Below are 53,906 nucleotides of genomic sequence, written 5' to 3' on the forward strand. Positions count from 1 at the left end.
AAGCCCGTGTCAGACGGCAGGAAGCGCCGTATGCGACCGTTGCTGTTTTTCACGCTGCCCTTTTGCCAGGCGCCGATGGCAAGCAGAAATAGCTCGTCATCGCGAGTTTCTTCTGGAGCGTCGCAAAGGCGGCAAATTCCGTTCCCCGGTCAAAGGTGATGCTCTGGCGCAGGGAAGGGGGCAGGATATGGAAGTGATGCTGGATTCCCGCCATGACGCCGGCGGAATGCCGACTGGGATTACGGGCGAGGATGGTAAACCGGCTGCGGCGCTCGACCAGCGAGGTGAGGTTGGCTTTGCCATATTCCAACCTGAAGATCATCAGGTCGCCTTCCCAATGACCAAAGCTGCTGCGATTACCGATTTCGGAAGGGCGTTTGCCAATTGTGCGTAAGCGCCGACGGAAGGCGACGTTGATGCGGCCTTTCAAGCTTTCCTGCGTGTCCGCGGCACCCACTTTTTCTCCAGCGCTTCCAGCCTGGCTTCGATCAGCGGAATATCGGGCTTGGCGTTGCGATCATGGTCTTCACCGAGGGTTTTCAGCGCCTGTTCGCAATATTCATGATGTTGGTCGCAGAGCGCTTCGAGCAGTTTTGCCAGGCCACCTTTCACCCCCAAGATCGCATTAGAAAGTCATCTTGGCAGGTTATGGCCTGAAGGAGCTGCGCGATGCGAGCATTGGCTCGATGCGATGATGTTCATTGGCGACACCATCTTCCCAGGCGGCAACGACTATCCGGCGAAGCAATTGGGCCTCGACACCGTGCGAGTTCGAGATCCGCAGGAGACGCTTTCGGCGATCGACGCGATCGTCGCATGTCAGAAGACCAGGCGCGGGGCTTCAATCCTCTTCGTGCATGGTCACGATCAGCGCGGACAGTCGCTCGGCCTCGGCGACGTCGTGCGTGACATAGAGAATCGGGATCGGGCTGCGCCTGCGAATCTGGTCGATTGCGTCAAGAATACCTGCCTTGCGGTCACGGTCGATCGAGGAGAGGGGTTCGTCCAGCAGCAAAAAACGCGGCCCGGAGAGCAGCGCCCGCCCGATGGCCACGCGCTGCGCCTCTCCGCCGGACAGGCTGTGCGGCCATCGGTCGAGCAGATGCCCGATCCCTAGGAACGCGAGTACATCGTCCATGTCCATCGACATGGCTGCGCGGCGACCATAGGCCAGGTTGGCACGCACCCGCAGATGCGGGAACAGACGGCGATCCTGGAAGACGTATCCGACTTGGCGTCGCGCAGTTTTCAGGTCGATCCCGGTGTCGCTGTCGAACAAGGTCTGTCCTGCAACGATTATATGGCCTTGGTCGGGCGATGTAATGCCCGCGACCATGTTTAGAATGCTGGTCTTTCCCACGCCGGAGGGACCGACCAGCGCAACAAGCGGAGAGTCGGTGCGGCAGAAGAGGGTGATCGGTCGTCCGCTGCGGGTTTGCTTCACATCGATGTCAAATGACATGGCGCCCACCCCGTGCGATTCTGCGCACTAATATTTCCGATACAATCAGCGCGCCCAAGGATAGCAGAATCGATAAGATCGCGAAGCGCGTGACGATCGGCTCCCCATCCGGCATCTGCATGGCGGCGTAGATGGCTATGGGCAGGGTGCGGGTTTCCCCCGGCACGTCGGAGACAAAGGTGATAGTGGCCCCGAATTCGCCAAGCGATCGGGCGAAACCGAGGACGACCGCTGCCAGCACGCCAGGCAAAGCGAGCGGCAGTGAGATGGTGAGGAAGATGCGTAGGCGCGATGCGCCTAGTGTTGCGGCCGCACTCTCCAGCCGCCTGTCGATTGCCTCGATTGAGAGGCGGATGGCTCGTACCATCAGTGGCACCGCCATGATCGCGGCCGCGAGCGCTGCGCCGGTCCAGCGGAACAGCAGAGTAACCCCGAATACGTCCGACAGCCAGCGCCCGATCAGTCCATTCATCCCGAATAGCAGCAGTAGTAGCCATCCAGTCACCACCGGCGGCAGCACAAGCGGCAGATGGACCAGCGCGTCGACCAGCAATTTTCCTGGGAAATGCCATCGCGCCAGCATCCAGGCGATGCAGAAGCAGATCGGGAGGCTAACCGTGACGGCGACCAGACTGACCTTGAGCGAGAGGGTCAGAACGATCCATTCTTCAGGGGACAGGCCGGCGATCAAGGCGCGGTAAAGCCGTAACGCTTCAGTACGGCGTGCCCCCTGGGCGAAAGAAGGAAGCGGCGGAACCCTTCGGCATCTGCATGGCGGCTGCTCATAAGCCGGGCGACTGGATAGCGGATCGGCGGGTGGCTTCCGGGGGGGAAGACGCCAACGGTCCGCACCTTGCGCGATGCGCGCGCATCAGTCGCATAAACGATGCCGAGCCGCGCTTCGCCGCGCTCCACCAGGGCAAGGGCAGCGCGGACATTTTCGGCACGCACAACCTTGGGCGCTACCCCCGTCCAGACGCCGAGCTTCGTCAGCGCGGCCTTGCCGTATTTTCCCGCGGGCACGCTGTCTGGATTGGCCATGGCAAGCCGCGACGAACCCAATGCCCGTATGATGGGCATGCCGCTGGCTATCGCCAGCCGCACCGGTTGATGCAGCGGCGCGACAAGCACCAGCCGGTTGCCGGCGATGTCTGCCCGTGTTCCGGCTTGGACTGAGCCGGCTTTCTCGACGACGTTCATCCAATCTTCGTCGGCCGAGATGAACAGGTCGGCCGGAGCGCCGGCGCGGATCTGACGCGCTAGTGCGGATGAGCCGGCAAAGGAGAGGATCGGTTGCGGGTGGCCTTGTCGCGCCCATTCCAAGGCGGCGGCAGCGAGTACGTCCTGAAGGCTGGCGGCGGCCAGCACCAGCGGTCCGCGCTCGTTCGCGGCGCCGGCCGGATTGACTATCGCTAGGATGAAAATAGCGGCAAGGGATCGAAGGAGGACGCGCATCATGCCGCTTTTGCGCTGCATCGCCGGGCAACTCAACCGCGAACGCGCTTTGTGATCTTTTTCCCAACATCGTGATCGGTTACACGCGCGACGATGACGGCAATCAAGACGCTATGCGGCCGGTGTGCCATGGGCTGCGGCGTAAGGGCCATGACTGGCCTGAGCGAAGACGATGCGCGGCGCGTCTTCATCGAAGGCGATCGGATTCACCCTACCAATATGGGCTGGCTCTGTCCGGCAGGTGAGACGCTTGCCGCTGATACGGGCCTGGATGGCAGGCTGTTGCATCCGTTGCTTGCCGGCAAGCGCGTCAGCCAGGACCGGGCGATCGCGCACGCCGCGCGTCGCCTGTCCGACATCATCGCCCAGCACGGTCCCACAAGTGTCGCACTCCATGTCGCAGGCGACCTGCCGACCGAGGATTATTTCGCGGCCAACAAGCTGATGAAGGGGTTCATCGGTTCGGCGCATATCGATGTCCCATGGCATGATATTTCCACACGCACGCAGATTGCAGCCTTCGGCGAAGATATGATGCCCGCAAGCGCCGAGGATGTGGACGGCGCGGACCTGATCCTGGCGATAGGTGCGGGCGTATTGCGGCGTCATCCGATGCTGGCGCGCCGGGTCGCTTCGGCGCGCGAGGAACGAGGCGCGCAACTTGTGATTGTCGATCCTGATCCCGACGCGCGGCTGTTGCCTGCGGATCATCATCTGGCACCGGCGCCCGGCAGCGTCGCGGCATTGCTAGGCGGCCTTTTGTTGCGCTTGCATGATGCGGAATTAGTGGATCGAGCCTTCCTTGCGCAACATGTGACGGTGCCGGATGGCTATTGGGAAGCGTTGCGGCCGGGGCACGACCTATGGTCGGTATCGGGCATCACAGATCTGCCGATCAGAAAGATACGCGAATTCCAAGATATAATTGCAAGCGCGCCGCGCACGGTGACGATATTCGATCCCGACGCCGGGGAGGGGGATGCGCCTGCAGCGGCGGCGATCCTGGCCCTGCACCTCGCCATGGGCAGGATCGGCCAGCCTGGCGCGGCGCCTTTCGCGCTGCCCGGCGCGCCTAACGCCATGGGCGCGCGCGAAGTCGGATGCATTGCAACGGTTCTGGCCGCGCATCGGGATTTTTCGGCTGACGCGCTGGCGTCGGTCAGTCGTTTCTGGTCGACCCATAAAGTTGTCGCAGCGCCGGGCCTGTCTGGCCATGCGTTGCGCCAAGCGATCGGTGATGGAGCTATAAAGGCGCTGCTCATGCTGGGGAACGCCCCTGACGCCTTGTTAGACGCCATGCCCGATCAACGCCCCTTCACGCTCTTTGCCGGCGACCGGCTTGATCCCGCTATGGCGGATCGTATCGACCTGGCGATGCCAATGCCGGGGCCGCTGGAGCGCGAGGGCACGATCACCGGTGCGGATCGCCTGATCAGTCGGCAACGGCCGGTTTTTGCTCTGCCGGGCGAGGCGCGGCCGGGCTGGTGGATCGTGACGCGCATTGGGCGCGCCATGGGCTGGCACGACGCCTTTCATTATGAGCGGTCGGCGGACATCTATCGCGAACATGCCCGGCTGTCGGTCTATCAAGGGGAGGGGCGGTTGTTCGACCTGCGACGTCATGCGCCGCTGTCCAACCCGGCCTATCACGAACTGACGCCTTGGCGATGGGGCGAAGTGCCCTTCCACGGCGGTCATTTCCCGACATCCGATGGACGAGCGCGGCTGGCCCGCTTTTGGGATTAGGTTTCCGCTTTTCCGGCGATCGCCTGAAGATGGGCCAGCAGGGTGTCGCCATTGGCGGCCCAGGTGAAGCGCAGCGCCGCTTCGCGCACATCTTTCGCCGCGGGTGGGGCGTCCAATATCGCACGAATGGCTTCGGCGATCGCTTCGGGTTCGCGCGCGACGATCCGGCCGGCTTCGGGGCGGTCCAGCAGTTCGCGCGCGCCGCCGACGTCGGTGATGACGATCGGTGTGCCGCAAGCGAGCGATTCCACCCAGGCGTTGGCGAGCCCTTCTGACTCGGACGGCAGCACCATCACATCAGCGGCGGTATAGATGCGGGGCAATTTGTGATGCGGCACTGATCCCAGGAAACCGATGCGCCGTTCGACCCCCAATTCCTGCGCGAGGTTTTCGAGCGTACGCCGGAAGGCGCCCTGTCCAGCGAGCAAGAGGGTCACGTCCGGTAGCATGGGCAGCGCCCGCACCAACAGATCCTGACCCTTGCGCGGGATCAGCGCACCGACGCACAGCAGCACCGGACCGCTGAAATCCAGTGCGGCCTTTGCTGCATCCCGGTCGCCCATTTCGAATGTGTCGAGGTCTACGCCGGTATAATGGACACGGATCTTGTCGGCCTCGATCCCCATCCGGGCCATCGAACGGCGCATCGCGTCCGATACGGCGAGCAGGCCAGCCGCGCCTTCTGCCGCTTGCAGAACCATCTTGCGGGTGCCGCTTTGCGTGCCCCAATAATGGATGTCGGCACCGCGCGCCTTGACCGAATAGGGGATGCCGAGCGCCTTCGACAGACGCTGGGCGACCGGGCCGTCGGGGAAGAAGAAGCTGGCGTCGATCACGTCGAAAGGTTTTTCGGCGTGCAGTCGCCTGACCAGCGGCAGGATGGCGCGGGTCATGGCGCCGACATTGGTACGGCCGCCAAATTTGGGAATGATGGGGAAGGTCGGCCGATAGACCGTGAGTTCACGCCAGCGTTCCTTGCGCGGCAGCGCACGCAAGGGCGCATAGCGCGCCGCGAGCGACAGCGGCCAGGGTGGCAGGCCAACGGGTGCAATCACGGTGACGTCCGCTTCGGGGCGGCTTGCCAGTTCGCGCGCCTGCCGTTCCACGAACACGCCGAAATTGGGCCGGCTAATGTCGGGAAAGAGGGTCGATAGCATAAGGACGTTGAGCGCCATGGCCTCTCTTTCGCAGTATAATGTTTAGCGGACGGTTAAGCAGCCCCGTGCCAGCTTGGCTAGAGGCGTCGGACGAGTTGCACCGCCACCGCGGCCCATGGCGGGTCGGTCAACACCAACTGGCGCGCGCCAGAGCCCAAGGGGAGCAGTTGCAGGCGGTCGCCTTCGCGACCGATCAGTCGCCCGAACAGGAAGCGGCCAGCGGGGCGGGGACATAATATGTCGCGATTGAGCGCGCCCGAAAATTCGTCCGGAGCGATACGGCGACACCAGATTGCGTCCCCGCTACGGTAATCGCCGATGCTGGCGTTGACATGCACGCCGACCATGCCGTCGGACGCGATTGAGGACGGAAAGGCCAGCGGCCGGGTCGGCGCGCGCGCGCCATCGGGACCGAGCAGCGCGGCGACCGGTATGTCGGCTTGCCCCGGCAAGGCGACCAGTTCGGCGGTGGTGACGCCCAATGCGAGCGCGATCCGGTTGAGCCATTTGACCGATACGGTGCGGGTGCCGGTTTCCAGCCGCCCGATCGTCTGGGCCGTCGTGGGCGGGTCGCACAGCGCGCCGACCTGTTCGAGCGTAAGCCCCCTCGCCTTGCGAACCTCGCGGATGCGCGTAATCACCTGCACCTCAAAATATAACCTATTTGGTTTTCTCTTTCCTACAAACTATCCCACATGGCAAGGCTTTCCGCATCGATTCTCGCCAGGCAGGAGATATAAATGACCGCGACCCATATCGAACAGATGATCGAAGACCCGGACGGCCGCACCCAAGCCGTGCTGGTGCATGTCGGCGAATCGCCGCTTGCCTGGCTGCATGCACGGGGGCATTTGAGCGAACGTCACTATCTGGCCGGCGACATGCTGCGCCGTGATTGGGAAAAGGCCGGGCTAAGTGCGCGGGTCACGATGCGATGGAATGCCGCGCCACACAGCGCCAATAGTGGGGGAGGGGCGAGCGATCCCACCCTGGCCCAGTTGTCGGCGCGCAATCGGTTCGACAGGGCGATCGAGGCGGCCGGGCCGGGCCTGGCTGACATATTGTGGCGTGTCGCGTGCGCGGGCGAGGGGTTGGTGGCTGCCGAAAAAGCGCTTGGTTGGCCGAGTCGGGCAGGCAAGCTGGTTTTGACGCTGGCGCTCGACAGGGTGGCCGGGTGGTATCGCGTGTCGTAATGCGACGCCAACGCCGATCCGCGGCACATGCGAAGCTATCAGGCAATCATGCCCGCGCCCAATAGCAAAAGCAGTTTCACATCCATCGCATAGCCCTGCTCGCGCCAGAGGGCGATCTGGTCCGGCAGGGTAGCGATGGGCACGCGATGGACGTGGATGTCTTCTCCGTCCACCCCGCCGCCTTCGCCGGTCTTCTCCAGGCCGCGCGCGCGGAACAGGGTGAAACTTTCCGACACCATCCCAGGGGAGCTGTAATATTGGCCAAGCGTTTCGAGGCGGTTGGGGCGGAAGCCGGTTTCCTCCTCCAATTCGCGCGCTGCCGCGATGCTGGCCTCTTCGCCTTCCTCCTGATCACCAACCAGGCCCGCGGGCAATTCGATGCAACGGCGACCCAGAGGGACGCGATATTGATCGACCAGAAGGACATGCGGACCGTCGTCCGCGTCATCGATCGCCAAAATTACGGCGGCGTGAATTCCGCGCGAGCGCGCGACATATTCCCATTTGCCGCGCCTCTTGGCAGTAATGAAACGCCCCGCCCACATTACTTCTTCGGGTGCGCCGCGGTCGGGGTCTGTCATAATTCGATCAGCCTGTCGGGCAATTCGTTGATGTCGTCATCGGCGCGCGGGAAGTGGGCGGCAAGCACGACGCCTACCTGCCGCACGGCCTCGGCCAAGCCCTCGCCGGCATGACCGGCGCGGATCGCCTCTATGAGCGCGGCCATCGCATCGCCCCAGGCTTCGGCCGCGACCTTTTCGTTGATCGCGCGATCGGCGACGATTTCGGCGCGATGCTCATCCAGCGAGAGATAGATGAGGACGCCGGTGCGTCCATGCGTGCGGGCTTCGGCGGCGGTGCGGAATAGCAGGATGGCGCGCCGTCGCACCCGCCGCGCCTTGGTCGCGCGCGGGGTCATGATCATACGCAGCGGCATGATCGCCAGCAGATAGCGCACGACCAGAAATTTGAGGATGAGGATGCCGAGCAGCCCCATCAAAAGCTTCCAATCGGCCAGCTCATGTTCCCAGTCGAGCAGCAGCGCGGACAGGAAGGCACGGAGATGCTCAGGGAAGGCGGCCATTACCGCCAGCGCGATGAAGATAGCTGCCGCTGCCCAACTCAGGCCGACGTCATGATAGCTATCGGATCGGCGGGCGACGATGGTGACGATCTCGCCCGACGTATGTGCTTCTGCGCTCGCCACGGCGGCTGAAACAAGGTCATGGTCGGCTTTAGTGAGATTAAGCTGCATCACCAATCCCCCGACGCGCCGCCGCCGCCGAAGCTGCCGCCGCCCGAAAAGCCGCCACCGCTGTCGCCCCCGCCCCAGCCAGAGCCGCCGCCCGATCCCCAGCCCGAACTGCCTGCGCCCGGCCCCCAGAGGATGATCGGTGCGCTTCCGCCGCCCCGGCCATAGCGCTTCCCCCCACGAGCGCGCGACAGGAGCGGGAGGGCAACGAAGAAGACGATGAATAATATGATCCAGAAACCGATGATCGCGCCGCCCCCATCATCCTGTTTGCGCACGGCCGCCTCAGCCGCCGCTGCGCGCGCCTTGGCCTCGTCAGGGGGAAGGGCCAGCAGACCAGTAATTTGATCGACCCCTGCATCAATGCCACCTGCCATGTCGCCGGCCTTGAAGCGCGGGGTGATGGCGTTACGAACGATTTGTGAGGACAGCGCATCGGTCAGCACGCCCTCCAGGCCATAGCCCACCTCGATCCGTATCTTGCGTTCGGCCGGCGCGACGATCAGCAGGGCGCCGTTGCTGTCTTTGTCACCGATGCCCCAGGCGCGACCCAGGCGATAACCGTAGTCGGATATGTCATAGCCCTGAAGATCGGGAATGGTCGCCACGACGAGCGAGCGTCCGTTCGCCTTTTTCTGCGCGATCAGTTTCTGGCTGAGCGCCTGTTCCTGCGCGGGGTCGAGCAGGTTTGCGGCATCCACCACGCCCTTGTCATCGAATGTGGGGAAGCTCTGCGCCCACGCTGGCGGCGCGAACGCCAGCAGCGTGAGGATCAGGAGCAGACGGCGAAGCATCCGATCAGTTGCCGAAGTCGACCTTCGGCGCCTCTTCCGCGCCCGGCGTGGTGGCCTGGAACGGGGTCATGGGCTTGGCACCATGGATCAACTTGGCACCGATCGCGTCGGGGAAGGTGCGGATACGGGTATTATAGGCCTGCACCGCGCCATTATAGTCGCGAATGGCGACGGCGATGCGGTTTTCCGTGCCCTCCAGCTGCGACTGGAGTTGCAGGAAATTCTCGTTGGTTTTCAGCTCAGGATAGGCCTCCACCGTGGCGAGCAGGCGTCCTAATCCCTGGCTAAGCTGGGCCTGTGCCGCTTGGAATTGCGCGACCTTGGCGGGGTCGGAGAGATCGTCGGCACTCACCTGCACCGACGACGCCTTGGCGCGGGCTTCGGTAACGGCGGTCAGCGTCGCTTGTTCCTGCTTGCCCGCCGCCTTCACCGTGGCGACGAGATTGCCGGTCAGGTTGGCGCGGCGCTGATACTGCGCCTGCACGTCGGCCCATTTGGCCTTCGCCTCTTCTTCGGCGGTAGGCACGCTGTTGATGCCGCATGCGGACAGGGCAAGCGCCCCGAACAGCGGCAGCAGAATTTTAGAGAAGCGGCGCAGGAGCGTCATGGAACATCCTCGGCTTTTTGTTTCGCCTGTGGAAATAGGGCGTTGTCCTTAAAGGCGCAACGGGCCATCCTGATATTATCGCATACAGGGCAAGGAGTTCCCTATGGGGCTGATTTCTGAATTCAAGACTTTTATCAACCGCGGCAATGTGATGGACTTGGCCGTCGGTGTGATTATTGGCGGCGCTTTCGCCACCATCACAAAGTCGCTGACCGACGATCTCATCATGCCGGTGGTCGGCTATATCTTCGGCGGTGCTGACTTTTCGGGTTATTTCGTGCGGCTGGGCGAATTGCCGGCTGGCTTCAAGGGCAATGCCGAAAGCTATACCGACCTGAAAGCGGCGGGCGTCGCGATGTTCGGCTGGGGTCAGTTCCTGACCGTGCTGGTCAACTTCATCATTCTCGCCTTCATCATCTTCCTGCTGGTCAAGGCAATGAACAAGCTGACGACCAAGCCGGAGCCGGAAACCGTTGCACCAGCCCCGACGCCGGAGGACGTCCTGTTGCTGCGCGAAATCCGAGATTCGCTTAAAAAATAATCGTTTTTGCGACGAAACGAGCAAGTTGGGGGAACCATCGCGCCAGCGGCCGGTTGATCGGCGTCAGGGTTTCAGGTGGCTTCAACCGCCTGTAACCTGTGCCGAATGACGTCAGCCCCTGGGGGCACAAACAGGAGAAAACGCCGTGAAAACTTTCGTCACAGTCCTTGGCCTTGCCAGCCTTGTCGCGCTCGCCGCGTGCGATTCCGCGAAGGAAAATAAGGTCGAGAACGCTTACGAGAATCAGGCGGACGCACTCGACAACCAAGCCGATAATATGGAAGCGATGGCCGACAATCTGAGCGGCAACGCTGAGAACGCGGCTGAGAACGCGGCCGACGCGCTGGAGAACAAGGCCGCCGCCACTCGCGAAGCGGGTGATAAGGCCGAAGACGCGGTCGAAAAGCAGCAGTAAGCCGCTTTTCGCTACCCGAGCCGACAAGGGCGTCGCGTCTATGCGCGACGCCCTTTTTGCTTGCGGTCCTTGCTCGGTTTGTCGCGCCTTTAACGCCCCTTTAACCACGCCGCGCCATGGTGCCCCCTGCGCGCATCCGTGGGGCCGATAGGGAATGGACGAACTACTTCAGGAATTCATATCCGAGACCCAGGAAACGCTGGAGGCTCTTGCAGGCGAAGTGGTCGCTTGGGAAGCCGATCCATCGGACCGGGACCGGCTGGATGCCATCTTCCGCTTCTTCCACACGGTCAAGGGCAGCTGCGGCTTCCTCAATCTGCCGCGTTTCGAGCGACTGAGCCACGCAGCCGAGGATGTATTGTCCGAAATTCGCGCGGGCAAGCGCGGGGCGGACCCAGCCACAGTCAGCGCGGTGCTGGGCATCATGGACCGGATTGGCGAACTGACCGAGGCGGTTGCGATCGGCGCGGCCCTGCCCAGCGAGAATGACGATTTTCTGATCGGCGCTCTGAGCGCCCAGGCCGCGGAGGCCGCTGAACCGGCGGTCCAGGCGGTTGTCGCCCCCGTCGTGGTTGCCCGCCAGGGTGGGGCGCAGTCGGGACCACGGACTATCCGCCTGCCGCTCAGCCTGATCGATCAATTGATGAACGGCGTGTCGGACATGGTGCTGGCGCGCAATGAATTGTCGCGCAAGCTGCGCGAACGATCCGCCGATCCCGAACTGGACAATGTGTTCGAACGGCTGTCGACCTGCGTGGCCGACATGCGCGATGTGATATCCAAGACGCGGATGCAGCGGGTGGAGCGCCTGTTCGCTGCGATCCCGCGCATGGTGCGCGATCTTGGCCGCGATCTTGGCAAGCGCATCGACCTGACGCTGGAAGGCGGCGACGTCGAAATGGACCGCGAGATGGTGGAGATGGTCGTCGACCCGCTCACCCATATCGTGCGCAACAGCATAGACCATGGCATCGAGACGCCGGAAAAACGTCGCGCCGCCGGGAAGCCGGAAGCTGGCCGATTGCGGTTGGAGGCGCGCCAGTCGGGCAACCAGATCGTCATCGCGATCGCCGACGACGGGGCGGGCATCGACACGGCGCGTCTGGTGGACAAGGCGATCGCCGCAGGCCGGTTGAGCCCGGAGGCCGCCATGCGTCTGTCCGAAGAGGACAGGCTCGACCTCATTTTCCAGGCTGGCCTTTCGACTGCCAATCAGGTGACCGCGATTTCAGGCCGCGGCGTCGGCATGGATGTGGTGCGCGCCAATGTAGAGCGTATCGGCGGGGTTATCGCGCTCGACAATCATCCGGGGCAGGGGCTGTGCATCACGCTGCGCGTGCCGTTGACCCTGACGATCATTCCGGGGCTTATCGTCAGGGCTGGCGGCCAGCATTTCGCGATTCCGCGTTCGGCGGTGGTCGAAATCCTGCACGACAATAATGAGACGCTGCACCTGAGCGAGGTCGGCGGCGCGAAGATCGCGACGATTCGTGCGATCCGTCATTCGATGGTCGATCTGGAGGATGTGCTGGGCATGGAAAAGCCGGTGCAGCAGGGGCCGCGCGCCATCATGGTGGTGAGATCGGCGACCGGCGTGCCCTTCGCCATGGGTGTGTCGGCAGTCGATAATCATGAGGAGCTGGTGATTCGACCGGCTTCTCCGCTGGTGATGGCGACGGGCGTTTATGCCGGTATGACGCTGCCCGACAATGGCAAGCCTATGCTGCTGCTTGACGCGGCGGGGCTGGCCAATGCGGCGCGCCTGCCCAACATTATCGATGATCGTGCAGCGCGGCAGCAGGACCAGGAAGCCGACGCGAAAGCCGGCGTCGAGATGGTCGCGGCGCTGCGCTTCGAGGAACTGTCGGGCGAACGCCGCCTGCTAAAGTTGTCGCTGATCGAACGGGTCGAAGATATTGACGCGGGCCTGTTTGGTCGTTCGGGTGGCCGCGCCTTCGTGCGGCTCGACAAGCGACTGGTGCCTGTCGCTAACGGGCTGTCGCAGTTCGACCGGGCCAGGGTATCGGCCCTGCGGCTGCGCGACGATCGGCGAGAGGCCTGCTATCCGGTGGCGGCCGTATTCGATATTGTCCAAATGCCGGCGGTCCCCGATATGGTCGCAATGCATGGCATGTTGAGCGGCGTCGCGGTGGTCGATGGCGAGCATCTGGAGGTGATCAATCCCTTCGCGCTCTTCGCCGGACTCCCTGAAGAAGCGCTGGTCGAACGCGCGCGGGGGCGGTGCGTGCTGGCCGACAGCGGCGATGGCTGGACGCGCGAGATATTGGCACCCTTGCTGCGTCAGGCGGGGCATGAGGTGGTTTTAGGGTTGCCCGGAAATTGCGCCGTCGATCCCGACGACGTAGTGTTGTGTACGGAAGCGGACGCCGCGCAGGCGGCGGAAATCATGGGATGCCGCGTTGTGCACCTGCGTGCATCGCCTCGTCCGACCGGACCACAGGACGGCAGTATTTATCGCTATGACCAGGATGCGCTGATGGCGGCGATCGCCGGTCGGCGGGCATAAGGAACGCGGCCATGGATCAGCTCTATCTTCTTGCGACGCTGGCCGACACGCGGATTGCGGTCGAAACCGGGGAGGTCGAGGCGGTCGTCCGCCTGACCGACATATCCCCCGTGCCGGGCATGGGCGCGCATGTCGCCGGCTTGTCTGCGCTGCGCAGCCGGGTGCTCACCATCATTGATGTCGCTGCGCTGATCCATGGTCGGGCTACACCGGCTGAGCGGCGCGGCCTGGCCATCATCGCCAATATCAGCGGCCACAGCTATGGCCTGATGGTGGATGGCGTGTCCGATATCTGTCGCGTGCCGGAAGGGGAGCTGCCGTTGCGCGGTCAACTCGATCCGGCCTGGGCGCCCTATGCCCGCGCCTTGGTCGAACATGATGGCCATCCCTGGCTGCTAGTGTCGCTGGCCGCGTTCATTGAGGGCGGGGCGCTCGCGCAGGCGGCGTAAAATATGCCCGGCTCGTTTACCAAATACTTGGCTTTGCCGGTTAAGCTGGCTGCAACGGGACGCAAAAACCTAAGGGACGCTTCATGAAGAATTGCCTGGTCGTCGACGATTCAAAGGTCATCCGCAAGGTTGCCCGTCATATTCTGGAATCGCTGGACCTGACGGTCAGCGAGGCGGTGGACGGGCAGGACGCGCTGACCAAGTGCGAAGCCTGTCCGCCCGACGTGGTGTTGCTCGATTGGAACATGCCGATCATGAGCGGGATGGAATTCCTGCAGGCGCTTTCCACCGCCAAGATGGCGGCACGGCCCAAGATCATCTTCTGCACCACCGAAAACGGCATCAGCCATATCAAGGCTGCGGTCGAGGCCGGTGCCGACGAATATGTCATGAAGCCTTTCGATCGGGAGACATTGGAAAGCAAGCTGGCGATCGTCGGCGTGATCTAGCGGTGCCTGCCCGCTGATCCAGAAGTGCCCGATTTCCATCTGATCCTTCCGCGCAGAAAGCCCATGATGAACGCGATCATGCCGATACCATCCAGCCGCATCAGTGAACAACATGCCGTTCGCACGTTGGTTGTGGATGATTCGGTGGTCGTGCGGACGGTCATCGAACGCATTCTTAATGGCAATTCGAGCTATAGCGTGGTCCACAAGACGAACAGCGCCGAACATGCGCTGGGCTATCTGGCCGAACATGCGGTGGATCTGGTGCTGCTCGACATCGAGTTGCCCGGACAGAGCGGTTTGGCTGCCTTGCCGCAGATCCTGCGGGCCAATCCGACCGTCAAGGTCGCGATCCTGTCGGGCAAATGCGAGGAAGGCAGCGCCGCCGCGATCGAAGCGCTGGCGCTGGGTGCCAGCGATATCGTGTCCAAACCCGGCAGCGGCAGCTTTGGCGAACAATTCCCTCAAGCGTTGATCGACCGGTTGAATCGGTTGTTCGGCGATCGACCGGTCGCGCCGCTCTTGCCGCGTCTCTCCAGTCCGCCGTCCATTGCGCCGGCCGCCGCGCCGCTTGCCTGTATCGGCATCGGGGCATCGACCGGCGGTATCCATGCCCTGGGCCAGTTGTTCCAGGGATTGGCCGCGCCGCTGGGCGTGCCGCTGCTGTTGACACAGCATCTCCCCGCCAGTTTCACCGTCTATTTCGCGCAGCAATTGTCGCGCATGACCAGCCTGCGGGTGAAGGTCGCGGAGACTGGCGATCTGCTGATGCCCGATATCGTCTATGTCGCGCCCGGCGACGCGAATATCCAACTGCGGCGCGGCCTGCATGGCCGGGCCATGATCATCCTCAATCCTGAACGCACGCCGACCGGCAACCTGCCCGGCGTCGATCCGATGTTCGCCAGCATGGCGGAGGTGTATGGCGCGGGTGCCGCAGGGATCGTCCTGACCGGCATGGGGCGCGATGGGACGCTGGGCGCGCGCGAGATCGTCGCGGCCGGCGGTTGGATCGTCGCTCAGGACGAGGCGAGCAGCGTCGTATGGGGCATGCCCGGATCGGTCGCGGGGGCAGGGCTGACCTGCGCAGTCATGGAGCCGCTGTCGATGATGCATTTTATCGCACGCCGCGGGAAGGTCACTGCCTGATGCCGCTACCGCCAGCCGGAGCCGCCATTTTCCAGGGTGCCGCGCGGATACTATCCGGGCTGCTGGAGGCGCGAACAGGCCAGATATTGTCGGAAGGCCGCGCATGGCGGATGGAAACTGCTCTGCGGCCGGTTCTGCGCGCCCATGGGTTGCAGGATATCGACGATCTGGCCGCGATGCTGTTGCGTAAGCGCGACCCGCGGTTGGACGAGGATGTCGTCAATGCGCTGCTCAACAATGAAAGCAGCTTTTTCCGCGACCTCCAGATTTTCGATATGATCCATCGCCAGATCCTGCCGCGCGTACAGGAGCATCGGCAGGATCGCACATTGCGGATCTGGAGCGCTGGCTGCTCGACTGGGCAGGAAGCCTATTCGCTGGCCATCCGCCTGCGCAATGACACGGCGCGCTGGCAGGGGTGGCGCATCGAGATATTGGCGACGGACATTTCCACGGCCGCGATCGAACAGGCGCGCGCCGGCATCTTTTCGCAGATGGATGTCCAACGCGGTCTGGCCGTCGGCGACCTCATCAAATGGTTTGAACCGCATGGCGAGGATTGGCGCGCCAGCCCCGATCTGCGCCGGATGATCGATTTTCGGCATGACAATCTGTTCGATCCGCGCGCCCCATCGGGCGAATATGACCTGCTGCTCTGCCGCAACGTCTTGCTCTACTTCACGCCGGAGCGGCGTGGGGACGTGCTGCGCCTGCTGGCCCGACACAGCCATGCCGGGTCGGTCCTGCTACTGGGCGCAGGGGAGACGGTGATCGGACAGGGCGATGACTTCCAGTCCCATCCCGAATTTCGCGGCGGCTATGCCCGTAAGGCGCTAACGCCGGATTGTGCTGGTGGGCCGATGCGCCGGACGGCCTGAAGCGGCTTCGTTCGCATTAACCCTGCTTGATTGCTGCGCCGGTCTAAGTCATTGTCACGTTCAGGCCGCCAGAGAGGCGAGCCGGAAGGGTGCGATGATCGAGCAGCTGCAAGTGACTGGCCTTTCCCGATGACCGACATGCCCATGATCGAAACGCCGTCGCCCAATTTCGACGAGCGCAGCCTGCCCATCTCGATGCTGGTGCTGCACTATACCGGCATGCCCGATGCGGCGAGCGCCATCAATTGGCTGGCCAATCCCGAATCGAAGGTGTCGGCCCATTATGTCGTGACGGAGGATGGGCAGATCATCCGCATGGTCGATGAGGCCAAGCGCGCCTGGCATGCAGGCCGTTCGCACTGGCGCGGCGTCGATGACATCAATTCAGCCAGTATCGGCATAGAGATCGTCAATCCGGGGCATGAATGGGGCTATCGCCCCTTTCCCGAAACGCAGATGGGATCGCTGATCCCGCTGGTCCATCAAATCGTTCAGCGACACCGCATCACGCGCGGTAATATCGTTGGCCACAGCGACATTGCGCCTGCGCGGAAGCAGGATCCGGGCGAACTTTTCCCCTGGGGGCAACTTGCGCGCCTGCGCCTTGCCCTGCCGCGGCCCACCAAGAATCTGATGGACCCGCACTGGACCGATGGCGGCTTCATGCTGGCGCTAGAACGCTTTGGCTATGATATTGCCGATCCGCAGGCGGCCGTGGTCGCTTTCCAGCGCCGTTTCCGCCCTGAACTGATCGACGGCGTGGTCGATGGCGAATGTCGCGCCATCCTGTTGGCGCTGCTGCTGCCCAAACCGCGCGGCGATGAATAAGCGGGATGACGAAGCCGGAAAATCGGTCTAAGGCCCGTTTCGCCAGAGGGCCGGGCGGCCGCGGCGTGGCGGGTAACTTCCACGGCGAGGAAAGTCCGGGCTCCACGAAATGACGGTGCCGGTTAACGACCGGCTGGAGTGATCCAAGGGACAGTGCAACAGAAAGCAGGTCGCTACAGCTTCGGCTAAGCGAAATTGAAAGGGTGCGGTAAGAGCGCACCGCGTCTGCGGCAACGCAAGGCGGCACGGTAAACCCCACCGGGAGCAAGACCGAATAGGGGCGGCGCGCGGCTTTGACCGCTAGGCCTGTTTCGGCCGAGACCGCCCGGGTTGGTTGCTTGAGGAACGGAGCAATCCGTTCCCTAGAGGAATGGTCGCCTATCCCTGGAAACAGGGTGGACAGAACCCGGCTTACAGGCCCTCTGGCATTTTCCTGTTCAAAATCCGCAGGCGGGGTAGCGTTTCCCCGGCTTATTCCCTAATTCGACGATATGGCACGACACAGCCGATCCAATGACTGGGGATTTCCGCGATGGCGCGCTTATGGCGCGGCGCGCGAAGCGCAGCGCGTGCGCATGTGCGATCGCTTCGGTTGCGACAAGCCAGGCGACTGCCCCGCGCCCAAATCGCCCAACAGCCCGGAGCGCTGGTATTTCTGCGCCGACCATGCCGGCGAATATAACCGCAACTGGGATTATTTTCAGGGGCTGGACGAGGAAGAACGCGCTTCCCGTGAAAAGGCCGAGCGGCGGGATGCGGGCGGTTACCAGTCCAGCGCCTATCATAGTTGGGGCGGACCGGGCGATGGCAGCCGATCGCGCGATGAAATGCATGCGCTCAAGGCGCTGGAACTGGAAGACGACGCCGGTTTCGAGGACGTGAAGAAGAGCTGGCGCCGGCTCGCCAAGGAATATCATCCCGACGTCAGGCCTAATGACAGTGACGCGGCCGTGCGGTTCCAGGCGATCCAGGCAGCCTATGAAGTGCTGCGTGCGGCCGAAGAGCGTCGGACCTGGAAACCGCGCGGAGCGGAGGCTTGAAGGATCATGTCCGGTCGAACTGGTCCAATGTGGTTCTGGTTTGCCGCAAATGTTCCAAGAAGCTGGATGGCGGCTTCGGTCCCGGTGGGGGCGAGCGACTGGCCAAGGCGCTGCGCAAGCATTTGTCGTTGAAGACGGGGCGCAAGGCGGCTGCAGGCGTGCTTGAGGTCAACTGCTTGGGCATATGCCCCAAGGGTGCCGTAACGGTGGTGGATGGTGCGGCAAGCCGCGAATGGTTGTTGGTCCGGCCGGGTGCCGATCTGGATGAACTGGCAGAAAATCTGGGTTTGCACGCGCCCCAACATCCTTAACATTTTCCTCACCAATTCCTCCTAATCGGGTGGAATGAAGCTGGTTGCCCCCTATCGCCGCGTCCTGCCCTTGGCAGGGCAATGCGGCCTGATCCTGTTTGGCCTCTTGGGATTATATGGCTTTCCGCCGACGAGCGGCCGGATGATCCTGCTGCCATTGACCGACGGGGCAAGGAGTGTGCTTGCGCCCGTCGCTATCGCCAATGGTGCCCGGTTGGTCGCGAAAGGCCCCTGGGCAGGCTCCTTATTGGTCGAAGGCAGGCGGAACGAACTGGCCCCTGCGCTACTGCGTCGCGGAATAGTCGCCTTGTCGACGCAAATGAGTGGTTGCGGAGCATCGGCTTGATGAGCGCGATGACCAGCCTGGATCGGCTGCGGCTACAGGGTCTGCGCATCCTCCTGTTCGCTAACTGGATCTGGACCGTGGCGATCGGCCTTGCGGGCCTGCTGCTGGGGGCGGAACATAGCGGGCGCGCCCTGTTCCTGTCCGCCCTTGTCAATGCGCTGCCGACCATCCGCGTGATGCGCGAGCGGCGCGACCTCGAAGCCCGTCTGGCCATGGGCACGCTGGCTGCGGTGCAACCGGCGATCGGACTATATCTGCTGTCCGGCCATGGCTGGCAGATGGATGGCCATATGTTCTTCTTCGTGGCGCTGGCGGGGCTGGCGCTGCTCTATGACTGGCGGCCGATCTTACTGGCGGCTTCGCTGACGGCTGCCCATCATCTCGCGCTCAGCCTGTTCCTGCCGACCTGGGTCTTTCCGGACAATGCCAATATCGGCCGGGTCGCGATCCATGGCGTGGCGGTCGTGTTGCAAGCGGCCGTACTATGTTACCTGACGATTCGGTTGCGCGCGATGCTGCTGGCTCTGGACGGGCATATGGCGCAAGCTGGGCAATTGGCCCAGCAAGCCGAAAAGGGACGGCATGCTGCGGAAGCGGCGATGACGGCGAGCCGCGAGATGGAGACTCGCGCTGCGCGCCTGCGCGAACAGCAAGAGGCGGAGAAGGCCCGCATGGCCACGGATCGGCGGGCGGCCACTTTGACGCTGGTCGGCGATTTCCGACATTCGGTGGCGGAAATCGTGGGCGCGGTTGGCGCTGCTGCTCAGGAACTCGACGATTCGGCCCGGCAGCTCAATCAATTGGCCCAACGTGCGAGCGAAGGCACCGAGGAGACTGTGGCGATCGCCGAACAATCTTCCGCCAATGCGACCATGCTGGCCCGGCGAATCGACCAATTATCGGAATCGATCACCGCAATTGCATCGGCCTCGCATCAGCAGGCCATGCTTGGCGGCGAAGCGCAGCGGGTATCGACCAAGGGGCATCAGGCCGTGCACGATCTGGAGGATCGCACCACATCGATCACCAGTTTCGCCGATTCCATCACGGATATCGCCGCCCGCACCAATCTTCTTGCGCTCAACGCCACGATCGAAGCCGCGCGCGCAGGGGAGGTCGGCCGCGGTTTTGCCGTGGTGGCCGGAGAAGTGAAGCAATTGGCGGGTCAGGCGGCCAACGCGACTGGCGAGATTCACGCTCTGGCCTGGTCCGCCCGTCAGGGGGCTGGCGTCGCGCGTGAGGCGCTGTCCGACGTCGCCGGTGCCGTCGAACAATTGGCGGAGGCGGCCGACGCTATCCAGCGAGCGGTCGTCGATCAGCGCGATGCGACCAGCGCGATCGGCGAATCGGCGCGTGATACGGCGCAGGATGCCGCCATCATGACGCGGCAGATGGAAGGGGTGGCCGATGTCGCGCGCGACACTGAAAGCCTGTCGGGTCGCGTTTCCAGCGCCGCTTCGAGTTTGTCGCAAACGGCCAAGGCGTTGCAGCGCGCGGCGGAACAATTTGTCGCGCAGTTGGAAGCGGCCTGATCAGATCGCTTCAGCCACACACCGCACAAAAAAAGGGACCGGTCCATGCGACCGGTCCCTTTTTTAATATCAGGCCGGCTGGTCGGCGCGGCTGGCGCCTTCGCCGTCCAGGTTCAGCGCTGCGAAGTCCCAGTTGATCGCTTCCTTGAGGATGCGGTCGGCATAGCTGGGGCGCAGGTTGCGATAGTCGATATAATAGGCATGTTCCCATACATCGACGATCAGCAGCGGGGCATGGCCTTCATGCGCGACCGGGGTGTCGGCGTCATGATAGCTGGTCACTTCCAGCTTGCCGTCCTTCAGGACCAACGCGGCCCAGCCGCTGGCGAAATGACCAACGGCCTCCGCCTTCAGCTTTTCGATCAGCGCATCGACCGAACCGAAGGCTTCTTCGATCTTGGTCAGCAGTTCGCCGGTCGGCGCGGTCTTGGTCGGCGACAGCGACTGCCAGTAGAATGTATGGTTCCAGATTTGGCCGACCTGGTTGAACAGGCCGCCCTTGGCCGACTTGATCAGTTCGACAAGCGACTTGCCCTGAAGGCTTGCGTCGGCGGCGACCAGTTCGTTGGCTTTCACGACATAGGCATTATGATGCTTGCCATGGTGGAAATCGAAGGTTTCGACGGACAGGATGTCGCCAAAAGCATCCTTGGCATAGGGCAGGTCGGGCAGAACAAAAGCCATGGCGGAACTCCTCGGGTTCGTTATGGGGCGGCCGCACGCGGGTCGGAGCGGCCGATTGGTCATATGGTCCATGCGGGGCGTGGACGCCTCCGCCGCTTCCCATATGCTCCCCCAACGCCCAAGAAAACAGATATGTGCCTATTGCGAAACGATCGCAGAAATAAGCGTTTATCCTTGGGGTGGGGTGGTTTCGCCCACCTCGTCGCTGTCGAGGCTGTCGCCCAGCGTCAGGCCGTGGCGCATCAGCATCGGGATGTTGGCGGCGGCGAAGACGACCGATACGATGGTCACGCCCCAGACCTTGACCGCCAGCCAGCTGTCGAAGCTCATGGACCGCCGCATCAGCTCGTTCGCGATGGCCATGGCGACGAAGAAAAGCGCCCAGTTGCGCGACAGCTTCATCCAGCCGGTTTCGCTAAGGCCATCATAGGCGGCCTGGAGCAGATATTTGAGCAAGGGCTTGCCGCGCAACAAGCCGGCGAACAGCATCAGCGCGAAGAAGCTGTAGATGATCGTGGGCTTCAACTGGATGAAGCTCTGATCATGGAAATAGATGGTGAGGCCGCCGAAAAATAGGATCAGCAGCGCCGATAGCCATAGCATCGGCGACACGCGGCCCAGCTTCACTTTCGAGATGATCACGGCGATCACGATCGCGGCCATAAACGCGGCCGTGCCAAAGGTCATGGCGGTGATCGGATTGCCCGCTCCCATGAACCAGCCAGTACCCTTGTAGGTCAGGAAGAAGATGAGCAGCGGCCCGAAATCGAGCGCCAGGCTGAGCGTACCGCCATGGGCAGGCTTTGCAGCGGGCTTGACGTCAGCGGACATAGGCCGTCCCCGCAATGGCGCGCGCCATGTCGCCCGCATCGAAGGGGCGCAGATCTTCGATCTTTTCGCCCACGCCGATGGCGTGGATGGGCAGGCGAAATTTCTCCGCCGCCGCGACCAGCACGCCGCCGCGCGCCGTGCCGTCGAGCTTGGTCATGACCAGCCCTGTCACCTGCGCGGTTTCCTTGAAGACTTCGATCTGGTTCAACGCATTTTGTCCTGTGGTGGCATCCAGAACCAGCACAACGTCGTGCGGGGCGGCTGGGTTCAACCGGCCCAGCACGCGGCGCACCTTGGCCAGCTCGTCCATCAATTCGGTCTTGTTCTGAAGCCGTCCGGCTGTGTCGACGATCAGCACGTCGATTCCGGTCTCCGTCGCCTGCTTGACCGCGTCGAACACGATGCCCGCCGCGTCGCCGCCTTCCTTGCCCGCGACGATGGGGATGCCCAGCCGTTCGGCCCAGACTTTGAGCTGGCCGATGGCCGCGGCGCGGAACGTGTCGCCCGCCGCCAGCATCACGCCATAATCCTGCTCCAGGAAATTATGGGCGAGCTTGGCGATGGTGGTGGTTTTGCCGGAGCCATTAACGCCGATCACCAGGATCACCTGCGGCCGCGGAAAGGCTTCGATCTCCAACGGGCGAGCAACCGGGGCGAGCACCTTCTCGATCTCCTCCGCGATGATCTCGCGCAGATATTCCTCGGTCAGTTCCTTGTTGAATCGCCCTTCAGCAAGCCGTTCGCGCACGCGCGCGGCCATCGCGGGGCCAAGATCGGAAACGATCAGGGCTTCCTCGATCTCGTCCAGCGTCTGGTCGTCGAGCGCCGCCTTGGAGAAAAGGCCGGTGAGGTTGTCGCCAAGCCTGTCGGATGTGCGCTTCAATCCGCCGAAGAGGCGGTCGCGCCAGCTGGTGCCGGTGTCTGTCATTGCTGCGCCTCTTGCGCGATCAGCGCGCCATTCTCAAGCGCCGTGATGGCAGCAGAGACGATGGAGGAGGGGGACTGTGTCGTCGTGAAGCGGACCGGCGCGAAATTTTCAGCATGGCCGCTCAGGCCGCTGCGTTCGACCAGCACCGATTGGGTCGTGCCGATCAGGCTACCCAGCCAGGCCTCGCGTCGCGCGGCGCAGGCGTCGCGCAAGCGGGCGGCGCGGGCCTTGATCGTCGCGCGATCGACCTGCGGCATCCGCGCGGCGGGCGTGCCGACGCGGGGCGAATAGGGGAAGATATGGCCGTGGACGATGTCGCATTCATCGATGAGCGCCAAGCTGTTTTCGAACATCGCGTCGTCCTCTGTCGGGAAGCCAGCGATGATGTCCGCGCCGATGCTGATGTCGGAGCGGGCCGCCTTGAGCCGCTCCACGATGGCAATGGCGTCGGCGCGGCTGTGACGGCGCTTCATGCGCTTGAGGATCAAGTCGTCGCCAGCCTGTAGGGACAGGTGCAAATGCGGCATCATGCGTGGGTCATGGGCGATCAGGTCGAACAGCCGATCGTCTATTTCCACGCTGTCGATGGACGAAAGGCGCAGTCGGGGGAGGTCGGGCACGCCCTTCAGAATACGTTCGATCAGAAGGCCGAGCGAGGGACTGCCGGGCAGATCCGGGCCATAGCTGGTGACGTCCACGCCGGTCAGCACGATTTCGCTATAGCCCGCATCGACCAGTTGCTTCGCCTTGTTCACCACCGCGCCGGCGGGGACGGAGCGGCTGTTCCCCCGTCCATAGGGAATGATGCAGAAGGTGCAGCGATGGTCGCAGCCATTCTGCACCTCCAGAAAGGCGCGGGCATGATCGGCGAAGGCGCTGGCCATATGCGGCGCGGTGTCGCGCACGGCCATGATGTCGGAGACGCGGACCTTCTCAGTCATCGCGGCGAAGCTGCTCGCCTCCATTTTCTCCCGATTGCCGATCACGCCGTCGACTTCGGCCATGGCGGCGAAGGTCTGGGGTTCGGTCTGGGCGGCGCAGCCGGTGACTAGGATGCGGGCGTCGGGCCGTTCGCGGCGCGCGCGGCGGATCGCCTGGCGGGTCTGACGCACCGCTTCTGCCGTCACCGCGCAACTGTTGACGACGATCAGGTCATCCTGGCCGGCCGCCATGTCACGAATCGCCTCGCTCTCCGCGATATTGAGGCGGCAGCCCATGGTGATGATGTCCGGTCCGCTCATCAGAAACGGTCCCAGTCAGCCTCGCCATCGAAGACATGGGTGGCGGGCCCGGTCATGCGGATCGTGCCGCCCGGCGTCCAGTCGATGACGAGATCGCCGCCCGGCAGGCTGACCGTCACCGGCCCGGCCACCAGCTTGCGGCGGATGGCGGCGACGGCGGTGGCGCAGGCCCCGGTCCCGCAGGCGCGCGTCAGTCCCGCGCCGCGTTCCCACACGACCAGGCGGATATGATCGTCGCCCACGACCTGCGCGAAATTGACGTTCACGCGCGCCGGAAACAGCGGATCATGCTCGATCAACGGGCCGAGATGGTCGAAGTTCACACCGTCCAGATCATCCACGAAGAAGATGACATGCGGATTGCCGACATTGACCGCGGCGGGGGCGGGCAGGTCTTCCCAGCTGGCGCCCATGGTCAGCGTGTCCATGGGGTAGGCGAGCGGGATCGCGTCCCAGTCGAAGCGGGGCGCGCCCATATCGACGCTGGCGCCGCCATCGACCGCCTTCGCGTCGAGCAAGCCCGCTTTGGTGCGGATCGTTACGTCGCGGCCGACGAACAGGGGGACGCAGCGGGTGGCGTTGCCGCAGGCTTCGACTTCGCTGCCGTCGGCATTGAAAATCTGCATCGACACATCCGCGTCGGGGGCGTTGCCGATCAGAATCAGCTGGTCGCAGCCGATCCCGGCATGGCGATCGGCGATGGCGCGGGCGCGGGCGTTCGTCATTTCGACGGCGTCCACGCGCGCGTCGATCACGACGAAGTCGTTGCCCAAGCCGTGCATTTTTGAGAAGCGTCCCATGGGAGGGCATTTAGTGGGGGTGGAGGGAAAAGGCCAGCGGGCACGCAATGTAACGTCATGATTGACATTGGACGGGATGTAACCTATCGCGTTACATATGCAGATCGAGAGCATGGCGCATAAGGGGCTGCGCCGCTTCTTCGAGACAGGTAACGCCAAAGGCCTAGTTGGCGATGTGGCAAGGGTACGAAAAATGCTTGCATTCATCGATGCCGCAACGTCGCTGGAGGTGCTTTCCCAGCCGCCCAATTATGGGCTGCATTCGCTGACCGGCGATCGGGCTGGCACATGGGCGATGACGGTGACGCGCAACTGGCGCTTGACCTTTGGCGTGAACGCGCAGGGCGCGCTGATCGACATGGATTTGGAGGATTATCATGGCGCTTAAGATGCATGCATCGCTGGCGGTTCATCCGGGCGAATGGCTGAGGACTGAAATCGTCGAGGCGCATGGCCTCAAACTGGGCGATCTGGCGGATCATCTGGGGGTCACGCGCCAGACGGTGAGTCGCTTGATGAATCAGCGGCAGGATCTGACGGCGGAAATGGCGGTTCGTTTCGAAAAGCTGTTCGGCATCGACGCCGAAACACTGATGCGGATGCAGACGCGCCATGATCTGGCCATGGCGCGCCAACACGCAGACGCATTGGCGGTCAAGCCGCTGGCGGCGTGAGTTTAGCGGGCGGCCGCAGTCGCCCGCTTCTGCCCATAGAGAAAATAGACTAGCAACCCAATGCCATTCCAGGCGAAGCAGGCCATGATCGTCTGCATCGGCAGGCTGACGAACAGATAGGCGCAGCCGCCGATCGCGCCCAAACCCACGAACCATGCGGCGGGGGTGCGGAAGGGGCGGCGCAGGTCGGGGCTGCGGCGGCGCAGGACGAGCAGGCACCAGCCGACCGCGGTGAAGGCGATCAGCGTGCCGGCATTGGCCAGCGCCGCGATCTCGTCAATCGGCAGCAGACCAGCGATGATGGCCACCAGCGCGGCGGTGACGGCGGTGATGCGCGCGGGGGTGCCGCGCTTTGAAATCTTCGCCAGGCTCTGTGGCAGGAAGCCGTCGCGCGCCATGACCAGGAAGATGCGGCTCTGGCCGTAAAGGAAGCCGAGCAGTACGGTCGGCAGGGCGATGACTGCGGCAATGCCAACGATGCGGGCGACGCTGCCCTGGCCCATTTCGCGCAGGATCAGCGCCAGTGGTTCGGGACTGTCAGCGAAGCGGGTGAAGGGCAGTGCGCCGATCGCGGCGGCGGCGACCAGAACATAGATAAGGGTGCAGACGATCAGCGACCCGACGATGCCGATGGCGAGATCACGATCGGGGTTCTTGGCTTCTTCCGCCGCCGTCGAAATGGCGTCAAAGCCATAGAAAGCGAAGAAGATGATCGCCGCGGCCGCCATCACACCGCGTTCCACTCCGTCCGGTCCCATATGCTTGGCGAAGCCGAAGGGCATGAAGGGTTCCAGATTTTGCGCGTCGAAGGCGGGCAGGGCGAACCAAACGAACAGGCTCAAGGTCGCGATCTTGATGAGGACCAGCACGCTGTTCAGCCGCGCGCTTTCATGGGTGCCGAGCATCAGTAGGCCGGCGACCACAGCGATGATGAAGATGGCGGGCAGGTTGATGAGGCCGCCCAGCGCAGGCCCTTCGGTCAGCGATTCGGGGAAGCCGATCGATGTCAGCAGCGGTGCCGCATAGCCCGACCAGCCGACCGCCACGGTTGACACGACCAGGCTATATTCCAGGATCAGGCTCCACCCCACGACCCAGGCGATGCCTTCACCCAGTGCGACATAGCTGTAGCTGTAAGCGCTGCCCGCCGCGGGCATCATGGTTGAGAGTTCGGCATAGGCGAGCGCCGCGCAGGCGCAGATCGCCCCGGCTATGGCGAAGGAGAGCAGCACGGCCGGACCAGCGCGGTCCGCGCCGACGCCGATGAGGGTCAGGATGCCGGTGCCCACGATCGCGCCGACGCCCAGCGCCAGCAGATGTGGCCAGGACAGGGTGCGCGCCAGTTGATGGCCTGCGTCCTGCGGCGTCATCGCGCTCATCGGCTTGCGGCGTGTCCAGCTCATCGTGTGGCTTCCCTTATTTATCTGTTTTATCGGCGTCGGCCGGCAACTGTCTTTTCTTAGGATCGCCCCGCTGGAAAGGCAAAGTGAGATGCCAGCCTGCGCTGGCATGACGGATGAGGATGGCCCGACTTGCGATTATCGCAAGGCTGCGCTAAGGGCGCTGCTGCAATCGAGCGGTTTACCGTTCGGTCCCTGACTTATCCATTGAGCGCGCGGCCGGAAACGGGATGCATGAGGCGCTTTGTATGGACGCTGGTTGGCGAGGTTTCGCCCACCGGCGATTTTGTCGTTTTGCAGGGAGGCAAGATTTTCCGGGCCTTTGCGGCCCAAATGAGGTGATGATGTTCGATTCGCTGAGCGATCGTCTGAGTGGGGTATTCGACAAACTACGTGGGCGCGGCGCGCTTACGGAGGACGATGTCCGCGCCGCGATGCGTGAGGTGCGAATCGCGCTGCTGGAAGCCGATGTCGCTTTGCCGGTCGTGCGGCAGTTCGTCGACCAGGCCACCGAACGGGCGGTTGGCAGCGACGTGCTGCGGTCGGTCACGCCGGGGCAGATGGTCGTCAAGATCGTTTCGGACACGCTGACCGAAACGCTGGGTTCCGAAGCGTCGGACCTGCTGATCGACGTAACCCCGCCCGCCGTTATCATGATGGTGGGTTTGCAGGGGTCGGGCAAGACCACCACGACCGCCAAGATCGCCAAGCGCCTGAAGGAAAAAGAGCGCAAAAAGGTGCTGATGGCGTCGCTCGACGTTCAGCGCCCGGCCGCGCAGGAACAGTTGGCCGTGCTGGGCACGCAGATCGACGTTGCCACGCTGCCGATCGTAGCGGGGCAGCAGCCGGTCGATATCGCCAAGCGCGCTCTCCAGTCGGCGAAGCTCCAGGGCTTCGATGTTGTGATGCTCGACACCGCCGGTCGCCTGCATGTCGATCAGGCGTTGATGGACGAGATGAAGGCAGTCGCCGACGCCTCCGATCCCGCCGAAATCCTGCTGGTGGTCGATTCGCTGACCGGTCAGGACGCGGTCAATGTCGCGACGAACTTTGCGACGCAGGTGCCGCTGACCGGCGTAGTGCTGACCCGTATGGACGGCGATGCGCGTGGTGGTGCGGCGCTATCGATGCGCGCGGTCACTGGTCGCCCGATCAAGTTTGTCGGCACCGGCGAAAAGCTCGATGCGCTTGAGTTGTTTCATCCGCAGCGCGTCGCGCAGCGCATCCTGGGCATGGGCGACGTCGTCAGCCTGGTCGAGCGTGCCGCAGAGACGATCGACGCGGACGAAGCCGACAAGCTGGCCAAGAAGATGGCCAAGGGTCAGTTCGACATGAACGATCTGCGCAGCCAGTTGAACCAGATGCGCCGCATGGGCGGGCTGGGCGCGCTCGCGGGGATGTTGCCGGGCCTTAAAAAGGCGCAGGCGGCGATGGCCAATAGCGGCGCGAACGACAAGACGCTGGTGCATCTGGACGCTCTGATCGGCTCCATGACGCCCAAGGAGCGGGAGAAGCCCGCCCTGATCAACGCCAAGCGCAAGATCCGCATCGCCAAGGGTGCCGGGCGGACCGTGCAGGACGTCAACCGCCTCCTGAAAATGCATCAGGAGATGGAAGGCGCGATGAAGAAGATCCGCAAGATGGGCGGCCTGAAAGGGCTGGCCAAGATGTTCGCCGGCGGCGGTGGCATGGGCGGTTTGGGCGGCCTTGGCGGCCCGGACGGCGGCGCAGGCGGGGGTGGCCCCGATCTGTCGGGCCTGGGTGGATTGGGCGGCAACATGCCCAAATTGCCGCCAGGCTTTCAGAATTTCATGAAGAAGTAAGTAATTTCAACATTTTTGGTTTGAGTAGAAAGGTCAAGTTCCATGGCAACCTCCATTCGTCTGTCGCGCGGCGGCTCCAAGAAGCGTCCCTATTATCGCATCGTCGTGGCCGACAGCCGCGCCCCGCGTGACGGCAAGTTCATCGAGCGTATCGGCAGCTACAACCCCGTCCTGCCCAAGGGCGACGAGAAGCGCGTCGTTCTGGACGTCGAGCGTGCGAAGCATTGGGTTGCCGCCGGTGCCCAGGCGACCGACCGCGTCGCCCGCTTCCTTGACGCCGCTGGCGTGAAGGAGCGCATTGTGCGCAACAACCCTAAGAAGGCGGAGCCGGGCCAGAAGGCCAAGGATCGCGCTGAAGACCGCGCCACCAAGGCCGCCGAAGCAGCTGAAGCTGCCGAAGCCGCCAAGGCTGCCGCCGTTGAGGCCGCTGCTGCTCCGGCTGCTGAAGAAGCGCCGGCTGCCGAAGTCGTTGCCGAACAGGCCGAGGGCTGAACCTCTTGACCGACAAGCCCGTCACTCTCGCCGCGATCGTTGGTGCGCATGGAGTGGCGGGCGATGTCCGTCTAAAGCTCTTTGGCGAAGGGGCCGAAAGCCTCAAAAACTATAAGAGCTTCGATGCGGCGGGGCGCATATTGACGTTGAAGTCGGTGCGCCCTGGCCCCAATGGCGCTGTTGCCCGTTTCGCCGAGGTTGGCGATCGTGGTGCGGCCGAAGCCCTGCGTGGCACGGCGTTGACGGTGCCCCGTTCCGCTCTGCCCCCTCTGGGCGAGGGCGAATATTATCATGCCGACATCATCGGCCTGCCCTGCCTGTCTAATGAGGGCGAAGTGCTGGGCGAGATCATTGCGATCGAGAATTTCGGCGCGGGCGACATCATCGAGGTCGAGCGGCCGCCGGTCGAGGGCAAGAAAGGCAAGCGCTTCATGGTGCCGATGCATGCGGTGACGCTGGAGGCGGAACGCGCCTTGATTGACGCGATCTTCGTCGAATAAAGGGTAAATGGCCCTTGCGGCCATGGTGTAGCATGGCATGGTTGACCCTCCGTCGCTGGAGGGATCTTTCGATGCGCCTTGCCGCTTGCCTGTTCTTAATGATCGCGGCCGCGCACCCGGCCCATGCCGCCGACGCGCAGAAGATCGCGCAGGCGATCCCCGCGATCGATCGCCTGTTCGCCGATTTCCAGGTGGACAGCCATGCGCCGGGGCTGGTGTACGGCATCGTCGCGGACGGGCGCCTGATCCATGTGAAGGGGGTGGGCGTACAGGATCTGGTCGATAGGCGGCCGGTGACGCCCGATAGCCTGTTCCGCATCGCGTCGATGACCAAGGCGTTTACCGCGCTGTCGATCCTGAAACTGCGCGAGGAAGGCAGGCTTTCGCTCGACGATCTGGCCGAAACCTATGTGCCGGAGATGCGAGGCTGGACCTATCCGACCAAGGATAGTCCGCGCATCCGCATCCGCGACCTGCTGACCCATAGCGCGGGGCTGGTCGACGACAATCCGTGGGGCGATCGCCAGACGCCGTTGCCGGAAGGCGACTTCACCCGGATGCTGCAACAGGGCGTGCCGTTCAGCAGCGCGCCGGGCAGCCACTATGAATATAGCAATTTTGGTTTTGCGCTGCTGGGCCGGATCGTCGCGACCGTCTCCGGCCAGCCCTATCGCCGCTATGTCGAGCAGACGTTGCTGACGCCGTTGGGCATGGCGTCGAGCGGCTATGAGGTCGGCGAATGGCCGCCCGATCGCCGTGCAATCGGCTATCGTTGGGAAGAGGGGCGCTGGAAGGTCGAGCCGACGATGCGTGACGGCGCATTCGGCGCGATGGGCGGGTTGCAGACCAGCGCCAACGACTATGCCCGCTGGGTCGCCTTCCTACTATCCGCCTGGCCCGCGCGGGACGATCCCGATGCCGGGCCGGTCCCACGTTCGGCGGTGCGGATACTGGCGGAGGGGAGCAATTTCGTGAGCCTTGCCCAACGCAATGGCGTCAGCGGCCCGTCCGCCTGTCGTCAGGCCGTGGCTTATGGTTTTGGGATGCGGGTGGCGCAGGATTGCGACTTGGGCCTGACGCTGGCCCATGGCGGGGGCTATCCGGGCTATGGCAGCCATGTGATGCTGATGCCCGACCATGGCGTCGGCATCTTCGTCTTCACCAACCGCACCTATAATGGCGGCGCTGGCCCCGCCTGGGACGCGGCCGTGGCTTTGCAGAAGGCCGGCGCGCTGGTCGAGCGGACGCTGGCGGTGTCGCCCCTGCTGGCGGAGGGCTATGCCGCGACGGGGCGCATCTATGCGGCCGGGGACGTGCAAGCGGGGCGGGACCGGCTGGCGATGAATTTCCTGATGGACAGCGACATGGACAGTTGGCGTAAGAAACTCGCCGCGCTCAAGAGCGAGGTCGGGGCGTGCCGCACCGATGCCCCGATCAAGGCCAGCGGCAACCTGTCGGGCAGCTTCACCTGGACCTGTGAAAAGGGGCGCTTGGCGGGTTCTATCCTGCTGGCCCCGACGCAGACCGCGCAGATTCAGGAATTGAAGATGGCGATCAAGGCGCCCTGATCTGGACGCTGCGCGCCGCATCGCCTAAGCGCGCTTGATGCCTATCATCCCCCAAATCCTGCTTGGCGCCTATCTGCTGTTCCTCGTCGCAGCCGGATGGCGGCTGTCGACCATTGACTGGACAGTGCGGATCAAGATGGCGGTGATGCTGGCACTGGTCCTGCCCATGCCGTTGCTGTTCATCATTCCAGGGGCGACGCGCCATAATGCCTGGTCGGATGTGCTGATCCAGTTGGGGCTGACCCTGCTCGTTTGCGGCATCATCTGTCTGGTGGGCGGTTTTTCCGCAGCGCGACTGCGGGCGCGACGCCGGAAATGAGCTTTGCCGCGCAGATATTGACCCTCTATCCCGAAATGTTTCCGGGGCCGCTGGGCGTGTCGCTGGCGGGACGGGCGCTCAGCGAGGGGAAGTGGGCGTGCGCCCCCATTCATATTCGCGATTTTGCCGCCGACCGGCACCGCACCGTTGACGATACGCCCGCGGGGGGTGGTGCGGGCATGGTGCTGCGCGCGGATATATTAGCCAAGGTGGTCGATCACGCGCTGGAGAAGCGGCCCGACCTGCCCGTGCTGGCGATGACGCCGCGGGGTGCGCCCATCACCCAGGCGCGTGTGCGTAGTCTGGCGGAAGGGCCGGGCGTGACCCTGCTGTGCGGCCGGTTCGAGGGGTTTGACGAGCGTATCTTCGACGCCCGGCCGATCGAGCAGGTCAGCATGGGCGACATCATCCTGTCGGGCGGGGAAATGGCGGCTTTGCTGCTGCTCGATGCTTGTGTTCGCCTGCTGCCCGGTGTAATGGGCGCGGCTTCCAGCGGAGTCGAGGAATCCTTTGAAACGGGGTTGCTCGAATATCCGCATTATACCCGCCCGGTAGAATGGGAGGGGCGCACGATCCCGCAAGTGTTGCGATCGGGGGATCATGCGAAGATCGCCGCCTGGCGGAAACACCAGGCGGAAGATGATACACGGCTAAGGCGGCCGGACCTTTGGGAACGTCACATCGGCGTTCGGGTCCAGTCGCCCTCTGGTGCGCAACGAACGACCAAGGACTGAGTTGACATGAACATCATCCAGCAGATCGAGGCGGAAAACATCGCCGCCCTCGGCAAGGACATCCCCGAATTCCGCCCCGGCGACACGCTGCGCGTCGGCGTGAAGGTGATCGAAGGCGAGCGTAGCCGCGTCCAGAACTATGAAGGCGTGTGCATCGCCCGTTCGAACAAGGGCATGGGTTCCAACTTCACCGTGCGCAAGATCAGCTTCGGCGAAGGCGTGGAGCGTGTGTTCCCGCTCTATTCGCCCAACCTCGATTCGATCACCGTCGTCCGCCGTGGCGTCGTGCGTCGCGCGAAGCTCTACTATCTGCGCGGCCGCACCGGCAAGCGCGCTCGCATCGCCGAGCGCCGCGACAATCGCGAAGGTTGATGGCGCGAAGGTTGAGGCGCGAAGGTTAACTGCACAAAGGTGAACGGTTAACGACGCTTCTTGACAGTTGTAAAAAAGATACAGGCGGCGACCCCCAAGGTCGCCGCCTTTTTCTTTATGTTACAAGGATTTGACAAAGTTTGACGAGCGTCCGGCTTTGCCTGGTACGAAAGATTTTGCGCTGCGGCAAAAAGGGCCATTTTGTTGATGGTGGATTTATGCCAGCCTTACGTTTCCAATTGTTACAGATTGTTGTTGCGCTGAAACTTACAGTTTCGGTTGGGGAATTTTGTAACTTCATGACGTCGAAAATAAAATAAGGGTGGGGATGTCGAAAAGGCCTCTGTAAAAGAGAAAAAGGGGGCTTTCGATGAAGTATAAGGGTCTGATTTCACGCAGCGCTATTGCTGTCTCTCTCTGCTATTCCATACCTGTTCTTGCCCAGGACGCGCCGCCGCAGGCGGCTGCTGCCGAGCCGGGCCAGACCATCATCGTTACCGGCACCCGCCGTACCGATCGCACCGTGGCGGAATCGCCCACGCCGATCGACGTCTATTCGGGCGTTGAACTGCAAAAGCAGGGCACGGCCGACATGAACCAGGTGATCCAGAACCTCGTTCCTTCCTTCTCGGTCGCACGCTACGCCATTGGCGACGGCTCGTCCTTCGTCCGCCCCCCCAACCTGCGCGGCCTGGCGCCCGACCAGACACTGGTGATGATCAACGGCAAGCGCATGCACCGTTCCGCCCTGGTCCAGATTGGCGCCAACGCCCAGTCCGCCGGCGCCCATTCCGCCGACTTGGCGCAGGTGCCCGCGATTGCGATCCGCGCCGTTGAAGTGCTGCGCGATGGCGCATCGGCGCAATATGGGTCGGACGCGATCGCAGGGGTCATCAACATGACCCTGCGCGACGACACCGACGGCATTTCCGGCTATGCGCGCTACGGCCAATATTATCGCGGCGATGGCGAGGATTATCAACTCGCGCTCAACGGCGGGTTTAAGCTGGGTGACAGCGGGTTCATCAACATCAGCGGCGAATATGTGAATGCGGGCAAGACCAGCCGCGGTGTGACCCGCGCGGGCGCCGATCTGCTTGCGCAGGAGCAGCCGACCATCGGCGTGCCAAAGCTGGCGCAGCGCTACGGCAACCCGGCGATGGAATCCTACCGCTTCTTCGTCAATGGCGGGTTCGACCTGGGCGATGACGCCAGCATCTATTTCTTCGGCAACTATGGTCACAGCTTTCAGGAAGAAAGTTTCAACTATCGCCAGTCGGTCAATACGTCCGGCGTGGATATCGAAGGCAACAGCTTCGGCAAGAACGGCATTTTCAACGATTATTTCACCGACTTCGACAACACGCTGCCGGGCATCCAGACAGGCGCTGCGGGCGGGAACGTCTACGCCCCCAACAACTATGAAGTCACGACGCGCGACTATACCAAGGTCGCGACCTGCTCCGACCCGCTGGTCCAGAATTGGAGCTGCGTCTATCCTGGTGGCTTCACGCCCATCTTCTTCGGCAAGATCGATGATATTTCGGGCACTGTCGGTTACAAGGGCAAAACCGGTTTCGGTCTGAATTACGACCTGTCGGGCAGCTATGGCCAGTCAACGCTGCGCTATACGATGAACGGCACGATGAACCCGTCGCTGGGCATCACGTCCCCCACCGAATTTTACCTGGGCAAGCTGGAACAGCGCGAAACGCTGGTCAATGCGGACTTCAGCTATCCCTGGGAAGTCGGCTTCGCCAGCCCCGTCACCATCGCCTTTGGCGGCCAGTATTTCCGCGAATCCTATGAATTGGGTCTGGGCGATGCGGCCTCCTACGCGATCGGGCAATATACCGGGAACCTCGTCTTCCATCAGGACGGCACGCCGGTATTGAACGCGGACGGATCACAACTGTCGGTCACGTTGCCGGTCGGCGCCAACGGCTTCCCCGGTTACGGCCCGGCCATTGCGGGCGAAAGCAGCCGCAATTCCAAGGGATTGTATATCGACATCGAAGGGGACGTCACCGAACAGCTCTCCTTCGGCATCGCTGGCCGCTACGAGCATCTGTCCGACTTCGGCAATTCCACCACGGGCAAATTCTCGGCCCGCTACGCCGTCGTTCCCGATATCGTCGCCCTGCGCGGCACGGTGGCGACGGGGTTCCGCGCGCCGACGCCGGGCCAGGTCAACAGCAGCAGCATCGCGACCGGTTTCAACCCCGGCAATCCCAACGCGATCGAATCGATGACGCTGCCGGTCACCAGCCCGGTCGCAGCCTTCCTGGGCGCGACGCCCTTGAAGCCCGAAGAGTCGGTCAGCTTCTCGCTCGGCACCGTGTTCACGCCCGCACCGGGCTTCACGCTGTCGATCGACTATTATAACATCAAGGTGAAGGACCGGATCGGCACGTCGGGCACGTTTGAAATCACCAATGCGCAGCGGCCCACGCTCCAGTCGCTGGGGCTGGCCAACTATGCGACCGTCAACGAAGTGCAGTTCCTGACCAATGCCTTCGATACCCGCACCCAGGGTATCGATGTCGTCGGCAGCTATCGCTTTGCGACGGACACCATGGGCAGTTTCAACACCACGCTGGCGTTCAACTATAACAAGACCAAGGTCATCGCACGCGATCCCGACATCGTTTCCGATGTCCGCGTCGCCCAGCTGGAAAAAACCCTGCCCAAGACGCGCGTCATCCTGACCGAAAATTGGAACAGCGGACCCTTCTCCGTGCTGGCGCGCATGAACTGGTACGGCAAATATACCCAGACGGATGACGGCCCGGTGTCGCAGACCTTCGGCAGCGAATTCGTTTTCGACTTTGAAAGCAGCTATGAGGTGAACGACAATTTCACGCTGAGCGTGGGCGTACAGAACCTCTTCAGCAACTATCCCGACAAATATTCCAACACCAAGGGGACGTTGGGTCCGGTCTATGGGTCTACCGGTGGCCGCTTCACCGGCGACATCTATCCCGACGTGTCGCCGTTCGGCTTCAACGGCGGCTTCTGGTACGGCAAGGTCGGCTTTAAGTTCTGATCCCTGCATAACAGCGACGACTAACGGCCGGTCCCTTGCAGGATCGGCCGTTTTCGTTGCAGGACATATCCATGCCCCTGACCCATCGCCTTGCCACCATGGCCGACGAACCGCGCCTGTCTGCGCTGATGACCCGCGCCATCGAACATCTGCAATCGGCGTATCTGACGCCCGACCAGGTCGCCGCCAGCCACGCTTTTATGGGGCTGGACAGCCGGTTGATCGCGGACGGCACCTATTTCGTGATCCAGGATGCAGGCGATATCGCCGGGTGCGGCGGATGGAGCCGGCGGGCGACCGCCTATGGCGGCAACCATAGCGCCGGGCGGGACGACCGGCTGCTCGACCCAGCGACCGAGGCGGCAAAGGTGCGGGCGATGTACACCCATCCTGATCATGTGCGCAAAGGCGTGGGTACGCTGATCCTGTCGCTGTGCGAAGCGGCGGCGCGGGCGGAGGGGTTTGCGGCGCTGGAACTATCTGGGACGATGGCGGGAGTGCCGCTCTATCGCAGCTTCGGGTTCGAAGGGGTGCGCCCGTTCGAGGATAGCGGCGTGCCGATGCTGCTGATGTGCAAGGTCATTTGACGGGCGCGGCGCGGCTGGTGAACCAGAGGCCGACGAGGCTGATGAGCGCGGCCGCCGACATATAGAGGCCGACCCAAGCGACGCCCTGTGCGCCGATCAGCCAGGTGGCGACGATCGGTGCGAGCGCACCGCCGACGATACCGCCCAGGTTGAAGGCGAAGGACGCGCCGGTATAGCGTAGCTGGATCGGGAAGAGGGCGGGGAGATACGCGCCGAGCGGGCCGTAGATGAAGCCCATGACGAACAGCGCCAGGCTGAGCGCCACAAAAATCGGGAACAGCGCGCCCGTGCCGATCAGCGGGCCGAAGACGAGGCCCATCAGCACCGTGCCGGCGCAGCCCCAGGCCAGCGCAGTCGTGGGGCTGGTGCGATCGGCCCACCAGCCGGCGATGACGATGCTGACCGCCATGAACAGGATCGCGCCCAGCTGGATCGCCAGGAAGCTGCTGCGGTCGATCTTGAGCGCGGTGGTGCCGTAGCCAAGCGCGAAGGCGGTCGCGATATAATAGACGGCGAAGCAGGCGGCGCAGGCGAAAGTGCCAGCGATCGCTGCGCCAAGATGTGAGGAGAGGAGGGTGGCCAGCGGCACGGCGGGCGGCGGGGTTTCCTTCTGCGCGGCGGCGAACTCCGGGGTTTCGGTCAGCTTGAGGCGGACCCAGAGGCCCAGGATGACCAGCACCGCGCTGCCCAGGAACGGCAGGCGCCAGCCCCAGGCGAAGAAATCTTCGTCGGTCAGGAAGGCGCCCAGGATCAGGAACAGGCCGTTGGCGGCGATGAAGCCTACGGGCGCGCCCAGTTGCGGGAACATGCCAAAGCGCGCGCGCCAGCCGGGCGGGGCGTTTTCCACCGCCAGCAAGGCCGCGCCGCCCCATTCGCCGCCCAGGCCAAAGCCCTGGCCAAAGCGCAGCAGGCACAGGATCAGCGGCGCCCAATAGCCGATCATCTGATAGGTGGGCAGGAAGCCAATCAGCAGCGTGCAGCCCCCCATCAGCATCAACGAGGCGACCAATGTGGCCTTGCGCCCGATCCGGTCGCCATAATGGCCGAACACCGCGGCGCCGACCGGCCGGGCGAAGAAGGCGAGGGCGAGGCTGCCATAAGAGGCCATCAACTGCGCCGAGGGCGAGGAGGAGGGGAAGAAGAGCGAGGGGAAGATCAGGCTGGCGGCGGTGGCGTAGATGTAAAAGTCGTAAAATTCGACCGCCGTGCCGATCAGGCTGGCCGACAGCACCCGTTTGTGCCGCCACATTTCGCCGATGCCGTTGGTTGCTGTCATCTCTTCTCGCCCGCCCTACTTTAGCCGTTTTGATCGATGCGTTCCCCGGCGAAGGCCGGGGTCCAGTTCCCACGGCAGGACTAGACCCCGGCCTTCGCCGGGGAACGTGATGGCCTATCGTCGTCGTTTCTGGTTCAACAATTCATAGGCCATGACCGCCGTTGCCACCGCCGCGTTCAGGCTGTCCGCCTTGCCCAGCATCGGCATCTTGACCAGCTGGTCGCATTCCGCCTCGTAGCTTTCCGGCAGGCCCTGCGCTTCGTTGCCGACCAGCAGGAAGCTGGGGCTGGCGTAGCGGGGTTCCTGATAATCCTGGGTGGCCTTCAGGCTGGTGCCGATCAGTTCGCCCGGCCCCTGACGCAACCATGGCAGGAAGTCGTCCCAGCGTGCCTGGGTGATCGATTGGGTGAAGAGGGCACCCATGGAGGCGCGGACCGATTCGACCGAGAAGGGATCGACGCAATCGTCTATCAGGATCAGGCCGCCCGCGCCCACGGCGTCGCCGGTGCGCAATATGGTGCCGAGGTTGCCAGGGTCGCGCAGCGACTGGGCGACGATCCAGATGTCGGCTTTGCTGCGGTCCAGCGTGTCGAGCGGGGTGAGGCGGTCGCGATAGACGCCGACCACGGCCTGGGCATTGTCCTTGCCGCTGATCTTCGACAGGATGTCGGGCGTTGTTTCGATGACGTCGCCGCCGGTCGCCTCCATCGCATCGATCAGGTCGAGCGCGAGTGGGTGGGTGGAGCCGGCGTGGAACAGCATTTCGGGCAGCACGCCTTCCTCGCGCGCTTCGGTCAGGATGCGCAAGCCTTCGGCCAGAAACAGCCCCTCGGCCTTGCGATGCTTCTTTTCGCGCAAGCTGCGGACGCGCTTCACCAGCGGGTTGGAAAATCCGGTGATTTCGCGTGCCACGGTAGCTGCTGGTCCCAAATGAGCGCAAGGAAGCGGCTTCCTTAGCCACGGAATGTCCAAAAGGACAGGGGGAAGCCGCTGCGCCGCGTTCCGCGATGGATTTGGGCCGCGAATTTTGCGAAGGGTCGGCGATGGACGTCAAAACACCCCCGCCGCCAGCGACCGCGAACCCGGTTCCGCCCCTGCATGTCTCGCCCAAAATCGAGGACGGATTTTTCCTGGGCGTCGTGCTGATCGTGTCCATCGCCTTCGCGATGGTGATCGAGCCTTTCTTTGCCGCCGTGCTGTGGGGCGTGATCGCCGCCATCCTGTTCGCCCCGCTCAACCGGCAGATATTGTCGGCCATGCCCAAGCATCGCAACGGCGCGGCGCTGATCACCCTGCTCCTGATCCTGGGGGTGGTGATCGTCCCGGCCTTCGTCCTGGGGGCGGCCTTGTTGCAGGAAGGCGCTTATTTTTACGCCAAGGTCCAGTCGGGCGAGATTAACTTCGCACGATTGTTCGGGCAGGTCGTCGCGGCGCTGCCCGATTGGGCGACGCCCTATCTGCGACGGTTGGGCTTGACCAATTTCTATGCCGCGCAGGATATGGTGACAAAGGGCATCACCAGCAGTTTCCGCACGCTGGCGACGCAGGCGGTCCAGATCGGGCAGAGCGCGTTCAGCTTTTTCGTGGCGCTGGGCGTGATGCTGTACCTGACCTATTTCCTGCTGCGCGACGGGGAATTGTTGTCGCAGCGCATCGCGGCGGCTGCCCCGCTGCGCGCCAGCCAGCGTCAGGCGCTGATCCAGCAGTTCGTGGTCGTCATCCGCGCTACGATCAAGGGCAGCCTCGTCGTCGCCATCGTGCAGGGGCTGATCGGCGGCATCGTCTTCTGGGCGCTGGGCATAGAGGGGGCGCTGCTGTGGGGGGTGCTGATGGGCGCGCTGTCGCTGTTGCCCGCGGTCGGCACGGCGATCGTCTGGGTGCCGGTGGCGATCTATCTGTTTGCGACCGGAGCGATCTGGCAGGGGGGCGTGCTGGTGGCGTGCGGCGCGCTGGTCATCGGATCGGTCGACAATGTGCTGCGCCCGATCCTGGTCGGGCGGGAGACGCGAATCCCCGATTATGTCGTGCTGATATCGACGCTGGGCGGGCTGGAGATGTTTGGTTTCAACGGCATCGTCATCGGCCCGGTGATCGCGGCGCTGTTCATCGCGACCTGGGATATCTTCACGCGGATGCGGAGCGCGGCGGAGACGGCGGAGGGGTGAGAGTCGCGCGTCGCGGCGAAGTATACACCGTTGTCGGGTGAATCGGGCAATAGTGCCGGTGAAGCCATCGGGACGTAACGCTTGGGCCATGGCGACGCTGCTCTTGCGTAACAGGTGGGTCATAGCGACGCGCCATTGACGCGACGCCCGAGCGACAGGTGCGCGGCGGGGCGGCGTTACGGCGGTGGTCATGCAGGGCGCGCGGGGGGGGGTGGTCCATCTTTCAGGATAGACCAGAGAAAATCCTACATTGGAAGGGGGTTGGGAAAGAGGTTTGGTTTCATGGTTGCAGGCTCGCTGCGCTCGCCACCCACCCCTGACCCCTCCCTTGAAAGGGAGGGGGATGTCTTGAGGCGACCATTTTTGCCGTTACGCCCGCATTGCCCCGATCCCGTTTGCCGACGTTAGACCGCGGTGCCAATGTGAGGCTACGGATTGAGGGAGAAGTGAGGCATGACAGCGAGTCCGGAGCAGTTGCATTCGGCATTTTCCTATTGCGTTGATTTCGCGAAGCACATGCTTGAAGATAGTGGGTCATTCCTGCCATTCGGAGCCGCGCTGAGCACTTCGGGCGATGTCAAAGCTGTTGCCGGATGGAACGGAGAAGAACACCCTGCACCCGCCGAGATATATCAACTTTTGTCGTCGGCTCTCAGAGATGAGGCTACCAACAAAACGATTGCCGGATCAGCGGTCGCCGTCGATGTAAACATTCCTGCTGCTTACGATCCACCCCTACCAGATGGCATTAGGGTCCGTCTCGAAGGTGATGGCTATTCTCGTTACATATACGTGCCATACGTGATTAAGATGTCTGGTCTTTTGCGGCGTAAGCGAGAGGTCAAGCTTGCGGAGCCGTTTTCAGTCGAGGTTCCAGCCGAAGTTTTTGCTGTGCGGTGACCGCTATCTGGTGCAGCGTCACAAAAGCTGACAGTCTCCTTCCCACCCATCCCAGACAACCGCAGCCTCACTCCTCGCCGAACTTGTCCTCGACCAGGGTGACGAGTTTGCCCAGCGAATCGGCGGCTTCGGGGCCGGTGGCCTTGATGGTGATGCTGTCGCCCATGGCGGCGCCCAGCATCATCAGGCCCATGATCGACGTGCCGGTGACATGGTTGCCATCCTTGCTGACGAGGATGTCGGAGGGGAGGCCGCTGGCCAGGGTCACGAATTTGGCGCTGGCGCGGGCGTGAAGGCCGCGTTTGTTACTGATCCTGACGTCCTGGCTGATTTCGTTCATGTGCTACTGCCCAACAATTCCGATGCGACGCTGATATATTTCTGCCCGGCTTCGCGCGCGGCCGCAACCGCAGCGCGCACGTCCATCACCTTGCGCGCGCTTTCCAGGCGAATGAGCATGGGCAGATTAATGCCGGCGATCACCTCTATCTCGCCCGCCTTGAGCAATGAGATGGCGAGGTTGGAGGGTGTGCCGCCGAACAGGTCGGTCAGCAGGATGACGCCCGATCCGTCCTGCACGCGGGCGACCGCCGTCGCGATGTCGGCGCGGCGCAATTCCATGTCGTCTTCCGGCCCGATGCAGATCGTTTCGATCTGCTGCTGCGGGCCGACCACATGTTCCATGGCCACGACAAATTCGGTCGCCAGCGACCCATGGGTGACGAGTACGAGTCCAATCATGTGCTTTTGCGGCCCACCTGCTTCATGATACTGCTTTCGGGCCTCCCGAACGGCGCTTCTCCAGACTATCCTGGGGCGTCGATTCAATATTGCGGTGCAAGACCGTGGGCGAAAAGCCCGCATCTTGCAAGTAGTTCGCGACGCGCTCTGCCACATGGACCGAACGATGCTTGCCCCCGGTGCAGCCGAAGGCGACGGTGATATAGGCTTTCCCGCCTTCCGAATAGCGGGGCAGCAGGGTGGCGAGCAGATCCTCGATCTTGCCGACCGCTTCCTCATAGGCGGGATCGGCCTGGATATAGGCGGCGACGTCCGGGTCTTGCCCGGTCTTGGGCCGAAGGTTGGCGTCCCAGTGCGGATTGCGCAGGAAGCGCATGTCGAACATCAGGTCGGCGTTGCGTGGTACGCCGCGAGAGAAGCCGAAGGAGAGGATTGTCAGGACCGGGTCCGACAGCCGTTCGCGCGAAAAGCGGCTGCGAATTTCCTGCTGTAGCGAGTTGCTGGTGAAGCCGGTGGTATCGATCACCTGGGTCGCCCAGCGGCGGAGCGGTTCGGTCAGTTCGCGTTCGCGCGCGATGCCGTCGGCGGCCGGGCGGTCGAGCGCGAGCGGATGACGGCGGCGGGTTTCGGCGAAGCGGCGCTCCAGTTCGGTGCCGGAGCAATCGAGGAACAGCGTTTCGATGTCGTGGCCGTGGCGTTCGCGCATCGCCTTGATCCGCTTAACGATGGCGTTGGCGTCGAAATCGCGGGTGCGCGCGTCAATGCCCAGCGCCAGAGGGCGCTCGTCCGCGCCGGCATGGCCCGCGGGCAGGGGGGTGTCGAGCAGCCGGTCGAGCAGGACGAGGGGAAGGTTGTCGACCACTTCCCAGCCCATATCCTCCAGCGTCTTGAGCGCGGTGGTCTTGCCCGCGCCCGACAGGCCGGAGAGCAGCAAGATGGTCTTGGGCGGGGTCATGGCGCAAGTCCGAGGGATTTCAGCGCCAGTTCGACCTTGATCGGGGCGGAGGCTTCGAACGGGGCGATCTTGATGACGGGCACGTCGATGCCCGCGACGGCGCGGAACAGCGGCTCAAGCGGCATACGATCGACGATGTCGAACAGGTCGGCGAGCAGGGCCACCGGCGCATCCTGCGACACGGGCATCGCGATAATGCCGAGGCCGCGTACCTCCATCTTGCCCCGGATCGTGTCGGGGGCGGTGGCGACCAGTCGCCCGTCGATGCGTTTGACCAGCGTGTAATCGTCACTGACGAGGATGCCGCCGCGGTCGATCAGGCGCAGGCCGAGGTCCGACTTGCCGCTGCCGCTGGGGCCGCACAGCAGCACGACACGGCCAGCAATGGCCACGCTCGTTGCATGCAGCGTTTCTGATGAAAGTGCGCGCGCCATATCCCCGACATCCTCTTAACCTGTGTTGGCCGTGATGGAAATGCCGTTGCGGCGGCCTTTCGTCCTATTCCGAAACGATGCCCGGATCGCGCTCCACCGCCATGGGCAGGCGCAGGATGAAACGGGCGCCGCTCTGCGCATCTTCCCGGTCCCCGATGCCGATCTTGCCCTGATGCCCTTCGATGATCGACCGGGCGATGGCGAGGCCCAGGCCCGAATGTTTGCCGAACGCCTCCCCCTCCGGCCGGACGCTGTGGAAACGGCGGAAAATATGTTCGCGTTCGGATGGCGGGACGCCCGGTCCTTCATCCTCGACGCTGACCAGCACTTCATGGTCGGCGACGGTGGCGATGATCTGAACCAGGCCGTCGTCAGGGGAGAAGGAGATGGCGTTGTCGATCAGATTGTCGAGCACGCGGATCAGCCGGCCTTCCTCGCCCAGCACCACCGCGACATCCTTGCGCGGGCGGGCAAAGGCGAGGCGGACGCCGCGCGGCACGCCGCGCGCTTCGCGGGCGATCACCATCCGTTCGATGAGGAGGCCAAGGTCGATCGGCTCGAATCGGGTGCGGGACAGTTCAGCGTCAACGCGCGAGGCTTCGGCAATGTCGGTGACGAGCCGGTCGAGCCGGCGCACATCATCCTGTGCGATCGCCATGAGTTGATCGCGCAGGTCGATCCGGTCCGCACCCACCCGATCGAGCGCATCGAGCGCGGAACGTAGCGAGGCGATCGGGTTTTTGAGTTCGTGGCTGACATCGGCGGCGAAGGCGTCGGTCGCGTCGATCCGCTGGCGCAGCGCAATGCTCATGTCCGACAGGGCGCGGGCGAGCATCCCGATCTCGTCGCGCCGTTCGGGCAGACGCGGCACGGTGACTTCGCGTGCGCGGCCCAGGCGGACACGCACGGCGGCGCGGGCGAGGCGCTGGAGCGGCTGGACGATGGTGCGGGCCAGGAACAGCGAGAGCAGGATCGAGGCGAGCGCCGCGACGCCCAGCACCATGCTGAAGCGTAGACGTTCTGCGCGCACGATACGGGTGATGTCGCGGGCATTTTCAGTCGCCAGCAGCGCCGTTCCGTCGCGCATCCCGACCGCTGCGGAGATCATGAAGGTGCGGTCGGGGGCGTAGCGGTTCATCGCATGTTGCTGCCCCGTCTTGCGCGCCAGCAGCAGTTCGGGCCAGGCATCGGCCCGATCGACCGCCGGTTCGATGAAGTCCGGCGGACGATCAGCCGACACGATCCGGTCGATCGCCTTGTCGAGGAAGCGGGCGACGTGGCGCTGCCATCCCTCCTCCGACGGCAGGCGCAGCCGATAGCGCGGCGCGTTCATCGCGAAACTGTCGGCGATCAGGCCGCCGCCCTTTGCATAGCGGCGCACCCGGTCGCCGGTCTGGCGCGCATAGGCGGCGATCAGCGCGTCGTGACGATCGGCCGGCGCGTTTTCAAGGCCGATGGCCAGCAGTTTGAGTTCGCGCGCGGACTGTTCCAGCCGGGCGTCGACGATGCGCGTGCGATAGCTGTCGAGATAGAAGAAGCCCCCCGCCAGCAGCGCCAGCGCGAAGACGTTGACGGCCAGGATACGCGGCGTGAGGCTGATCCGGCCGGACCAGCGCAAGCCGGTATCGCCGCCGTCATTCTTCCGAGAAACGATATCCGGCGCCATAGAGGGTGTCGATTGCATTGAAGTCGGAATCCACCTCGCGGAACTTGCGCCGCAGCCGCTTGATATGGCTGTCGATCGTGCGGTCGTCGACATAGACGTCGTCCTGATAGGCGGCGTCCATCAACTGATTACGGTTCTTGACCACGCCGGGGCGCTGCGCAAGGGTTTCCAGAATCAGAAATTCGGTGACGGTCAGGGTAACGTCCTGGCCGTTCCACTTCACCCGATGGCGCGCCGGGTCCATTTCCAGCCGGCCGCGAACGATGGGGTCGGCGACTGGCTGGTCGGGCGCGTCGGGTGTCTTGCTGACTTCGGCGCGGCGCAGGATGGCGCGGATGCGCGCCAGCAGCAGCCGCTGCGAAAATGGTTTGGCGATATAATCGTCCGCGCCCATGGCCAGGCCCAGCGCCTCGTCCAGTTCGTCCGCCTTCGACGTCAGGAAGATGACGGGCATCTGGCTTTTTTCGCGCAGGCGGCGCAGCAATTCCAGCCCGTCCATGCGGGGCATCTTGATATCGAACACGGCCAGGTCGGCCGGATTGTCGAGCAGCGCCTTCAACGCGCCTTCGGGGTCGGAATAGATGCGCGTCAGAAAACCTTCGGTCTGCAGCGCGATCGACACCGATGTCAGGATATTCTTGTCGTCATCCACCAGGGCGATGGTTGCGGTCATGCGGTGTCCCAGATGATCGTGAAAGGGGGATGGAAAGAGCGTTAGACCATGGGGGCCGGGCTCGCAAGGAAGGGGGACTGCGGTTTCACGAACATGAGTGATGAAATTCGGGACATATCGCTGCGCACGGGGATTTGACGCTTTCCGTGCAAAGCCCTATGCCTTTGATTGTCAGCAGCAAGGGACGCCGTGCCATATAAGCGGTGCCCAAGGGGCGGATCGGTCGCGAACATGATGAATGACGCGATACGAGCACAACATATTCAGGAGCAAAGGCGTGCAGGCCAAATCCTCAATCACCCTGGCAGACCAGGGCATCAAGACCAATGCCACCCAATTCTGGAATCTGGGCACGGCGCCGCTGGTCGAAGCAGCGGTGCGCAACGGCGAGGGCATATTGTCCAAGGATGGCCCTCTGGTCGTCAAGACCGGCAAGCATACCGGCCGCAGCGCCAAGGACAAGTTCATCGTCCGTGACGCCGAAACCGAATCGACCGTCTGGTGGGGCGACACCAATCGCGGCATGACGCCAGAGCACTTCGCCGCGTTGAAGGAGGATTTCTTCAAGGCGCTGGGCGAGAAGGACACGCTCTATGTCGCCGACCTCTTTGGCGGGTCGCAGCCCGAACATCGCGTCAATGTGCGGGTCGTCAACGAGCGCGCCTGGCACAATCTGTTCATCCGCACGCTGCTGGTGCGGCCCACGGCCGATGAACTGACGGGCTTTGCGCCCGAATATACGATCATCGATCTGCCCACGTTCAAGGCCGATCCGGCCCGTCACGGTTGCCGCAGCGAAACCGTGGTCGCGGTCAACTTCACCGAGAAACTGATCCTGATCGGCGGCACCGCCTATGCCGGTGAAATGAAGAAGTCGGTATTCGGCATCCTCAACTATCTGCTGCCGGTCAAGGGCGTGATGCCGATGCATTGTTCCGCCAATATCGGCGCGAACGGCGACACGGCGGTCTTCTTCGGCCTGTCGGGCACCGGCAAGACGACGCTCAGCGCCGATGCCAGCCGCACGCTGATCGGCGACGACGAGCATGGCTGGTCGGATACCGCCGTCTTCAATTTCGAGGGCGGTTGCTATGCCAAGATGATCAACCTGTCGGCCGAGGCCGAGCCGGAAATCTTTGCCACCACCAAGCGGTTCGGCACGGTGCTGGAAAATGTCGTGATCGACGAGGAGACTCGCGAGATCGATCTGGACGACAACAGCCTGGCTGAAAATAGCCGCGGTTCCTACCCGATCGACTTCATCCCGAACACGTCGGAAAAGAATCTGGGTCCGGTCCCGAAGAACATCATCTTCCTGACGGCGGATGCTTATGGCGTGCTGCCGCCGATCGCGCGGCTGACCCCGGAACAGGCGATGTATCACTTCCTGTCGGGCTATACCGCGCGCGTCGCGGGGACCGAGATTGGCGTTACCGAGCCGACCGCGACCTTCTCGACCTGCTTTGGCGCGCCCTTCATGCCGCGCCACCCCAGCATCTACGGCAATCTGCTGAAGGAACGGATCAACAAGGGCGGCGTCACCTGCTGGCTGGTCAACACCGGCTGGGCGGGCGGAAAGGCGACGATGCCGGGGATCAAGCGGATGCCGATCAAGGTGACCCGCGCGCTGCTGAACGCCGCGCTCGACGGCAGCCTGAACGAGGCAGAGTTCCGCACCGATCCGAATTTCGGCTTCGACGTGCCGGTGGCGGTCAATGGCGTGGAGCCGACCATCCTCGACCCGCGCGCCATGTGGGCCGACGGGCAAGCTTATGACGCGACCGCCGCGACGCTGGTGAAGGCGTTCGTGGACAATTTCGCGCAGTTTGTGGACCATGTCGACGATGGCGTGCGCGAAGCGGCGCTGGTCGCCGCCTGATTCCAGGCGACGGGTTAAAACAAAGAGCCGGGGGAGCGATCCTCTGGCTCTTTTGCTTTTGGTTAAGGGCGCAAGCTGCTATTCTGAACGCTCATCCTCATGCGGGAGTTGCGGGCATGTTCGAGAATCTGATTGGCAAAATGGGCGGGCTGGAAGCCATTGCGGCGCAGATCGGCGTGGCGCCCGAGCAGATGCAGGGCCTGATGAGCGAGATCAGCGCCAAGATCGGGTCCGGCGAAACCAGCGTGTCGGCGCTGGCCGAAACCGCCGCCGAACATGGCGTGTCGGCCGACAAGTTGCAGGAATTGCTGGCTACGTTCGGCGGGCCGGAAGCGATATTGGGCAAGCTGGGCGGCTTTTTCGACAAGGATGGCGACGGCAATCCGATGAACGAACTGGGCGGCATCGCCAAGGGCCTGTTCGGCTGAACGAGGCGGCGGCGGAGCGTGCGCGAAAACGCGCTCCCGCCGGTAGCAGGTTTATGGCTCCCAAGTTTTTTTGGTCTTGCCTTCGCACGGTGGACGGGCCATTCGCGGACTTCAATATTATTGCGAACGATCCGCAAGAAGCATCGCCCCGCTGCGATGCTGTGCGTAGTGCAAGGATAGACTGTTGACCGACGAGACGATCGAAAAGCCGGTTTTGGAACCCACCGGTGCGCTTTCCGTGGAAACCGTGCTGTCGGTGAAGCACTGGAACGAGCATCTGTTCAGCTTCCGCATCACGCGGCCGGCCAGCTTCCGTTTCCGGTCGGGCGAGTTTATCATGATCGGCCTGAAGGGCGATAACGGCAAGCCGCTGCTGCGCGCTTATTCGATCGCCAGCCCCGCCTGGGACGAGGAGATCGAGTTCCTGTCGATCAAGGTGCAGGACGGCCCGCTGACCAGCAAGCTCCAGAAGATCGAGCCGGGCGACCAGATTTATCTGGGCCGCAAGCCGACCGGGACTTTGGTGACCGATGCGCTGTTGCCGGGCAAGCGGTTGTTCATGCTGTCGACTGGTACGGGGCTGGCACCGTTCCTGAGCCTGCCGCGCGATCCGGACGTGTATGAATTTTACGAGCAGGTCGTGGTGGTTCACTCGGTGCGCCGGGTGAGCGACCTGGCGTTCCGCGACGAGATGGAAGCCAAGTGGAGCGAAGACCCGCTGGTGTCGGAACAGGCGCCGGGTCAGTTCCATTATGTGCCGACCGTGACCCGCGAGCCGTTTGACGGCCACACCGCGCGGATCGACAAGCTGGTCGAGAGCGGCGCGCTGTTCGAGGGGATTCCGGGGGCGGCGAAGTTCGACCCCGAAACCGACCGGATCATGATGTGCGGCAGCATGGAGATGATCAAGCAGTTCGGGGCGTGGTTCGAGGCGAACGGCTTTACCGAAGGGTCCAATGCGGCGCCGGGGCAGTTCGTGATCGAGCGGGCGTTCGTCGGGTAACGCAAGATTGAGTAGGTAAGGCCGGGGGAGCGATCCACCGGCCTTTCTTGTCCCAGCGAAGGCTGGGATCTCGTGCCTCTTGGTCGTACCCTATCGCCTAAGACCCCAGCCTTCGCTGGGGTGACGGATTTGTTTACGCGCCCTTCCGCTCCGCCACCCAGGCGTCGATGTTCTTGCCCAGCACAGTCATCGGCACGCCGCCGCCTTTGACCACCGCGTCGTTGAAGAGGCGGAAGTCGAACCTGTCGCCCAGCGCGGTTTTCGCCATGGCGCGCAGGCGGACGATTTCGCCGTGGCCGACCTTGTAGCCGCAGGCCTGGCCCGGCCAGGCGCAATAGCGATCGACTTCGCCCTGGACATCCTCGACGGTCGAGCCGTTGGTGGTGGCGAACCAGTGGATCGCCTTTTCGCGGGTCCAGCGCTTGGCGTGGAGGCCGGTGTCGACCACGAGGCGGCAGCAGCGATAGGCGATCGATTGGAGATAGCCCAGCCGCCCGGCGATATCGCCGTCATAGGCGCCCAGTTCCGCGCCCAGTTGCTCGGCATAGAGCGCCCAGCCCTCGCTATAGGCGTTGAAGGCGAGCATGGAGCGGATCAGCGGCAGTTTGTACGTATATTCGCCCTGCCAGATATGGCCGGGTATCCCCTCATGATAGCAGAGCGTCGGCAGGCTGTAGCGGGGCCAGATGCTGGTGTCGCGCAGGTTGATATAATAGTTGCCGGGAACTGAGCCGTCGATCGACCCGGCACCGGCATAGGCGCCGGGCGCGCCCGCTTCGATCTCCAGCGGCACGCGCTTGACGACGAGTTTTGCGGGGACCATGGTCGCGAAGGCGCGGGGGAGGCGGGTGCGAATGTCGGCGAGGCGGCCGTCGATGAAGGACAGGATCTGCGCCCGGCCGGCGTCGTTATTGGGGAACAGGTAGCGCGGGTCTTTGCCCATCGCGGTCATGCGTTCGCCGACCGTGCCTTTGGTCATGCCCAGGGTCTTGAGCAGCCCGTCCATTTCGGACTGGAGTGCGGCGAGCTGGTCCAGGCCGAGTTGGTGGACCTCGTCCGGCGCCATGGTGGTGGTGGTCCCGGCCTTGAGCGCCCAAGCATAATAGGCCTCGCCTTGCGGCAGTTTCCAGACGCCTGCGTCCATCGTCGCGGTGGCGCGCTGGCGGGTAAGTTCGGCGACTTGCGCGGCGAGGGCGGGGGCAACCCGATCATGGACGATGGCCTGCGCCTTGGCGGCGTAATCGCCGGGCATGTCCTTCGTGCGGCGGGCGAGCGAGGCGACCGGCACCCACTGGTCGAGGGGGAGGGCCTGCACGGCCTGCATCTGGCCCAGCGTTTTGTCGAGCAGGAAGGCGGGGGCGGTGACGCCGATGCCGGCGTCATGTTTCAGGCGTTCGGTTTCGCCGGAGAGGTTCGCGGCATAGGCGGACAGGCGGGCGAGATAGGCGTCGGCGTCCGCGCGATCCTTGACCACATGGTTGCTGTCGAGGAAATCGGGGGTTTCCACGAAGCTGCCGGTATTCTGGGCGACTGCATAGGGGCTGTTGCGGTAGGACCAGTTGCTGTTCATGATCGCCATGTCGCCGAAGGAGAAGGCGAAGCCTTCGGCCGCGGTTTCATGGGCGGTGCGCACCACTTCCACGTCGATGCGGGTGGCAGGCGAGAGCGGGGCGAGATCGATCCCGCGGAGCCGGGCGAGGCGGTCAGCCACATGGGCGGCGATCTGCGCCTGGCCGGCGGGCGTCTTGTTGCCGAGGCGGCTTTTGAGGGGCAAGCGCGCGCCGGTGTCGAGGCCAAGGCCGCTGGCGGTTTCCGGGGCGTCTGCCAGCATCGCTTCGGCCATGTCGGCGAGCAATGCCTGCGCCGCGGCGTCCGGGCCGGCGACGGCGGCGCGGGCGGTCCCAATGCTTCCAATGGCAAAGGCGGAAGCGCCGGCAGCGAGAAGATCGCGGCGGGTGGTCTGCATGAGGCGGGTATCTCCGGTGGCAATGTCGCCCTTAACTTCGCATATTTCCCGCCGATTTCGACATCTTATTTCCTACTGGCGACAGATTATGACAAGGGTGCCGACGGCGGGGCGTCTCCGACTTGCCCGCCGAGCGCCGCCAGCGCTGGACGGAGCGTCGCCCATTCAGAAGGCGTGAACGGCCCAAGATCGGCCAGCGCTCCGAGCATGTGCCGGGTGGCGATGCGGATGCGATGCGGCATGGCCGCGCGGGCGCCGCTGCGTTCCGATCCGAGCGCGCGCAGCGCCGCGAACAGCAGCCGGTGATTGGTTTCGATCCGTGTGCCGACAATCCGGCCGCGACGCACGATCGGTCGCTCCTCCTTGCCTCTGGCCAGGGCGACGGCGCGCGCGCGACTGTCGTCCAGGCCCATGTCGAGCGCCCAGTCCCAGGCGGCGGCGAAACTCTCCGCGCCCGGACGCTGTCGCAAATAATAGGCCGATCGCGGGGAGCAGCCGACGCTGCGGGCCGCCTGCGCGACCACGCCGCTGCGCGACAGCGCGGCGATGAAGGCGGTTTGGGCGTCCGGGGTCCAGCCGCGTGCGCGGCGGGCATGGGGGACCGGGGTGAAGTGGAGAGGGTCTGGCGTGCTCATGTCAAAATGGGTGGCATGAATCGCCATGTGTAGGACAGGGATATTTGATGCGTGGCGGGAGTCGGGGTTAACGGACCGCTGACGACCAAAGCCTCTCGACAAATGGGGTAATTGCATCGACGCTTTGCCCATGGATTTCATGAAGATCATCGAGTCCCTCGACGAGGCGCTGTATACGGTGATGGGGTGGCTGATCTTTTACCCCCTTACGCTGTGGCGGGCGCTGGTGCGGCCGTTGCACATGATGGCCTATGCCGATCGCGAAGTGTCGGACCGGCCCGACGAGCAATATGAGGACGCCATCCGTCCGCCGCTGTTCCTGTTCCTGACGCTGATGATATCTCACGGCATCGAGGTGGCCGTCGCCGGGCAAAATCCCCTGCTGGCGGATCGCCACGGGCTGGCGGCGCTGGTCGATTCGGATCTGGCGCTGCTGGCGCTGCGGCTGGTGTTGTTTAGCCTGTTCGCGCTGATGATGGCGGTGCGGTTGCTGCGCCGACAGGGCATCCGCCTGACCCACGCGAATTTGCGGCGTCCCTTTTACGGGCAATGTTTCACCACGGCGCCTTTCGCCTTGTTGATCGGTATCGGGACGCTGTCTCACAACCTGACAGCGGCCGCCTGGCGGGATGCGGGGCTGATCGTCCTGCTGGCCGCGCTGGCATGGTATCTGGCGGTGCAGTCGCTGTGGTTTTCGAAACGGCTGGGCATATCTCTCCTGGCTGGTTTCGGTCAGGCGCTGGTGGCGATGATGGTGGCGCTGGTCATGTTCTTCACCATTGGGGTGATGGTGGTTTGAGGCGATGTCGCGCCGATGAAACGGGATGCGCGCAGGAATGTTATCGCAAACAGAGGAGAAGGATGATGAAGACATCGGCCATGATTGTGATCGCCATGGCGGCTTTGACGAGCGGGGCGCAGGCGCAGACGCCCGGCGACATCAGCGACCTGGTTGGCGCGCGCGCGGCGGGGGCGGAAACGGCGATGCAATCGCGCGGTTACCGGTTCGTCAAGACGCAGACGGGCGATGATCGCAAATATGGCTATTGGTGGAACCCCCAGACCCGGCAATGCGTGACGGTCGCAACGATGGATGGGCGATACGCATCCATAACGTCCAGCCCGGCGCCCGATTGCGACCAGCGGGCGGGCGGCCATGACGATCGTGGCGCACACCGGATGGAGGATCGCGGCGGCTATCAGCAACCCTATCCCGCGCGCGAGGCGCCGAGCTATTCGGGCGCTGCGGGTGCCATGGGCGGGCCGCTGCGCGTGGGCGACTATGATGTCGACCTGGGGCTGGTCTGCTTTGGTGACGGCCAGCGTCCCGGCATGGCGACCACCTATGGCTGGTCGTGGAACAGCCGGCGCAATCGCTACGACTATGGCAACCGGACGGAAATGACGGCGCAGCAGTTCGACGCCTCGGTCATGATCCAGCTATGGCATGGCGGGGGCCGCATCAGCCTGCCCAAGAAGCTGGTCCCGCCGCTCAATTCGCGTGGCCATGACGGCTGGTGGGATCTGTACGATGTCGATGTGCAGCCGGACATGATCCATGCCAAATATCGGCTGAACGGGTTGAACAAGCCCAGCGTCACCATCGACCGGCGCAGCGGGCAGATCAGCATCCATGGCCTTGACCCCTATGCCTTTCGGGGATCGTGCGACCTGATCGACGGCAAGGATCATCGCCGCTTTTAGTGGAAGGCGGCGGTTAGAGACTCTCTACCAGCAGGACCGTGCCGTCGATACCGATGACACGGACCCGCGCGCCCATCGGCGTGTCCGGTCCGGTCGCGCTCCAGACGCTGTCGCCGACCTTCACCCGCCCTTCGCCCCCGACGATCGGTTCCGCCACGATCACGCTATGGCCGATCAGGCGGGCGGCGCGGTCGTTGAGCAGGGGGTCGGTGGAGGCGACCGGATTGTCCACATACCAGCGGCGGCCGGCATAGACCGCCGCGATGCTGAGGGCCGCGAACAGCAGGAACTGGAGCGGGAGGGCGATCGGCAAGGCGAGCGCGACGAGGCCGGTGATGGCGGCGGCGATCGATATCCAGATCAGGAAGACGCCGGGGATCATGACCTCCGCTATGCCCAGCAAGGCCGCGAAGACCAGCCAGCCCCAATGATCCTGGATGAGGGAGAGCCAGTGGGTCATGGGTGCTTCCCTTCCGTTCCCCGGCGAAGGCCGGGGTCCAGATCGACGGTCCGAACTGGGCCCCGGCCTGCGCCGGGGAACAGCTTATGGATGATGAGAATGGCCATCGCCGTCACCCCTGGCTCTGGCCGAAGGGGCTGCGCCTGGGCGGGGCGGGCGGGGTCGGCGTGGGGGTGTCGTCGTCGCCCAAGGCTGCCTTCGCCAGCGCACCGATGCCGCCCAGCGTGCCGATCAATTGCGTCGCCTCCACCGGGAAGAGGATGGTCTTGGCGTTGGGGCTGGTGGCGAACTGGCTGACTGCTTCGACATATTTCTGGGCGATGAAATAGTTGAGTGCCTGCGGGTTGCCCGCGCTGATCGCGTCGGAGACCATCTGGGTGGCTTTCGCTTCGGCCTCCGCCTCGCGCTCGCGGGCTTCGGCGTCGCGGAAGGCGGCTTCGCGGCGGCCTTCGGCTTGCAGGATCTGGCCCTGCTTCTCGCCCTCGGCGCGCAGGATTTCGGCGGCGCGGGCGCCTTCTGCATCCAGAATGTTGGCGCGCTTTTCGCGCTCCGCCTTCATCTGGCGGCCCATGGCGTTGACGATGTCGGCGGGCGGGCGGATGTCCTTCAGCTCGACGCGGGTGATCTTGATGCCCCAGGCGTTGGTCGCATGATCGACCACCGACAGCAGGCGGGCGTTGATCTCGTCGCGCTTGGACAGGGTTTCGTCGAGGTCCAGAGAGCCCATGACGGTGCGCAGGTTGGTGGTGGCCAGCTGCATGATGGCGACATAGAGTTCGGACACTTCATAGGCGGCCTTGGCCGGGTCGAGCACCTGGAAGAAGACGACGCCGTCGACCGACACCATGGCGTTATCCTTGGTGATGATTTCCTGCCCCGGAATGTCGACGA

At 63.6% G+C, this 53,906-nt stretch carries 61 protein-coding genes, 1 other RNA gene and 1 pseudogene (1 of these 63 only partly in view); 34 read left to right on the forward strand and 29 right to left on the reverse strand.

Annotation, left to right across the window (positions count from 1 at the left end; all coding sequences use genetic code 11):
* Window positions 1-49 precede the first annotated feature (49 nt).
* Both HHL08_RS01705 and HHL08_RS01710 read right to left on the reverse strand, forming a co-directional pair.
* On the reverse strand, window positions 50-457 hold the full coding sequence (locus HHL08_RS01705; RefSeq protein WP_328804539.1) for an IS30 family transposase: 408 nt from the start codon (window positions 455-457) through the stop codon (window positions 50-52).
* A complete protein-coding gene (locus tag HHL08_RS01710; protein WP_235954618.1) occupies window positions 427-612 on the reverse strand; it encodes a hypothetical protein in 186 nt (61 codons plus the stop codon). Before HHL08_RS01710 ends, HHL08_RS01705 begins: the two co-directional genes overlap by 31 nt.
* A 35-nt stretch (window positions 613-647) precedes the next feature.
* On the opposite strand from HHL08_RS01710, the pseudogene HHL08_RS25490 reads away from it, so the two are divergent.
* A pseudogene (locus HHL08_RS25490) lies at window positions 648-826 on the forward strand (HAD family hydrolase); the annotation flags it as partial.
* A 15-nt stretch (window positions 827-841) separates the two neighbouring features.
* On the opposite strand, the gene HHL08_RS01720 reads toward HHL08_RS25490, so the two are convergent.
* The 3 genes from HHL08_RS01720 to modA are packed head-to-tail and all read right to left on the reverse strand — an operon-like array spanning window position 842 to window position 2,920.
* Window positions 842-1,462 carry an ATP-binding cassette domain-containing protein gene (locus HHL08_RS01720; RefSeq protein WP_169571086.1) on the reverse strand — a complete coding sequence of 207 codons (621 nt, stop codon included), beginning with the start codon at window positions 1,460-1,462 and terminating at the stop codon, window positions 842-844.
* The gene (modB, locus tag HHL08_RS01725) at window positions 1,452-2,150 is read right to left on the reverse strand and encodes a molybdate ABC transporter permease subunit (protein ID WP_169571085.1); all 699 of its coding nucleotides are present in this window, start codon (window positions 2,148-2,150) and stop codon (window positions 1,452-1,454) included. Before modB ends, HHL08_RS01720 begins: the two co-directional genes overlap by 11 nt.
* Entirely contained in the window at window positions 2,150-2,920 is a 771-nt protein-coding gene (gene modA, locus HHL08_RS01730; protein WP_169570747.1) for a molybdate ABC transporter substrate-binding protein, read from the reverse strand. Before modA ends, modB begins: the two co-directional genes overlap by 1 nt.
* Window positions 2,921-3,010: 90 nt before the next feature.
* On the opposite strand from modA, the gene HHL08_RS01735 reads away from it, so the two are divergent.
* The gene (locus tag HHL08_RS01735; protein ID WP_169570748.1) at window positions 3,011-4,663 is read left to right on the forward strand and encodes a molybdopterin oxidoreductase family protein; all 1,653 of its coding nucleotides are present in this window, start codon (window positions 3,011-3,013) and stop codon (window positions 4,661-4,663) included.
* On the opposite strand, the gene HHL08_RS01740 is transcribed toward HHL08_RS01735, so the two are convergent.
* Together HHL08_RS01740 and HHL08_RS01745 are read right to left on the reverse strand one after the other, a co-directional pair.
* The gene (locus HHL08_RS01740; protein ID WP_169570749.1) at window positions 4,660-5,838 is read right to left on the reverse strand and encodes a glycosyltransferase; all 1,179 of its coding nucleotides are present in this window, start codon (window positions 5,836-5,838) and stop codon (window positions 4,660-4,662) included. The genes HHL08_RS01735 and HHL08_RS01740 overlap by 4 nt on opposite strands.
* A 59-nt stretch (window positions 5,839-5,897) precedes the next feature.
* Window positions 5,898-6,461 carry a helix-turn-helix domain-containing protein gene (locus tag HHL08_RS01745; RefSeq protein ID WP_169570750.1) on the reverse strand — a complete coding sequence of 188 codons (564 nt, stop codon included), beginning with the start codon at window positions 6,459-6,461 and terminating at the stop codon, window positions 5,898-5,900.
* Between the two features lie 99 nt (window positions 6,462-6,560).
* Here HHL08_RS01745 and HHL08_RS01750 point away from each other — a divergent pair, with 99 nt between their 5' ends.
* Complete coding sequence (locus HHL08_RS01750; protein WP_169570751.1) at window positions 6,561-7,013, forward strand: DUF6456 domain-containing protein; 453 nt, start codon at window positions 6,561-6,563, stop codon at window positions 7,011-7,013.
* Between the two features lie 38 nt (window positions 7,014-7,051).
* Here HHL08_RS01750 and HHL08_RS01755 read toward each other — a convergent pair whose 3' ends face one another.
* The 4 genes from HHL08_RS01755 to HHL08_RS01770 are packed head-to-tail and all read right to left on the reverse strand — an operon-like array spanning window position 7,052 to window position 9,666.
* Entirely contained in the window at window positions 7,052-7,594 is a 543-nt protein-coding gene (locus tag HHL08_RS01755; RefSeq protein ID WP_169570752.1) for an NUDIX hydrolase, read from the reverse strand.
* On the reverse strand, window positions 7,591-8,268 hold the full coding sequence (locus HHL08_RS01760) for a TPM domain-containing protein (RefSeq protein ID WP_169570753.1): 678 nt from the start codon (window positions 8,266-8,268) through the stop codon (window positions 7,591-7,593). The genes HHL08_RS01755 and HHL08_RS01760 overlap by 4 nt, the downstream gene beginning before the upstream one ends.
* Window positions 8,268-9,059: a TPM domain-containing protein gene (locus HHL08_RS01765; protein ID WP_169570754.1), complete on the reverse strand. Its 792-nt coding sequence runs from the start codon at window positions 9,057-9,059 to the stop codon at window positions 8,268-8,270. Before HHL08_RS01765 ends, HHL08_RS01760 begins: the two co-directional genes overlap by 1 nt.
* Window positions 9,060-9,063: 4 nt before the next feature.
* Window positions 9,064-9,666, reverse strand: a complete 603-nt coding sequence (locus HHL08_RS01770) for a LemA family protein (RefSeq protein WP_066600465.1) — start codon at window positions 9,664-9,666, stop codon at window positions 9,064-9,066.
* Window positions 9,667-9,769: 103 nt separating this feature from the next.
* Here HHL08_RS01770 and mscL point away from each other — a divergent pair, with 103 nt between their 5' ends.
* From mscL to HHL08_RS01835, 13 genes are all read left to right on the forward strand, one after another.
* Window positions 9,770-10,207: a large conductance mechanosensitive channel protein MscL gene (mscL, locus tag HHL08_RS01775; RefSeq protein WP_169570755.1), complete on the forward strand. Its 438-nt coding sequence runs from the start codon at window positions 9,770-9,772 to the stop codon at window positions 10,205-10,207.
* A gap of 145 nt (window positions 10,208-10,352) precedes the next feature.
* A complete protein-coding gene (locus HHL08_RS01780) occupies window positions 10,353-10,622 on the forward strand; it encodes a hypothetical protein (protein ID WP_169570756.1) in 270 nt (89 codons plus the stop codon).
* 154 nt (window positions 10,623-10,776) lie between these two features.
* Window positions 10,777-13,149, forward strand: coding sequence for a chemotaxis protein CheA (locus HHL08_RS01785; RefSeq protein WP_169570757.1), 2,373 nt, complete (start codon window positions 10,777-10,779; stop codon window positions 13,147-13,149).
* An 11-nt stretch (window positions 13,150-13,160) separates the two neighbouring features.
* Window positions 13,161-13,598: a chemotaxis protein CheW gene (locus tag HHL08_RS01790; RefSeq protein WP_169570758.1), complete on the forward strand. Its 438-nt coding sequence runs from the start codon at window positions 13,161-13,163 to the stop codon at window positions 13,596-13,598.
* Window positions 13,599-13,681: 83 nt separating this feature from the next.
* Window positions 13,682-14,047 (forward strand): response regulator, encoded by a 366-nt coding sequence (locus tag HHL08_RS01795; protein ID WP_088183154.1) that lies wholly within the window; start codon window positions 13,682-13,684, stop codon window positions 14,045-14,047.
* A 66-nt stretch (window positions 14,048-14,113) separates the two neighbouring features.
* On the forward strand, window positions 14,114-15,196 hold the full coding sequence (locus tag HHL08_RS01800) for a chemotaxis protein CheB (protein WP_169571087.1): 1,083 nt from the start codon (window positions 14,114-14,116) through the stop codon (window positions 15,194-15,196).
* Entirely contained in the window at window positions 15,196-16,074 is an 879-nt protein-coding gene (locus HHL08_RS01805; RefSeq protein WP_169570759.1) for a CheR family methyltransferase, read from the forward strand. The genes HHL08_RS01800 and HHL08_RS01805 overlap by 1 nt, the downstream gene beginning before the upstream one ends.
* A 129-nt stretch (window positions 16,075-16,203) precedes the next feature.
* Window positions 16,204-16,902, forward strand: coding sequence for an N-acetylmuramoyl-L-alanine amidase (locus tag HHL08_RS01810; protein ID WP_169570760.1), 699 nt, complete (start codon window positions 16,204-16,206; stop codon window positions 16,900-16,902).
* A gap of 42 nt (window positions 16,903-16,944) precedes the next feature.
* Window positions 16,945-17,332, forward strand: an RNA gene (gene rnpB / locus HHL08_RS01815) — RNase P RNA component class A.
* Between the two features lie 61 nt (window positions 17,333-17,393).
* Window positions 17,394-17,942: a J domain-containing protein gene (locus tag HHL08_RS01820; protein WP_169570761.1), complete on the forward strand. Its 549-nt coding sequence runs from the start codon at window positions 17,394-17,396 to the stop codon at window positions 17,940-17,942.
* Window positions 17,915-18,253, forward strand: a complete 339-nt coding sequence (locus HHL08_RS01825) for an NADH-quinone oxidoreductase subunit NuoE family protein (RefSeq protein ID WP_169571088.1) — start codon at window positions 17,915-17,917, stop codon at window positions 18,251-18,253. The genes HHL08_RS01820 and HHL08_RS01825 overlap by 28 nt, the downstream gene beginning before the upstream one ends.
* Window positions 18,254-18,287: 34 nt before the next feature.
* Window positions 18,288-18,599 (forward strand): hypothetical protein, encoded by a 312-nt coding sequence (locus tag HHL08_RS01830; RefSeq protein WP_169570762.1) that lies wholly within the window; start codon window positions 18,288-18,290, stop codon window positions 18,597-18,599.
* 8 nt (window positions 18,600-18,607) lie between these two features.
* Window positions 18,608-20,131 (forward strand): methyl-accepting chemotaxis protein, encoded by a 1,524-nt coding sequence (locus tag HHL08_RS01835; RefSeq protein WP_235954620.1) that lies wholly within the window; start codon window positions 18,608-18,610, stop codon window positions 20,129-20,131.
* A 69-nt stretch (window positions 20,132-20,200) separates the two neighbouring features.
* Here HHL08_RS01835 and HHL08_RS01840 read toward each other — a convergent pair whose 3' ends face one another.
* The 5 genes from HHL08_RS01840 to dapF all read right to left on the reverse strand — a co-directional run bounded on the left by HHL08_RS01840 (window position 20,201) and on the right by dapF (window position 24,615).
* Window positions 20,201-20,815: a superoxide dismutase gene (locus HHL08_RS01840; RefSeq protein ID WP_169570764.1), complete on the reverse strand. Its 615-nt coding sequence runs from the start codon at window positions 20,813-20,815 to the stop codon at window positions 20,201-20,203.
* Window positions 20,816-20,983: 168 nt separating this feature from the next.
* Window positions 20,984-21,646: a septation protein IspZ gene (gene ispZ, locus HHL08_RS01845; RefSeq protein ID WP_169570765.1), complete on the reverse strand. Its 663-nt coding sequence runs from the start codon at window positions 21,644-21,646 to the stop codon at window positions 20,984-20,986.
* Window positions 21,636-22,574: a signal recognition particle-docking protein FtsY gene (ftsY, locus tag HHL08_RS01850; RefSeq protein ID WP_169570766.1), complete on the reverse strand. Its 939-nt coding sequence runs from the start codon at window positions 22,572-22,574 to the stop codon at window positions 21,636-21,638. Before ftsY ends, ispZ begins: the two co-directional genes overlap by 11 nt.
* Window positions 22,571-23,815, reverse strand: coding sequence for a tRNA (N(6)-L-threonylcarbamoyladenosine(37)-C(2))-methylthiotransferase MtaB (gene mtaB, locus HHL08_RS01855; protein WP_169570767.1), 1,245 nt, complete (start codon window positions 23,813-23,815; stop codon window positions 22,571-22,573). Before mtaB ends, ftsY begins: the two co-directional genes overlap by 4 nt.
* Window positions 23,815-24,615, reverse strand: a complete 801-nt coding sequence (dapF, locus tag HHL08_RS01860) for a diaminopimelate epimerase (protein WP_169570768.1) — start codon at window positions 24,613-24,615, stop codon at window positions 23,815-23,817. Before dapF ends, mtaB begins: the two co-directional genes overlap by 1 nt.
* A 97-nt stretch (window positions 24,616-24,712) precedes the next feature.
* On the opposite strand from dapF, the gene HHL08_RS01865 reads away from it, so the two are divergent.
* Together HHL08_RS01865 and HHL08_RS01870 are read left to right on the forward strand one after the other, a co-directional pair.
* Window positions 24,713-25,003 carry a type II toxin-antitoxin system RelE/ParE family toxin gene (locus HHL08_RS01865; protein WP_169570769.1) on the forward strand — a complete coding sequence of 97 codons (291 nt, stop codon included), beginning with the start codon at window positions 24,713-24,715 and terminating at the stop codon, window positions 25,001-25,003.
* On the forward strand, window positions 24,993-25,289 hold the full coding sequence (locus HHL08_RS01870) for a HigA family addiction module antitoxin (protein WP_169570770.1): 297 nt from the start codon (window positions 24,993-24,995) through the stop codon (window positions 25,287-25,289). Before HHL08_RS01865 ends, HHL08_RS01870 begins: the two co-directional genes overlap by 11 nt.
* Before the next feature lie 2 nt (window positions 25,290-25,291).
* Here the strand turns inward: HHL08_RS01870 and HHL08_RS01875 are convergent, their stop codons facing one another.
* Complete coding sequence (locus tag HHL08_RS01875) at window positions 25,292-26,692, reverse strand: amino acid permease (protein ID WP_169570771.1); 1,401 nt, start codon at window positions 26,690-26,692, stop codon at window positions 25,292-25,294.
* Window positions 26,693-27,030: 338 nt separating this feature from the next.
* Here HHL08_RS01875 and ffh point away from each other — a divergent pair, with 338 nt between their 5' ends.
* The 9 genes from ffh to HHL08_RS01920 all read left to right on the forward strand — a co-directional run bounded on the left by ffh (window position 27,031) and on the right by HHL08_RS01920 (window position 36,130).
* Window positions 27,031-28,512: a signal recognition particle protein gene (ffh, locus tag HHL08_RS01880; RefSeq protein ID WP_169570772.1), complete on the forward strand. Its 1,482-nt coding sequence runs from the start codon at window positions 27,031-27,033 to the stop codon at window positions 28,510-28,512.
* A 42-nt stretch (window positions 28,513-28,554) separates the two neighbouring features.
* Complete coding sequence (gene rpsP, locus HHL08_RS01885; RefSeq protein ID WP_169570773.1) at window positions 28,555-29,004, forward strand: 30S ribosomal protein S16; 450 nt, start codon at window positions 28,555-28,557, stop codon at window positions 29,002-29,004.
* A gap of 5 nt (window positions 29,005-29,009) precedes the next feature.
* Entirely contained in the window at window positions 29,010-29,504 is a 495-nt protein-coding gene (rimM, locus tag HHL08_RS01890) for a ribosome maturation factor RimM (protein WP_169570774.1), read from the forward strand.
* Between the two features lie 98 nt (window positions 29,505-29,602).
* Window positions 29,603-31,072, forward strand: a complete 1,470-nt coding sequence (locus HHL08_RS01895) for a serine hydrolase domain-containing protein (RefSeq protein WP_235954621.1) — start codon at window positions 29,603-29,605, stop codon at window positions 31,070-31,072.
* A gap of 37 nt (window positions 31,073-31,109) precedes the next feature.
* Window positions 31,110-31,391, forward strand: coding sequence for a hypothetical protein (locus HHL08_RS01900; protein WP_169570776.1), 282 nt, complete (start codon window positions 31,110-31,112; stop codon window positions 31,389-31,391).
* Complete coding sequence (gene trmD, locus HHL08_RS01905) at window positions 31,388-32,125, forward strand: tRNA (guanosine(37)-N1)-methyltransferase TrmD (protein ID WP_169570777.1); 738 nt, start codon at window positions 31,388-31,390, stop codon at window positions 32,123-32,125. Before HHL08_RS01900 ends, trmD begins: the two co-directional genes overlap by 4 nt.
* Before the next feature lie 6 nt (window positions 32,126-32,131).
* Complete coding sequence (rplS, locus tag HHL08_RS01910; RefSeq protein ID WP_056686454.1) at window positions 32,132-32,497, forward strand: 50S ribosomal protein L19; 366 nt, start codon at window positions 32,132-32,134, stop codon at window positions 32,495-32,497.
* Window positions 32,498-32,867: 370 nt separating this feature from the next.
* A complete protein-coding gene (locus HHL08_RS01915) occupies window positions 32,868-35,543 on the forward strand; it encodes a TonB-dependent receptor plug domain-containing protein (protein WP_169570778.1) in 2,676 nt (891 codons plus the stop codon).
* Window positions 35,544-35,614: 71 nt separating this feature from the next.
* A complete protein-coding gene (locus HHL08_RS01920) occupies window positions 35,615-36,130 on the forward strand; it encodes a GNAT family N-acetyltransferase (RefSeq protein WP_169570779.1) in 516 nt (171 codons plus the stop codon).
* On the opposite strand, the gene HHL08_RS01925 is transcribed toward HHL08_RS01920, so the two are convergent.
* Together HHL08_RS01925 and HHL08_RS01930 are read right to left on the reverse strand one after the other, a co-directional pair.
* A complete protein-coding gene (locus HHL08_RS01925; protein WP_169570780.1) occupies window positions 36,123-37,406 on the reverse strand; it encodes an MFS transporter in 1,284 nt (427 codons plus the stop codon). The genes HHL08_RS01920 and HHL08_RS01925 overlap by 8 nt on opposite strands.
* Before the next feature lie 114 nt (window positions 37,407-37,520).
* On the reverse strand, window positions 37,521-38,318 hold the full coding sequence (locus tag HHL08_RS01930; RefSeq protein WP_169570781.1) for a TrmH family RNA methyltransferase: 798 nt from the start codon (window positions 38,316-38,318) through the stop codon (window positions 37,521-37,523).
* Window positions 38,319-38,449: 131 nt separating this feature from the next.
* Between HHL08_RS01930 and HHL08_RS01935 the strand changes: the two genes are divergently transcribed.
* A complete protein-coding gene (locus HHL08_RS01935; RefSeq protein WP_169571089.1) occupies window positions 38,450-39,571 on the forward strand; it encodes an AI-2E family transporter in 1,122 nt (373 codons plus the stop codon).
* 453 nt (window positions 39,572-40,024) lie between these two features.
* A complete protein-coding gene (locus tag HHL08_RS01940; protein ID WP_169570782.1) occupies window positions 40,025-40,471 on the forward strand; it encodes a hypothetical protein in 447 nt (148 codons plus the stop codon).
* 67 nt (window positions 40,472-40,538) lie between these two features.
* Here HHL08_RS01940 and HHL08_RS01945 read toward each other — a convergent pair whose 3' ends face one another.
* From HHL08_RS01945 to HHL08_RS01970, 6 genes are all read right to left on the reverse strand, one after another.
* Window positions 40,539-40,811: an HPr family phosphocarrier protein gene (locus HHL08_RS01945; protein ID WP_169570783.1), complete on the reverse strand. Its 273-nt coding sequence runs from the start codon at window positions 40,809-40,811 to the stop codon at window positions 40,539-40,541.
* Complete coding sequence (locus HHL08_RS01950) at window positions 40,808-41,212, reverse strand: PTS sugar transporter subunit IIA (RefSeq protein WP_169570784.1); 405 nt, start codon at window positions 41,210-41,212, stop codon at window positions 40,808-40,810. Before HHL08_RS01950 ends, HHL08_RS01945 begins: the two co-directional genes overlap by 4 nt.
* A gap of 22 nt (window positions 41,213-41,234) precedes the next feature.
* Complete coding sequence (rapZ, locus tag HHL08_RS01955) at window positions 41,235-42,167, reverse strand: RNase adapter RapZ (RefSeq protein ID WP_169570785.1); 933 nt, start codon at window positions 42,165-42,167, stop codon at window positions 41,235-41,237.
* A complete protein-coding gene (locus tag HHL08_RS01960) occupies window positions 42,164-42,601 on the reverse strand; it encodes an HPr kinase/phosphorylase (protein WP_169570786.1) in 438 nt (145 codons plus the stop codon). Before HHL08_RS01960 ends, rapZ begins: the two co-directional genes overlap by 4 nt.
* A 64-nt stretch (window positions 42,602-42,665) precedes the next feature.
* Entirely contained in the window at window positions 42,666-44,267 is a 1,602-nt protein-coding gene (locus HHL08_RS01965; RefSeq protein ID WP_169570787.1) for a sensor histidine kinase, read from the reverse strand.
* The gene (locus HHL08_RS01970; RefSeq protein WP_169570788.1) at window positions 44,236-44,940 is read right to left on the reverse strand and encodes a response regulator transcription factor; all 705 of its coding nucleotides are present in this window, start codon (window positions 44,938-44,940) and stop codon (window positions 44,236-44,238) included. Before HHL08_RS01970 ends, HHL08_RS01965 begins: the two co-directional genes overlap by 32 nt.
* A 277-nt stretch (window positions 44,941-45,217) precedes the next feature.
* On the opposite strand from HHL08_RS01970, the gene HHL08_RS01975 reads away from it, so the two are divergent.
* From HHL08_RS01975 to HHL08_RS01985, 3 genes are all read left to right on the forward strand, one after another.
* Window positions 45,218-46,819 carry a phosphoenolpyruvate carboxykinase gene (locus HHL08_RS01975; RefSeq protein WP_169570789.1) on the forward strand — a complete coding sequence of 534 codons (1,602 nt, stop codon included), beginning with the start codon at window positions 45,218-45,220 and terminating at the stop codon, window positions 46,817-46,819.
* Between the two features lie 116 nt (window positions 46,820-46,935).
* Window positions 46,936-47,247 carry a hypothetical protein gene (locus tag HHL08_RS01980; protein ID WP_169570790.1) on the forward strand — a complete coding sequence of 104 codons (312 nt, stop codon included), beginning with the start codon at window positions 46,936-46,938 and terminating at the stop codon, window positions 47,245-47,247.
* A gap of 184 nt (window positions 47,248-47,431) precedes the next feature.
* Window positions 47,432-48,250, forward strand: coding sequence for a ferredoxin--NADP reductase (locus HHL08_RS01985; protein ID WP_169570791.1), 819 nt, complete (start codon window positions 47,432-47,434; stop codon window positions 48,248-48,250).
* A 133-nt stretch (window positions 48,251-48,383) separates the two neighbouring features.
* Here the strand turns inward: HHL08_RS01985 and HHL08_RS01990 are convergent, their stop codons facing one another.
* Together HHL08_RS01990 and HHL08_RS01995 are read right to left on the reverse strand one after the other, a co-directional pair.
* Window positions 48,384-50,216, reverse strand: a complete 1,833-nt coding sequence (locus HHL08_RS01990) for a DUF885 domain-containing protein (RefSeq protein ID WP_169570792.1) — start codon at window positions 50,214-50,216, stop codon at window positions 48,384-48,386.
* 86 nt (window positions 50,217-50,302) lie between these two features.
* On the reverse strand, window positions 50,303-50,851 hold the full coding sequence (locus tag HHL08_RS01995; RefSeq protein ID WP_235954626.1) for a hypothetical protein: 549 nt from the start codon (window positions 50,849-50,851) through the stop codon (window positions 50,303-50,305).
* A gap of 130 nt (window positions 50,852-50,981) precedes the next feature.
* Here HHL08_RS01995 and HHL08_RS02000 point away from each other — a divergent pair, with 130 nt between their 5' ends.
* Together HHL08_RS02000 and HHL08_RS02005 are read left to right on the forward strand one after the other, a co-directional pair.
* Complete coding sequence (locus HHL08_RS02000) at window positions 50,982-51,650, forward strand: hypothetical protein (RefSeq protein ID WP_169570793.1); 669 nt, start codon at window positions 50,982-50,984, stop codon at window positions 51,648-51,650.
* Window positions 51,651-51,712: 62 nt separating this feature from the next.
* Window positions 51,713-52,555: a hypothetical protein gene (locus tag HHL08_RS02005; RefSeq protein WP_235954628.1), complete on the forward strand. Its 843-nt coding sequence runs from the start codon at window positions 51,713-51,715 to the stop codon at window positions 52,553-52,555.
* 13 nt (window positions 52,556-52,568) lie between these two features.
* Here the strand turns inward: HHL08_RS02005 and HHL08_RS02010 are convergent, their stop codons facing one another.
* A complete protein-coding gene (locus tag HHL08_RS02010; RefSeq protein WP_169570794.1) occupies window positions 52,569-53,015 on the reverse strand; it encodes an NfeD family protein in 447 nt (148 codons plus the stop codon).
* 112 nt (window positions 53,016-53,127) lie between these two features.
* Window positions 53,128-53,906, reverse strand: the 3' portion of a protein-coding gene (locus HHL08_RS02015; RefSeq protein WP_169571091.1) for an SPFH domain-containing protein. 196 nt of this gene lie beyond the right edge of the window; 779 of the gene's 975 nt are visible here — the last part of the coding sequence; the start codon falls outside the window, past its right edge — the gene reads right to left on this strand; its stop codon occupies window positions 53,128-53,130.

This window comes from Sphingobium psychrophilum, from assembly GCF_012927105.1.
In the GTDB taxonomy this organism is placed as follows: Bacteria; Pseudomonadota; Alphaproteobacteria; order Sphingomonadales; family Sphingomonadaceae; genus Sphingobium; species Sphingobium psychrophilum.

Excerpts from the sequence above, each read along its gene's own strand:
- HHL08_RS01720 (WP_169571086.1), bottom strand. The coding sequence starts at position 1,462 with ATGTCATTTGACATCGATGTGAAGCAAACCCGCAGCGGACGACCGATC.
- modA (WP_169570747.1), bottom strand. The coding sequence starts at position 2,920 with ATGATGCGCGTCCTCCTTCGATCCCTTGCCGCTATTTTCATCCTAGCG.
- HHL08_RS01735 (WP_169570748.1), top strand. The coding sequence starts at position 3,011 with ATGACGGCAATCAAGACGCTATGCGGCCGGTGTGCCATGGGCTGCGGC.
- HHL08_RS01740 (WP_169570749.1), bottom strand. The coding sequence starts at position 5,838 with ATGGCGCTCAACGTCCTTATGCTATCGACCCTCTTTCCCGACATTAGC.
- HHL08_RS01750 (WP_169570751.1), top strand. The coding sequence starts at position 6,561 with ATGACCGCGACCCATATCGAACAGATGATCGAAGACCCGGACGGCCGC.
- HHL08_RS01755 (WP_169570752.1), bottom strand. The coding sequence starts at position 7,594 with ATGACAGACCCCGACCGCGGCGCACCCGAAGAAGTAATGTGGGCGGGG.
- HHL08_RS01760 (WP_169570753.1), bottom strand. The coding sequence starts at position 8,268 with ATGCAGCTTAATCTCACTAAAGCCGACCATGACCTTGTTTCAGCCGCC.
- HHL08_RS01765 (WP_169570754.1), bottom strand. The coding sequence starts at position 9,059 with ATGCTTCGCCGTCTGCTCCTGATCCTCACGCTGCTGGCGTTCGCGCCG.
- HHL08_RS01770 (WP_066600465.1), bottom strand. The coding sequence starts at position 9,666 with ATGACGCTCCTGCGCCGCTTCTCTAAAATTCTGCTGCCGCTGTTCGGG.
- mscL (WP_169570755.1), top strand. The coding sequence starts at position 9,770 with ATGGGGCTGATTTCTGAATTCAAGACTTTTATCAACCGCGGCAATGTG.
- HHL08_RS01785 (WP_169570757.1), top strand. The coding sequence starts at position 10,777 with ATGGACGAACTACTTCAGGAATTCATATCCGAGACCCAGGAAACGCTG.
- HHL08_RS01790 (WP_169570758.1), top strand. The coding sequence starts at position 13,161 with ATGGATCAGCTCTATCTTCTTGCGACGCTGGCCGACACGCGGATTGCG.
- HHL08_RS01795 (WP_088183154.1), top strand. The coding sequence starts at position 13,682 with ATGAAGAATTGCCTGGTCGTCGACGATTCAAAGGTCATCCGCAAGGTT.
- HHL08_RS01800 (WP_169571087.1), top strand. The coding sequence starts at position 14,114 with ATGAACGCGATCATGCCGATACCATCCAGCCGCATCAGTGAACAACAT.
- HHL08_RS01805 (WP_169570759.1), top strand. The coding sequence starts at position 15,196 with ATGCCGCTACCGCCAGCCGGAGCCGCCATTTTCCAGGGTGCCGCGCGG.
- HHL08_RS01810 (WP_169570760.1), top strand. The coding sequence starts at position 16,204 with ATGACCGACATGCCCATGATCGAAACGCCGTCGCCCAATTTCGACGAG.
- HHL08_RS01820 (WP_169570761.1), top strand. The coding sequence starts at position 17,394 with ATGGCACGACACAGCCGATCCAATGACTGGGGATTTCCGCGATGGCGC.
- HHL08_RS01830 (WP_169570762.1), top strand. The coding sequence starts at position 18,288 with ATGAAGCTGGTTGCCCCCTATCGCCGCGTCCTGCCCTTGGCAGGGCAA.
- HHL08_RS01835 (WP_235954620.1), top strand. The coding sequence starts at position 18,608 with ATGACCAGCCTGGATCGGCTGCGGCTACAGGGTCTGCGCATCCTCCTG.
- HHL08_RS01840 (WP_169570764.1), bottom strand. The coding sequence starts at position 20,815 with ATGGCTTTTGTTCTGCCCGACCTGCCCTATGCCAAGGATGCTTTTGGC.
- ispZ (WP_169570765.1), bottom strand. The coding sequence starts at position 21,646 with ATGTCCGCTGACGTCAAGCCCGCTGCAAAGCCTGCCCATGGCGGTACG.
- ftsY (WP_169570766.1), bottom strand. The coding sequence starts at position 22,574 with ATGACAGACACCGGCACCAGCTGGCGCGACCGCCTCTTCGGCGGATTG.
- mtaB (WP_169570767.1), bottom strand. The coding sequence starts at position 23,815 with ATGAGCGGACCGGACATCATCACCATGGGCTGCCGCCTCAATATCGCG.
- dapF (WP_169570768.1), bottom strand. The coding sequence starts at position 24,615 with ATGGGACGCTTCTCAAAAATGCACGGCTTGGGCAACGACTTCGTCGTG.
- HHL08_RS01865 (WP_169570769.1), top strand. The coding sequence starts at position 24,713 with ATGCAGATCGAGAGCATGGCGCATAAGGGGCTGCGCCGCTTCTTCGAG.
- HHL08_RS01870 (WP_169570770.1), top strand. The coding sequence starts at position 24,993 with ATGGCGCTTAAGATGCATGCATCGCTGGCGGTTCATCCGGGCGAATGG.
- HHL08_RS01875 (WP_169570771.1), bottom strand. The coding sequence starts at position 26,692 with ATGAGCTGGACACGCCGCAAGCCGATGAGCGCGATGACGCCGCAGGAC.
- ffh (WP_169570772.1), top strand. The coding sequence starts at position 27,031 with ATGATGTTCGATTCGCTGAGCGATCGTCTGAGTGGGGTATTCGACAAA.
- rpsP (WP_169570773.1), top strand. The coding sequence starts at position 28,555 with ATGGCAACCTCCATTCGTCTGTCGCGCGGCGGCTCCAAGAAGCGTCCC.
- HHL08_RS01895 (WP_235954621.1), top strand. The coding sequence starts at position 29,603 with ATGATCGCGGCCGCGCACCCGGCCCATGCCGCCGACGCGCAGAAGATC.
- HHL08_RS01900 (WP_169570776.1), top strand. The coding sequence starts at position 31,110 with ATGCCTATCATCCCCCAAATCCTGCTTGGCGCCTATCTGCTGTTCCTC.
- trmD (WP_169570777.1), top strand. The coding sequence starts at position 31,388 with ATGAGCTTTGCCGCGCAGATATTGACCCTCTATCCCGAAATGTTTCCG.
- rplS (WP_056686454.1), top strand. The coding sequence starts at position 32,132 with ATGAACATCATCCAGCAGATCGAGGCGGAAAACATCGCCGCCCTCGGC.
- HHL08_RS01915 (WP_169570778.1), top strand. The coding sequence starts at position 32,868 with ATGAAGTATAAGGGTCTGATTTCACGCAGCGCTATTGCTGTCTCTCTC.
- HHL08_RS01920 (WP_169570779.1), top strand. The coding sequence starts at position 35,615 with ATGCCCCTGACCCATCGCCTTGCCACCATGGCCGACGAACCGCGCCTG.
- HHL08_RS01925 (WP_169570780.1), bottom strand. The coding sequence starts at position 37,406 with ATGACAGCAACCAACGGCATCGGCGAAATGTGGCGGCACAAACGGGTG.
- HHL08_RS01935 (WP_169571089.1), top strand. The coding sequence starts at position 38,450 with ATGGACGTCAAAACACCCCCGCCGCCAGCGACCGCGAACCCGGTTCCG.
- HHL08_RS01940 (WP_169570782.1), top strand. The coding sequence starts at position 40,025 with ATGACAGCGAGTCCGGAGCAGTTGCATTCGGCATTTTCCTATTGCGTT.
- HHL08_RS01945 (WP_169570783.1), bottom strand. The coding sequence starts at position 40,811 with ATGAACGAAATCAGCCAGGACGTCAGGATCAGTAACAAACGCGGCCTT.
- HHL08_RS01950 (WP_169570784.1), bottom strand. The coding sequence starts at position 41,212 with ATGATTGGACTCGTACTCGTCACCCATGGGTCGCTGGCGACCGAATTT.
- rapZ (WP_169570785.1), bottom strand. The coding sequence starts at position 42,167 with ATGACCCCGCCCAAGACCATCTTGCTGCTCTCCGGCCTGTCGGGCGCG.
- HHL08_RS01960 (WP_169570786.1), bottom strand. The coding sequence starts at position 42,601 with ATGGCGCGCGCACTTTCATCAGAAACGCTGCATGCAACGAGCGTGGCC.
- HHL08_RS01965 (WP_169570787.1), bottom strand. The coding sequence starts at position 44,267 with ATGGCGCCGGATATCGTTTCTCGGAAGAATGACGGCGGCGATACCGGC.
- HHL08_RS01970 (WP_169570788.1), bottom strand. The coding sequence starts at position 44,940 with ATGACCGCAACCATCGCCCTGGTGGATGACGACAAGAATATCCTGACA.
- HHL08_RS01980 (WP_169570790.1), top strand. The coding sequence starts at position 46,936 with ATGTTCGAGAATCTGATTGGCAAAATGGGCGGGCTGGAAGCCATTGCG.
- HHL08_RS01990 (WP_169570792.1), bottom strand. The coding sequence starts at position 50,216 with ATGCAGACCACCCGCCGCGATCTTCTCGCTGCCGGCGCTTCCGCCTTT.
- HHL08_RS01995 (WP_235954626.1), bottom strand. The coding sequence starts at position 50,851 with ATGAGCACGCCAGACCCTCTCCACTTCACCCCGGTCCCCCATGCCCGC.
- HHL08_RS02000 (WP_169570793.1), top strand. The coding sequence starts at position 50,982 with ATGGATTTCATGAAGATCATCGAGTCCCTCGACGAGGCGCTGTATACG.
- HHL08_RS02005 (WP_235954628.1), top strand. The coding sequence starts at position 51,713 with ATGATGAAGACATCGGCCATGATTGTGATCGCCATGGCGGCTTTGACG.
- HHL08_RS02010 (WP_169570794.1), bottom strand. The coding sequence starts at position 53,015 with ATGACCCACTGGCTCTCCCTCATCCAGGATCATTGGGGCTGGCTGGTC.